At 68.1% G+C, this 57,671-nt stretch carries 41 protein-coding genes and 3 pseudogenes (2 of these 44 cut by a window edge); 20 read left to right on the top strand and 24 right to left on the bottom strand.

Annotated features, from left to right (window positions below; genetic code table 11):
* The 3 genes from AB0H82_RS10645 to AB0H82_RS10635 form a co-directional block, all read left to right on the top strand.
* On the top strand, window positions 1-282 hold the 3' portion of the coding sequence (locus AB0H82_RS10645; RefSeq protein ID WP_362990971.1) for a TadE/TadG family type IV pilus assembly protein. Its footprint begins 225 nt before the window's first position; only the last 282 of its 507 coding nucleotides appear in the window; the start codon falls outside the window, past its left edge; its stop codon occupies window positions 280-282.
* Window positions 283-368: 86 nt separating this feature from the next.
* Window positions 369-758 (top strand): hypothetical protein, encoded by a 390-nt coding sequence (locus tag AB0H82_RS10640; RefSeq protein WP_362990969.1) that lies wholly within the window; start codon window positions 369-371, stop codon window positions 756-758.
* 1 nt (window position 759) lies between these two features.
* The gene (locus AB0H82_RS10635; protein WP_362990967.1) at window positions 760-4,188 is read left to right on the top strand and encodes a hypothetical protein; all 3,429 of its coding nucleotides are present in this window, start codon (window positions 760-762) and stop codon (window positions 4,186-4,188) included.
* A 78-nt stretch (window positions 4,189-4,266) separates the two neighbouring features.
* Here the strand turns inward: AB0H82_RS10635 and AB0H82_RS10630 are convergent, their stop codons facing one another.
* The 4 genes from AB0H82_RS10630 to AB0H82_RS10615 form a co-directional block, all read right to left on the bottom strand.
* Window positions 4,267-4,830, bottom strand: coding sequence for a hypothetical protein (locus tag AB0H82_RS10630; protein WP_362990965.1), 564 nt, complete (start codon window positions 4,828-4,830; stop codon window positions 4,267-4,269).
* A complete protein-coding gene (locus AB0H82_RS10625) occupies window positions 4,830-6,998 on the bottom strand; it encodes a DnaB-like helicase C-terminal domain-containing protein (RefSeq protein ID WP_362990963.1) in 2,169 nt (722 codons plus the stop codon). The genes AB0H82_RS10630 and AB0H82_RS10625 overlap by 1 nt, the downstream gene beginning before the upstream one ends.
* Window positions 6,999-7,030: 32 nt before the next feature.
* Window positions 7,031-7,801: a hypothetical protein gene (locus AB0H82_RS10620; protein ID WP_362990961.1), complete on the bottom strand. Its 771-nt coding sequence runs from the start codon at window positions 7,799-7,801 to the stop codon at window positions 7,031-7,033.
* A 933-nt stretch (window positions 7,802-8,734) separates the two neighbouring features.
* A complete protein-coding gene (locus AB0H82_RS10615) occupies window positions 8,735-9,016 on the bottom strand; it encodes an ANTAR domain-containing protein (protein WP_362990959.1) in 282 nt (93 codons plus the stop codon).
* A 68-nt stretch (window positions 9,017-9,084) separates the two neighbouring features.
* On the opposite strand from AB0H82_RS10615, the pseudogene AB0H82_RS10610 reads away from it, so the two are divergent.
* Window positions 9,085-9,217 (top strand): annotated as a pseudogene (locus tag AB0H82_RS10610) (GNAT family N-acetyltransferase); the annotation flags it as partial.
* Window positions 9,218-9,575: 358 nt separating this feature from the next.
* Here AB0H82_RS10610 and AB0H82_RS10605 read toward each other — a convergent pair.
* From AB0H82_RS10605 to AB0H82_RS10590, 4 genes are all read right to left on the bottom strand, one after another.
* Window positions 9,576-10,343 (bottom strand): hypothetical protein, encoded by a 768-nt coding sequence (locus tag AB0H82_RS10605; protein ID WP_362990957.1) that lies wholly within the window; start codon window positions 10,341-10,343, stop codon window positions 9,576-9,578.
* A complete protein-coding gene (locus AB0H82_RS10600; RefSeq protein WP_362990955.1) occupies window positions 10,327-12,627 on the bottom strand; it encodes a hypothetical protein in 2,301 nt (766 codons plus the stop codon). Before AB0H82_RS10600 ends, AB0H82_RS10605 begins: the two co-directional genes overlap by 17 nt.
* Window positions 12,628-12,678: 51 nt before the next feature.
* Window positions 12,679-13,212, bottom strand: coding sequence for a hypothetical protein (locus AB0H82_RS10595; RefSeq protein ID WP_362990953.1), 534 nt, complete (start codon window positions 13,210-13,212; stop codon window positions 12,679-12,681).
* Window positions 13,213-13,399: 187 nt separating this feature from the next.
* Window positions 13,400-13,588 carry a hypothetical protein gene (locus tag AB0H82_RS10590; protein ID WP_362990951.1) on the bottom strand — a complete coding sequence of 63 codons (189 nt, stop codon included), beginning with the start codon at window positions 13,586-13,588 and terminating at the stop codon, window positions 13,400-13,402.
* 726 nt (window positions 13,589-14,314) lie between these two features.
* On the opposite strand from AB0H82_RS10590, the gene AB0H82_RS10585 reads away from it, so the two are divergent.
* Complete coding sequence (locus AB0H82_RS10585) at window positions 14,315-16,126, top strand: hypothetical protein (protein ID WP_362990949.1); 1,812 nt, start codon at window positions 14,315-14,317, stop codon at window positions 16,124-16,126.
* A 182-nt stretch (window positions 16,127-16,308) separates the two neighbouring features.
* Here the strand turns inward: AB0H82_RS10585 and AB0H82_RS10580 are convergent, their stop codons facing one another.
* Window positions 16,309-18,084, bottom strand: a complete 1,776-nt coding sequence (locus AB0H82_RS10580) for an ATP-dependent helicase (RefSeq protein ID WP_362990948.1) — start codon at window positions 18,082-18,084, stop codon at window positions 16,309-16,311.
* Window positions 18,081-20,030 (bottom strand): AAA family ATPase, encoded by a 1,950-nt coding sequence (locus AB0H82_RS10575; RefSeq protein WP_362990946.1) that lies wholly within the window; start codon window positions 20,028-20,030, stop codon window positions 18,081-18,083. Before AB0H82_RS10575 ends, AB0H82_RS10580 begins: the two co-directional genes overlap by 4 nt.
* A 413-nt stretch (window positions 20,031-20,443) precedes the next feature.
* Between AB0H82_RS10575 and AB0H82_RS10570 the strand changes: the two genes are divergently transcribed.
* The 4 genes and pseudogenes from AB0H82_RS10570 to AB0H82_RS10555 form a co-directional block, all read left to right on the top strand.
* Window positions 20,444-20,983 carry a hypothetical protein gene (locus tag AB0H82_RS10570; RefSeq protein ID WP_362990944.1) on the top strand — a complete coding sequence of 180 codons (540 nt, stop codon included), beginning with the start codon at window positions 20,444-20,446 and terminating at the stop codon, window positions 20,981-20,983.
* Between the two features lie 161 nt (window positions 20,984-21,144).
* Window positions 21,145-21,660 (top strand): hypothetical protein, encoded by a 516-nt coding sequence (locus AB0H82_RS10565; RefSeq protein WP_362990942.1) that lies wholly within the window; start codon window positions 21,145-21,147, stop codon window positions 21,658-21,660.
* Between the two features lie 297 nt (window positions 21,661-21,957).
* Window positions 21,958-22,809 (top strand): IS5 family transposase, encoded by an 852-nt coding sequence (locus AB0H82_RS10560; protein ID WP_362990940.1) that lies wholly within the window; start codon window positions 21,958-21,960, stop codon window positions 22,807-22,809.
* Between the two features lie 132 nt (window positions 22,810-22,941).
* A pseudogene (locus AB0H82_RS10555) lies at window positions 22,942-23,111 on the top strand (repressor LexA); the annotation flags it as partial.
* Between the two features lie 22 nt (window positions 23,112-23,133).
* Here the strand turns inward: AB0H82_RS10555 and AB0H82_RS10550 are convergent.
* The 6 genes from AB0H82_RS10550 to AB0H82_RS10525 form a co-directional block, all read right to left on the bottom strand.
* Window positions 23,134-23,442 (bottom strand): hypothetical protein, encoded by a 309-nt coding sequence (locus AB0H82_RS10550; protein WP_362991167.1) that lies wholly within the window; start codon window positions 23,440-23,442, stop codon window positions 23,134-23,136.
* A 31-nt stretch (window positions 23,443-23,473) separates the two neighbouring features.
* Complete coding sequence (locus tag AB0H82_RS10545) at window positions 23,474-30,034, bottom strand: RHS repeat-associated core domain-containing protein (RefSeq protein WP_362990938.1); 6,561 nt, start codon at window positions 30,032-30,034, stop codon at window positions 23,474-23,476.
* A gap of 108 nt (window positions 30,035-30,142) precedes the next feature.
* Entirely contained in the window at window positions 30,143-33,883 is a 3,741-nt protein-coding gene (locus AB0H82_RS10540; RefSeq protein WP_362990936.1) for a LamG-like jellyroll fold domain-containing protein, read from the bottom strand.
* Window positions 33,884-34,394: 511 nt separating this feature from the next.
* Complete coding sequence (locus AB0H82_RS10535) at window positions 34,395-34,772, bottom strand: hypothetical protein (RefSeq protein WP_362991150.1); 378 nt, start codon at window positions 34,770-34,772, stop codon at window positions 34,395-34,397.
* Between the two features lie 129 nt (window positions 34,773-34,901).
* Window positions 34,902-35,718, bottom strand: a protein-coding gene (locus tag AB0H82_RS10530; RefSeq protein ID WP_362991148.1) for an IS5 family transposase whose coding sequence is annotated in 2 segments (ribosomal slippage) — window positions 34,902-35,387 and window positions 35,389-35,718 — 816 coding nt in all. Because the reading frame shifts where the segments join, the coding sequence is not laid out codon by codon here.
* Window positions 35,719-36,082: 364 nt separating this feature from the next.
* Window positions 36,083-36,676 (bottom strand): 3'-5' exonuclease, encoded by a 594-nt coding sequence (locus AB0H82_RS10525; RefSeq protein WP_362990934.1) that lies wholly within the window; start codon window positions 36,674-36,676, stop codon window positions 36,083-36,085.
* A 309-nt stretch (window positions 36,677-36,985) separates the two neighbouring features.
* Between AB0H82_RS10525 and AB0H82_RS10520 the strand changes: the two genes are divergently transcribed.
* From AB0H82_RS10520 to AB0H82_RS10510, 3 genes are all read left to right on the top strand, one after another.
* Entirely contained in the window at window positions 36,986-37,639 is a 654-nt protein-coding gene (locus tag AB0H82_RS10520) for a phytanoyl-CoA dioxygenase family protein (RefSeq protein WP_362991146.1), read from the top strand.
* Window positions 37,640-37,696: 57 nt separating this feature from the next.
* Window positions 37,697-39,025: an MFS transporter gene (locus AB0H82_RS10515; RefSeq protein ID WP_362990932.1), complete on the top strand. Its 1,329-nt coding sequence runs from the start codon at window positions 37,697-37,699 to the stop codon at window positions 39,023-39,025.
* 525 nt (window positions 39,026-39,550) lie between these two features.
* Window positions 39,551-39,997, top strand: coding sequence for a helix-turn-helix domain-containing protein (locus AB0H82_RS10510; RefSeq protein ID WP_362990930.1), 447 nt, complete (start codon window positions 39,551-39,553; stop codon window positions 39,995-39,997).
* On the opposite strand, the gene AB0H82_RS10505 is transcribed toward AB0H82_RS10510, so the two are convergent.
* Complete coding sequence (locus tag AB0H82_RS10505) at window positions 39,940-40,881, bottom strand: NAD-dependent epimerase/dehydratase family protein (protein ID WP_362990928.1); 942 nt, start codon at window positions 40,879-40,881, stop codon at window positions 39,940-39,942. The genes AB0H82_RS10510 and AB0H82_RS10505 overlap by 58 nt on opposite strands.
* 395 nt (window positions 40,882-41,276) lie before the next feature.
* On the opposite strand from AB0H82_RS10505, the gene AB0H82_RS10500 reads away from it, so the two are divergent.
* The 5 genes and pseudogenes from AB0H82_RS10500 to AB0H82_RS10480 all read left to right on the top strand — a co-directional run bounded on the left by AB0H82_RS10500 (window position 41,277) and on the right by AB0H82_RS10480 (window position 46,262).
* Window positions 41,277-41,852, top strand: coding sequence for a TetR/AcrR family transcriptional regulator (locus tag AB0H82_RS10500; RefSeq protein ID WP_362990926.1), 576 nt, complete (start codon window positions 41,277-41,279; stop codon window positions 41,850-41,852).
* Between the two features lie 106 nt (window positions 41,853-41,958).
* Window positions 41,959-42,891, top strand: coding sequence for an acetoacetate decarboxylase family protein (locus AB0H82_RS10495; protein ID WP_362990924.1), 933 nt, complete (start codon window positions 41,959-41,961; stop codon window positions 42,889-42,891).
* Window positions 42,892-42,898: 7 nt separating this feature from the next.
* A pseudogene (locus AB0H82_RS10490) lies at window positions 42,899-44,478 on the top strand (succinic semialdehyde dehydrogenase).
* A gap of 69 nt (window positions 44,479-44,547) precedes the next feature.
* Window positions 44,548-45,258: a type 1 glutamine amidotransferase domain-containing protein gene (locus AB0H82_RS10485; RefSeq protein ID WP_362990922.1), complete on the top strand. Its 711-nt coding sequence runs from the start codon at window positions 44,548-44,550 to the stop codon at window positions 45,256-45,258.
* Window positions 45,259-45,881: 623 nt separating this feature from the next.
* Entirely contained in the window at window positions 45,882-46,262 is a 381-nt protein-coding gene (locus AB0H82_RS10480; RefSeq protein ID WP_362990920.1) for a hypothetical protein, read from the top strand.
* Between the two features lie 599 nt (window positions 46,263-46,861).
* Here the strand turns inward: AB0H82_RS10480 and AB0H82_RS10475 are convergent.
* The 5 genes from AB0H82_RS10475 to AB0H82_RS10455 all read right to left on the bottom strand — a co-directional run bounded on the left by AB0H82_RS10475 (window position 46,862) and on the right by AB0H82_RS10455 (window position 52,512).
* A complete protein-coding gene (locus AB0H82_RS10475) occupies window positions 46,862-47,359 on the bottom strand; it encodes a peptidylprolyl isomerase (RefSeq protein ID WP_362990918.1) in 498 nt (165 codons plus the stop codon).
* A 119-nt stretch (window positions 47,360-47,478) separates the two neighbouring features.
* Window positions 47,479-48,414, bottom strand: a complete 936-nt coding sequence (locus AB0H82_RS10470; protein WP_362990916.1) for a hypothetical protein — start codon at window positions 48,412-48,414, stop codon at window positions 47,479-47,481.
* 380 nt (window positions 48,415-48,794) lie between these two features.
* Window positions 48,795-48,920, bottom strand: a complete 126-nt coding sequence (locus AB0H82_RS10465; RefSeq protein WP_362990914.1) for a hypothetical protein — start codon at window positions 48,918-48,920, stop codon at window positions 48,795-48,797.
* Window positions 48,921-49,435: 515 nt separating this feature from the next.
* A complete protein-coding gene (locus tag AB0H82_RS10460; RefSeq protein WP_362990912.1) occupies window positions 49,436-51,835 on the bottom strand; it encodes an FtsX-like permease family protein in 2,400 nt (799 codons plus the stop codon).
* The gene (locus tag AB0H82_RS10455; protein WP_362990910.1) at window positions 51,832-52,512 is read right to left on the bottom strand and encodes an ABC transporter ATP-binding protein; all 681 of its coding nucleotides are present in this window, start codon (window positions 52,510-52,512) and stop codon (window positions 51,832-51,834) included. The genes AB0H82_RS10460 and AB0H82_RS10455 overlap by 4 nt, the downstream gene beginning before the upstream one ends.
* A gap of 493 nt (window positions 52,513-53,005) precedes the next feature.
* Between AB0H82_RS10455 and AB0H82_RS10450 the strand changes: the two genes are divergently transcribed.
* A complete protein-coding gene (locus tag AB0H82_RS10450) occupies window positions 53,006-54,067 on the top strand; it encodes a DUF6461 domain-containing protein (RefSeq protein ID WP_362990908.1) in 1,062 nt (353 codons plus the stop codon).
* A gap of 103 nt (window positions 54,068-54,170) precedes the next feature.
* Here the strand turns inward: AB0H82_RS10450 and AB0H82_RS10445 are convergent, their stop codons facing one another.
* Entirely contained in the window at window positions 54,171-54,665 is a 495-nt protein-coding gene (locus tag AB0H82_RS10445; RefSeq protein ID WP_362990906.1) for a hypothetical protein, read from the bottom strand.
* Window positions 54,666-54,968: 303 nt separating this feature from the next.
* Window positions 54,969-55,769: a hypothetical protein gene (locus AB0H82_RS10440; RefSeq protein ID WP_362990904.1), complete on the bottom strand. Its 801-nt coding sequence runs from the start codon at window positions 55,767-55,769 to the stop codon at window positions 54,969-54,971.
* 973 nt (window positions 55,770-56,742) lie between these two features.
* Here AB0H82_RS10440 and AB0H82_RS10435 point away from each other — a divergent pair.
* On the top strand, window positions 56,743-57,018 hold the full coding sequence (locus AB0H82_RS10435; RefSeq protein ID WP_362990902.1) for a hypothetical protein: 276 nt from the start codon (window positions 56,743-56,745) through the stop codon (window positions 57,016-57,018).
* A gap of 600 nt (window positions 57,019-57,618) precedes the next feature.
* A protein-coding gene (locus AB0H82_RS10430; protein WP_362990900.1) for a tetratricopeptide repeat protein crosses the window boundary here: on the top strand, window positions 57,619-57,671 show its beginning. Its footprint extends 2,227 nt past the window's final position; only the first 53 of its 2,280 coding nucleotides appear in the window; the start codon lies at window positions 57,619-57,621; its stop codon lies beyond the right edge, outside the window.

Genomic DNA, 57,671 nt, shown 5'->3' with positions numbered 1-57,671 from the left:
TCCGCCGACCCCGGTACCGCCCAGGCGCGCGCCCGGCAGGCGGCGCTGCGCTCTCTCAGCCAGGCGCAGCGCACCTGTGCGAGCGCGGACATCCAGGTTGACACCAGCCGATTCCCCTCTGCGCCCGGCCAGGCTGGCACCGTCACGGTGACCGTGCACTGCACGATCCCGCTGGCGCAGTTGGCCGTGCCGGGGCTCCCGGGCTCCAAAACGCTGCGGGCGACCCGGCACAGCGCCGTGGACCGGTATGTGGCCCGCGCCGGTGAGGAGCACAGCCGATGACGGTTCCCCGCCTACCCGGCCGACAGCACGCAGGCCCTCGTCGTGTCCTGCGGGCGCGGGCGCTGCGGGGCGGTGACCGCGGCTCGGTGCAGCTTTACTTCATCGGCTTCGCGCTCGTCATCATCGCTCTGCTCGCGCTGCTGGTTGACGGCGGACGCCTGCTGATGGCCGATGCCGATGCTGACGACATTGCTGCCGAAGCCGCGCGCGCGGCGGGCCAGGAGATCAACGGTCCGGACGCCATCACCGGCAAGGGCACCCGCGCCGACCCGGCCCAGGCCGTTGCCACAGCGCAAGACTTCCTGGCGGATGCGGGCGTGCACGGCACGGTCACCGTCGCCGCGGACGGGCAGAGCCTCACCATCACCGTTCACGACACCTACCACACGCTGCTGCTCGGTGGTTTCGGCCCCACCCGCATGCAGGTCACCGCGCGGGCCGACGTCACGCTCGAACGCACCGACCCGGGAGCCTGAGATGCCTCACCCCTTCCTCGGCCGCCGGGCCCTGCGCGTGCTGCGGGCCGCGGGCCGCCTGACCGTCCTGGCCCTGCTGCTGGCCGGTGTGCCCTGGGTGCTCGCCCGGGCCGGCACCCTTCCGGCCGGGGTGCCCAGCGCAGCGGACATCAGCAACGCGCTGCTGTCGCCGGACGACGGGCAGGTGCTGTTCACGGTGATGACCGTGCTGGCGTGGGCGCTGTGGCTGTGGTTCGCCCTGGGCGTGCTGGCCGAGCTCCCTTATCTTTTGCTGCGCCGCCGCCCAGCACATGGTCGGCAGCGTGCGCTGGGGGCGCCGCAGCGGCTGGCCGGTTTCCTCCTGGGCGGTCTGCTGGTGTTGCCGGCCGGCACCGCGATGGCCGCTCCGGCACCTGCGCTCGCCGCTACCGCGCCGGTCCAGCCCACCCCTGAAGGCGCTGGTGGCGAGGAGGCCGCCAAGGACAGAGTTCCTGCCGCGGCCGCTGCCCGGCAGGCACCCCGGCCCGCGCCCGCGGGGCCGGTGCATGTGGTGGGGGAAACCGGCGAGACCGTGTGGGACCTGGCCGTGGACTACCTCGGATCCGGCGCCCGTTCCAGCGAGATCCGGACCCTCAATGCGCATCTGCCCAAGAGCGCGCTGCTGCCTGCCGGACTCCACGTACAGCTCCCGCCCGACGCCCGCATCCCCTCCCCTGCCCCCTCACCGGTGCCTGAACACCCCTCGGCGCCGGCAGGCCCCAGCCCGCGGATGCAACTCGCGGCCGCCGACGAGCAAATGGCAATGGCCGAGGAGCAACAGGGCAAGCGGACCCACACCGTTAAGGTCGGCGAGTCGCTGTCGGGCATTGCCCAGGAGGAGTTGGGCGATGCCGCGCAGTGGCCGAAGCTGTTCGAGGCCAGCAAGGGACAAGATCAGCCGGGCACTACACCGCCGGTGAGCAATCCCGACCTGATCTACCCCGGCCAACTGATCACCGTGCCCACCTCCCCGCCAGGCGCATCAGGCGACAAGCGTGAGCGGCCCGGCTCGCACGATGACGGTTCTGCCGGGGAAAAGGACAACTCCGGCAATGGAGAGGATGCCGGGGCCGGGTCGCCTGATCCCCGGCAGCCGTCGGCGACACCCCAGCAGCCCGGCCGTGAGCAACCGGGACCCACCCCCTCCCGTGAGCCGCTGCCTGCGGCCAAACCTGCCCCGGACGCCGATGCCTCCTGGACAGCGGGGGCGTTCAGCCTCCGTACTGCGGGCGTGCTGGTCTCCCTGGCCGCCGCGGTGACCTTGGCCCTGGCCCTGCGCCGTATCCTGCAGCGCCGCCGCGCCCGGCCGGGCGAGCTCATCGCCATGCCACAGGAAACCTCCACGACCGAGGCGCAACTGGCCCAGGCCGCCGAGCCTGCAGGCCTCCTCCGCCTCGACCTGGCGCTGCGCACGCTCGCCCACCACAGCACTCAGCAGGGGCACTCGCCTCCGGCACTGCGCGGCGCCCGGATCACCGACAGCGGCGTGCACGTCCTGCCCGAGGACCTGCAGGCCGCCCCGCTCGCGCCCTTCACGGCCGACCGGGGCGGCTGGTGGAAGTGTGAGAACACCGCCGAACTCCTCGACCAGGACGAAGCCGCACGCGTGCCGTCCCCCTACCCGGGGCTGGTCACCATCGGCGCCGACGAGGACGGCCATCTGGTGCTGCTCGATCTCTGTCGCACCGGCGTGCTGCTGCTGGACGGTGACCTTGAACGCCGCACGGAGGTCCTCACCTCCCTGGCTCTGGAACTTGGCATGAGCCCGTGGGCGAGCGACGTGGAAATCGTCGTCGTCGGGTTCGGCAAGGGGTTGAACCACCTGCTGCCCACGGGCCGCATCGCGCACATCGACCAGCCTGATCAGGCGGCACGGGACTTCGCCGAACGTCTCCTCGAAGCCCACCAGGAACCCGCCGCATCCCGCACCCCCTACCTGATCCTGTGCGCGGTCGACCTCGGGGCGGACAGTGCCTGGCAGGTCGCTGAGACCTTCCACAAAGCGGGCGACACCATGAAGGTCGCGCTGATCGCCCCCGCCGGACAAGCCCATCTGCTCTTCGAGGACAGCGAGCTCCTGGACGCGGCCCGCACTCAGCCGCAGACACTCGACAGCCTCGGCCTCGACGTCACACTGCAGCGCCTGGAGCACGACGCACTCCAAGAGGTCACCGACGCCCTGACCGTGTCCGGACAGGAACCACGCCCGGCCGACGGGCCTTGGCAGCACGTGCCGTCCGAGACACAGACCGCACACGCGGCACGCACCGCGGCCGCCGGACCTTCCGCCCGCACCAACCCACCCCGCACACCGTCCACCAACTCCCCCAGCTCTGCTGCCGACGCCCCGATCACTGGCACCCGCCGCACTGCGGCGGACAGCGGCGGGCTCGGCATCTACCCAGCGCTCCTGGCCGCCTCCGCCTCCCCCAGCGCCGTACCCGACATGGTCTCTGTGGTGAGCAGGAATCCCGACGAGCCCGATGCACCGCTGGCCCCTGCGACCGAGGACCTCGACACCCCGCTGCCATCCGCAGCTGCGGACAACGAACCGCAGGCACCAGCCACCGAGCGACCGCTCCCGAGGACCGTCCCTGCCACCAGCAGCGCACCCCCCGCGCCAGCCGCCGACAGCGGCCCCTCCCCCGACAGCCCGACAGGCAGTGCTCCTCCCGGCGTGCCGTTCATCCAAGTGATGGGGCCGGTCGCCATCGCGGGCGTGGCCGCCTCCCGCCACGGCAACCGCGAAGCACAACTGGCTGCCCTGCTCCACCTGCGTCCCGGCCGCAGCGCTGACACCTTGTGCGCGGAAATGGACCCGGCCCACCCCTGGGCCCCCGAGACCCTCAACTCCCGCCTTGGTGGGCTGCGCCGCAGTCTAGGCAAGGACGAGGAGGGGCTCTGGTACGTGCCGCGGCGCTCTGTGAAGACGGACCCGTTCGAGATCTCCCCGAAGATCTGCTGTGACTGGCACGTCTTCCTGCGCACCGTCGAGGCTGCTCTGCCCCACGGGCCCGCCGGGCTCCCCCACCTCGAACAGGCCCTGAGCCAGGTGCGCGGGAAACCCTTTGGCGCGCATCCGCTGCCCTGGAGCGAGCCCCTGCAACAGGAAATCATCATGCGCATCGTCAGCACGGCACACACCGTGGCCACCCTGCGTCTGGAATCCGGGCCACACCACGACCTGACCCTGGCCCGCCGCGCCGTCGCCACCGGGCTGGAAGTCGATGACACCTGCGAACTGCTCTACCGAGACTGGTTCCAGATCGAAACCGCTGCCGGAAATCGGAGCGGTCTGATCGCGGCGACCTCCAGGCTCGACCAGGTCAACCGTTCCCTGGGCCTGAGCGCCGAACTCGATACCGAGATTCTGATGCGCCAACTTCTCGACCAGACTGGCGACCAGATGTGATGCACACACCACCACCGCGCGGGCTGCCGATTGGGGCTCGAGCAGACCTCAGTCCAACCGACCTGTTCGTGCTGGCGGTCAGGTGATCACGTACGCGCTGCCGGGGAAGTCCCAGCCGTCGGTGCCTTCGCCAATATCATCACAGATGACGAAGTCGATGAAGTCATCCTGGAAAGCATCGTCGTCGAGACCACCCTCGCGCCACAGCGACTCAATGGATGCCCAGTGTCCGTTGCGGCCGTCGATGCGCAGGGGCGCGGTGCCCCTCGCGCCGCGGTCGCGTTCGTCGTCGCCGGTTTTGACGACGCCGCGGATCTCGAACTGGTGGTCCTTGAAGGCCCGCGGGATGGGGTTAGCCGCGATGGTCGCGGCCGCTTCGTAGGCCTGGTGAATGATCTCGCGGTAGCTGCGACGCACGGGGTACTCGTCGTCCGCCAGCCACTTCAACAGGGTCTGCTGGGTGACGCCGAGGCCGGCTCGCGAGAGTTCGGTGTAGCCGCGGTGGGTTTCGGTGAGGTGGACGAGTTGCGCGTGCCAGCCCTTGGCCCGGTAGGACTTCAGCCGTCCCCTGGACTGGACGTTGTAGGCGGCCAGCAGGTTGTTAAGAGCGGCCCCCAGGGTGCCGCCTTGGCCCTGGGGCATCAGGTGTCACTCCCCTGCTCGTTTTTGACCTTGACCTCGCCGAAGCCGGTTCCCACCTTGTACTTGCTGGGCGCGGTGCCGTCGGGGGTCCAGAAGACGGCCTCGTCGACGTTGCGCAGGGCGATCAGCGTGTGGTTGTCCTTGACGGCGCCCCAGGCTGTGATCCAGTGGCGTACGGAGGCCTCGGCGACCACGCTCATGCGCCAGTCCGGGCGCCAGAAGGGCGAGTTGACGCGTTCCCCCTTGGGCCAGAGCAGACGCAGGGCGATGGAGAGGCGTCGCTTGTACTCGGTGTAGGGCTGGCCGGTCGTGATCAGCTCGGCGCGGGCGGTCCTGGCTGCCTGGTAGAAGGGCTTGAGGAGGGAGTTGTTCGCGCGTCCGGTCCAGGAGTCGTGGATGTGCAGCTGCCCGTCGAGGTGGCCCTGTCGGATCAGTTTTTCCAGAATCTCCATGTGGGGTGTGGTGACCCAGATCCGGCCCTGGTCGTCGGCGCGGTCGGCGAGGCGCCCCAGGGGGTGCGGCATGTGAGGGTGTTTCCAGGCCGGTACGTCGATCTGGAAGACACCCGCCTGGTCCTTGTCGCGGTGGTCCAGGGGGCCGGTGTGCAGGAGCTTGTTCGGTGCCAGGGTGACGGCCGAGCAGGCGGAGGGGTAGGAGCCGTTGCGGTCGATCGTGCACAGTTGCCCGGGGCCGAACTGGTCGGGCGGCACGACGAGCTGGTGGCGTTTGCCGCCGCGGGTGCGCACGCTGTCCACATCCGGGTGCACCCAGCGGGGTTCGCCGTCCATGACTTCGTTGAACAGGGTCCAGGGTGGCTGTTCTCGCTCGTCTTTGCGGATCACCTGGATCGGGTGCATCTTCGACCTCCCGATGGCCTCCTTGAGGAGGCGCAGGGCGGGGAAGGGTGCGTCGTCACCTTCGTCGTCCTCGTCACCGGGCTGTAGCTCCTGCCCCGGCTGTTCGGGCTGCGGGGGCACCTGGTCGGCTTGAGGGTTGACGTCGGTGTGCTGGGTGGGCGGAGGGGTGTGTGCTGCGGGTTCGGGGCTGGGCGGGCAGGGCTGCTGTTGGGTCTGGTCGTGTTGCAGGGCGGTGGTGAAGTCGTCCAGTGCGGTGCGCAGGCGGTCGGCTGCGGGGTGGTCGGGAAGGTGCAGTTGTGCATCGTGGGCCAGAGCTGCGGTGTAGGTGCGGCGTTCGGGCAGGGTGTCGATGTGCTGGTTGAGAACGCTGTCGCGGTGGTCGGACAGGATCTGGACGGTGCGGGGGTCCAGGCCTTTGAGAGCTCCGGAGGTGAAGGGCAGGGCGGCGTCGACCAGTTCACGCTCCGCTGCGGCTAGCCGGTACGCGGCGTCGTCCTCCGACGGGGCAGGGGTGGGATGGGGTGGTGCGTCGGTGAAGCGTGCGCGGCTCAGGTCGGGGCGCAGCGTCAGGGTGGTCCGCCCCAGGTCGCGTTCGGTGACGGTGACAGTGGCGGTGTCCGCGCCGGGAGCGAGGGACAAGGTGAGGGTCACGTCGGCGTCCAGGCTGCGCACCGCGTCGGCGTCATCGGTGTTGAGGACTGCCAGGACCGGTACCGACTGCTGGCGGGCCAGGTGCATCAGGGTACGGACCGCGGCAGGCACCCGGGAGCCGGACAGCGGCAGATGGGGGTCAGCGGCATGGTGCAGGCGGTCCACGACGACCAGGGCCAGGTCGTCGGCGTAGGGGGCGGACTCGGCGATCGCCTCGGCGGTCAGGCCTGCACCGTCATCGACGAGGAGCGGGGCCTGGGTCAGGTGTGCACCGGCCTGCTCGGCGGCAGCTCGCTCGGGTGCGGTGAGCGTGCCCGCGCGCAGCTTGCGGTGCTCCGTCCCGGACTCGGCTGCGATGATCCACCGGGTCACGTCGGCCGCGGTCAGGCCCGCGGCCGCATACAGGACGCCGCGCCCGTCGCTGAGTGCGGTGTGGCGCGCGGCGGCGAGGGCCAGCAGGCTGCCACCCGTCCCAGGTGCGGCCGCCACGAGGGTCAGCCGGCCGGGCTGCAGGCCGCCGGTGGCCGCGTCCAATTCCGCGAGGCCGAAGGTGCAACCCAGTGTGGTGGGGGCAAGGATGTCGCCGACTTGGTCCTTGAGGGATACCAGCTTGCGTGCGGGTCCGGCCGCCGGTGCCGAGGGCTTGTCGCTGTCCACCATGTCCTTCTTCGGGGTGTGGTTGTCGGGACGGTTCAGGCCGGGCGGCCGAAGAGCTGGTGCGCAAGGTCGAGGCGCTGGCCCCGGTCAGCGGCGGCGGCGCGGGCTGCCTGGTCGAGGGCGGAGACAGTGGCCAGTTCGGCCTGGGCTGCGGCACGAAGGGCACTGGGCTTGGCGTGCAGACCGGCGGCACCAGGGATATTCGGTGCCAGGTGCTGCAGGAGCTGTTCAACGCCGGCGCTGCCGGATTCGGCACGGGTCCCGGAGGGTTCTGCGGCGGCGCAGAGGCGGATCGTCAGGGTGAGGAAGTCGGTCCGGGCGGAGGTGTCTGCGACGATGCGCTGCTGCAGAGGCCAGGTGCTGAGCGTCAGCAGGGCCCTAGCCGGCGTGAGCCGGTCGGCGGTCAGCGCCGGGCAAATGTAAGTGCGGGCGGTCCGGGTAGCCGTATAGCTGGCTTCCTCATCCCTGCGCAGGCTGGTCAGCCGCCGGGCGGGCAAGTCACTGCCGTAGAAGGCTTGATGGACGGTCCGGATCATCTTTGGTGCGGCCGGGACGCCGATCAGGGTCAGGGCGTCGAGGACCTGCTCGCGCAGTGGCCGCAAGCCCCTTCGACGACTGGTGGACGACTGGCCGCTCATAGTCCCCCGACTGTCAGGAACGACCAGCGCATCCCATGCGGACTGCGTGGCATGCAGATCGGCCCGCAGGGATTCAACCCGCTGGCGATCGCCGTCAGTCCGTGCCATGCGCATCGCACGGCGCAGGCGCGCCATCTCCCTTTCAAGGGCCTCCAGAGCGTCTTCCACTCCGCCACCCTACCTGATATTCCCTAACTTTTCCTGTGTTTTCTTTACTTTGACCTGGTCGTATGACACCCACGTCGGCCAGGGTGGAACCTCCCGCCACTCGCCGACTCGCGATGCTGCGACACCCAGGCCAGCTCCGCAGGTACTCCAGGGCACGACACGGGCTGGCGCTGCACCTCATGTGGAACGCCAGCGCGGAAAACCCCTTCTCCATCGACTCCCCTGCCGTGGATCGCAGTTGACGTGCACAACGCTTGCCGTGCCGCATTACGACTATTTGGAGTGCCCCCTCGACGACGGATCCCGCGCCCGGTTAGAGATGGCCGCTGCGGGGGCGCTTCAGCCGCTACGCCCAGCGATCCGGATGCCGATTTACCGAACGACATCTCCGGCTTGGCCCCCAGTGGAGCAGGGTTTGGGCGTGGACTCGCGCCACCGACGCGTTGCGTACTGTGCTTAGCCCCTACCGCAGGCACATGATGCCGTTCAGGGCCTCCCCGACCCGCCCGACAAGGTTTCGGCCGACTTCGGCTACAGGTCGGACAAGAGCTGAGGCTCGGCATTGTCAATACCAACGCGCAGGCGAGCATGGCGGTCTTGGCCACTTGACGGCTGGCCCCACGGACCGAGACATGACCTGGTTCCAGGCAGCCGACGACAATAGTGACATTGATGCCTATGGAGCGCTCGTGCGGGTATTGATCGCGGACTGCAGGAACAAGTGTCTATCTCCCGGTCACGTAGTTCTGACCTGTGTGCTCTCGGTCACCGAGATACGTCAGGCCTCGTCTCGGCGACGGTTGGCGCGGCGCCTCGTGATGTGCTCGGGCTGCACTCTGCGCCGGCACCCGCCCGGCCCTCACCCTGGAGTTGAGGTTGAGGAGCACTTCGATGTGCCCATGCGCCACCGCACGGGTGCAGCAGCCAGTTGGTTCAGCTGTGCTCGGGCCGAGCAAGGCTCGCGAGGTCGGCAGATCCCTGGATGATCGCCGAGGCAACGTCGGCCAGCGGCTCTCGCTGGGAGCGGGCATGACGGCGCATCAGAGCGAGGGCCTCATTGATGTCTACATCAAGGCGGTTGGCCAGGACGGCCTTGGCGTGTTCGATGGGAATCCGGCTGTGGAGAGCTACTGCGAGCCGGTCTGATACGGACAGGGCGGTCATCGGTTCACTGCGCAGACCGGCCAGCGCGATGTCGAATCTAATGCCGAGCACCCTCGGCCGGTGGCAATTTGGTCCGGGCAAGTGCTCCCCAGCGTCGAGTACGTCAGAGATCATGCACTATGCGCCCGGATGACTGGCATCTCACCGAAGACGTCGACGACTTCCTCGCCCAATCTGAAGGTTTCCTGCGCTCCCGCACCGCCCTGCCCTGCCCTGCACACCATGCCCCTGACGGTGACGGAGGAGCTGCGAACGAACAAGGCGGCTGAGGACGGCGCAGGCCAGTGCATGAGCAGTGCGGGTCATGCGACCTGCCTACCGGGCGGACAGGTCCAGCTCACCACGAACGGTCAACGTTTCACTTGTGTACGGGAATTGGTCGTACTGGAGAAGCGACACGGCGCTGAGCCCGCGCCACGGTGACCGTTGAGCGAACTCCAGTACTGGCTCCGTCAGCACCCCGCCCCCCGCCCCCTGACAGGCAAACCGTTCGGGCGCGTCCTTCACGAACCAGGGCCGCTCTGAGCCAACATGCCGGAGCCGACCAAGGCCGACCAACAACGTCTCAAGCCTGACTGGCCGTCCATGCGCCACTCAAAAGTGCGGTCGCTCAGTCCCCCGGACGGCCTTGAGATTCTGACGCTGCAGGCGTCCGGGGCTGCGGTGTCTGCGCCGTGGCACGCAGCTGCTGGGCGCGGTCGGTGTGGCCGTACCGGTCGAGGATGTGAGCCAGGCTGATGATGAGGTGCTGGCGGGATTCGTCGGGCAGGGTGTGGACGAATTCCTGGAGGATGCGCGCCACTTGGACCCAGGTGGTGTGCGGGGCGTAGGAGGCTGCGGCGTTGATGAGGTGTTCGACGCGCTGCACGCTCTGTTCGTCGACGGTCTCCGGGTGGTCGAGGAACCAGTAGGCGAATGCCAGGGAGGGGTCGGTGAGCAGTGCGTCGCGGAGATCTTTGGCGCGTTGGAGACGGTGGTGGTCTTGGCGGGCGTGGTGTTCGGTCTGGTGCTGGTCGCGCAGGAGGGAATCGGCGCGGTCGGCCTGCTGGGGGTCGGCGGTCAGCCGGATATGGGCCCACAGCAGGCGGACGGGGGTGTGCGGTACGTCCATGGGCCGGCCGAGCTGGCGGTTGGCGCGTGCTTCGGCGAGGGCGGCCTGGCTGAGCTGGACGGTGCCGACTGCCTCCTGCGCCAGGGTCAGGGCGTATTCGACCGCGGCAGCCTGGGGGTTGTGGTGCGGGCGGGCGACAGGCTGCTGCCAGGCGCCGGTGAGGTGGGCCTCGAAGTGGTAGCCGGGGAGCTCGCTGTCCAGGGTGCAGCACAGCTCCAGGCTTCCGCGGCGTTGGCGCCGCCACCACCCGCTAATCCTGTGCCGCATGGCCCTCCGGCGCCGGGGCTGCCGGGTCGGCTTGGCGCAGTGCCAGGAGCAACTGGTCGCGCAGCTTTTCCGGGTCGGAGGAGGGGTGTTGGGGCTGGACGGGTGCCCAGGCGAAGAGGAGGTGGCTGAGGGCGAGGTAGCGGTCGGCGGCGTAGACGGTGTCGGTCTGCGGCTGGTAGACGGCGTGCTGGAGCGTGGTCAGGACGAGGTCCTGCACGCCGGGTAGGGCGAGGGCGGCGTCCATCCAGCTGGTCAGGGCCTGCTGCAGGAGCGGGCGGGGCAGTGAGCGGCTGTCCTGCAACAGGCCGCGCCATCGGGCGGTCTGCCAGGTGGCCTGGGCGTTGTCCTGGTGCGCGGTGGCCAGCAGCACGGGAGCGCCGTCCTTGCTGGTGCGCGCGGCGAGGTGGAGGAAGGCGTGGTGGGCGGCGTTGCGGCGGCCTGGGTCCTGGTTGCCGGACCAGCCGGCGAGCTGGTCCTGGATGTCCTGGCGCTTTTGGGGCTGGTCCCACAGGACGGTAAGCGCGTGTCCGACGGCGCCGGTGACGTCCTTGCTGTCGGTGTGGGCGGCGAGTTCGGTCAGCCGCAGCAGCATCATGGTGGGATAGACGTCGGCCAGGCGCTCGCAGGCCCGGGCCAGTGCCGTCTTGAGCCGGGGCGGTGTCTCCTGGTCGCTGGTGCGGGCCCATTCGAGGTAGACATCGCGGACACGTCGGCCGGCTTCGGTGTCCAGTGCGGCCACGGTGAGCAGGTCGCGGGCTTGCTCGGGCAGGGACTGGGACCACTGGCCGGCGATTTGGCGCAGCAGGTTCGTGGCGCGTTTGCCGCGCTTGGCGCGCATGTATTTCAGGGCCCAGCCGGTGACGCGGTCGGCCAGCTGGTGTGCCACGTCCTCGGGCAGGTTCTTGTTGCCGGTCTGGTCGGCGGTCCATCGGGTGAAGTCCTGGACGAGGTGGGGGCGGTCGGCCCAGAAGTAGTCGACGACGGCCTCGGCGTAGCCGGTCCGCAGGAAGCAGACGGTGTCTTCGTCGCTCACGTCGGCGTCGATGGCGTCGGTCAGGGCTATGACGCCCAGGCCCTGCTGCCCGCGTGGGGGCTTGGGTTTTTCTCCCAGGGCTTTGGCCAGGCTCTGGGCGGCGTCGTACACGGTCTCCACGGGGGCGCCGTCCAGGACCGCGGCGGCCAGCAGGTAGTTGCGGTGGGCACTGTCCTGCTGTTTGGTGTGCCAGTCGAGCAGTTGGGTGCGCCAGTCTTCCGCGGCCTGGACCACCTCGTCGACCAGGTCGTCGAGGAAGCACTCGCCTAACGGGTCGCGGTGTTCGGCCTCGCGGATGGCGCGGGCCCACGCGGCTATCTCGGCGGGGAGCCGTCCCGCGATGCCTTCAGTGATCTCGGACCTTGCGAGCCAGCGGTCTGCCTTGACGGGCGGTGCCACGTTCTCCAGGTGGGCGCGCAACACGCCGTTCGGGTCCGGGAGGGACAGCGGGTGGGCCAGGACGTCGGTACCTCTGCTGACGTTGCGCCAGGTGTGGGTGGCAGTCAGGACGGTCAGGTAGGAGCCGGCCTTCTGCAGGTGAGGGGCGTCTTCCAGCAGAGCGGGGCCCACGCCGGAGGGCAGCCGGTCTCCCTCGTCGCGCAGATCGAGGATCCAGCCGGTCCTCTCGCCCTCCAGCCCTTCGGCGCTGAAGGACTCCCCGGGTTCGCGCCGCACTTGGCGGATGTTGTCGCCCACCATGTGGTGCAGGGCGGCCAGAGCGGCGGTGTAGCGGCCGACACTCTCCGGGGCGTGCAGTACAAGAACGTGGCTGAGGGTGAGGCTGGTGCGCAGGGCCTGCTGTTCGTCGTCGGGCCGGGTGAAGGTGGCGAGCTGCTGGGCGATCCAGTCCGGGGGCAGTAGATCGCCGCGCAGCCGGTTGATCGCCTGGACGATCTGCAGGCCGATGTTCTGGCCGTCGTTGCGGTCCAAGTGCTGTTCGATGGTGAGGCCGGGCATGGTGTGGTCATCGTTGCGCTCGAGGTGCTGCTGCTCGACAGCACGACGGCTGGTGTGGTCTGCGCCGTCTTCCTGGTCCGTGCTGCGGCCCGGCTGGTCCGTGCTGCGGTCCGGGGTTGTCTGCGGGTCGGCGGGGCTGCCGTCCGGGGGCGGCGGCGGAGGGGCTGCCGGACGGCCGAGGAAGGCGGCCGGGGCGGCTCCGGTGGCTCCAATGGGCGGTGGGGCCGGTGCGGGGGTGTCGCTGCGGTACTCGGCGGGGTGGCCGGATGACGGGGCTGCGTTCTCGGTGGACATGCCTGAACCTCCCGGACTGTGGTGGGAACGAGGTGCCGGGGCAGGGGACAGTCAGACCGGCGGCAGACCGCCGATCCTGCGGGCCCGCATGCCGATGTTGGTGCTGCCGCGTTCCACCGTGTGGGTCTTCTGCTCCACGGAGGCGTTGCCTTCGATCTCGTCGGCGTCCATGCCGATCTGCTCGCCCTGCACGCGCTCGGTGTCCTGGCGCACGAACGGACCTGATGCCGGGCGTTGTTCGCCCGCGAAGGTCAGGCGCTGGCTGTAGATGTCCTCCAGCAGGCTGCGCGCCCTCCCGAGGGTGCGCAGCAGTGCGTCGTCGGTGGCCGCGACGGGGGCGTCGCCGCGGTAGTACACGTTGAGTCCGTCTCGCAGGGACGCCAGGTCGCGCTCGTGCTGGGCGAGCCGGGCGGCATCGGCCTGCAGGGGCAGTGCGAGCGTGCCGGTCAGTTCGGCGGGAACCGCTGGGTCCGGCTCGGGCGCGCCGCCGCGGTCCAGCAGTTGCTCCAGACGCTGGTAGAGAAAGGCCAGCGTGGGTGTCAGGCCGGCGCCGATCACGGCAGACAGCGAGGCAAAATCCGGCACAGCAGCTCCCCCGTATGCAGACAGAATTCGACAGGATCTCAGCGTTTTCGAAAGATTCTCGCCGCGCCCCCCTGAGTCCTCTACGCATTCTGTGGATCTGACTCAAAAACGCGCCTCATTCGCTGCCGCGCCCTGCGCCAGTATTTCCGTGCACGGCGCCCGGCCGCGTCGGCCGGGCGCCGTGCTGTCACGTCTCACGCTCGTCCGGGGCCCGGTGCCCGTAGCGCTGGTAGGGCAGCTCGTCCGGGCAGCTGACCAGGCGTGCGCGACGCCAAGCGGCATCGAAGTCCAGGCGTCCTTTACTGGCGGCCACCAGCTTACGGGCGCGCCAGCTGGTGGCCGGGGACAACAGCCAACGCGTCAAGGAAAGTCGCATTCACTCATCTTCGCGACGGCTTCCCCACACGAAGTCAGATTTCTTCTTTCAGCCGGAGAACGACCTCCAGGAAAGGAGATTACAAGCCAGCGCCGAAGTTACCATAGAGACAGACGGTGTTGCAGTTACAGAATTGACTTCCGATATCTCCTGGTTCTCTTGTTCTCCTTTGTGGCACAGGAACACATAGACCTCTGGCGCAATACCCGCCTGTGTTCGGGCTCCACGGCATCTGTGACCAGGCGACAGAGCTCATGCCGTGATCGTCTCAGGCAGAGCCCCTTCCTTGCCGAGTAGTGATCGATCCGCGCGGAGCGCAGGCAGCGGGCGGTGAGCGGGGGCAATCGGACGCGGGTGACGCGGGGGCGGGTTGCAGATCCGGTGGCCGGAGCCGGCGCGGCCGGGGGCTTCTGTGCGGCGACTTGGTGCAGCAGCCGCTGCCGGTCTTCCTTGATCTGGTACTCGTATTCATCGCGGTCCCAGGGGCTCAGCGGTGTCAGCATCCGCGAGGGTGAGGGGCTCGGCGGAGTACTGCGCAGGCGCGCGGGGATGCCTACTGCGACGGCCGCTTCCGCCAGACCGCGTTCAGGGCGGCCGGTCGCACCGAAGAGCGCATGGTGTTCAGAGTGCGCTCGTGCTCGTCACCTCGCCCCCGGCACGTCGTTGAACAGGCCCAACGTGCCGAGCAACTCGCAAAGGGGCCGTCCGGTGGGGCCATTGGTCAGCGTGAGCAAGCTTCGATTCCTGTGCGCGGACGGGGCGTGGCGCGAGCGCAGCATGGCTGCGTCGGCGTGGGCGGTGACCGGTCCGGTGGGCAGCGGTACCTCCACTGCGCTGGAGGCCTTGTTTTATGTGGTGGGGCTGGACAAGGGCGATGTGGCGGTGATGCCGCCGGTCAAGGCCCTCAAGGAGCTGGAGGCGCGGTGCACGATCGGCGGCGTGCCCTGGAGCATCTCGCGCACCACGGCGGGCAACACTGTCGTCTTCCGGGAAACAGGCGGCACGTCGCGGCGCGTCGAAGCGTTTTCCGCCACCGGCAGATCCGGCAAGCGCACCGCCGGCGACTTCCTGCTGGAGCTGCTGGGCATCGCCGATGCCCGCCGCGGCACGGCCCGTCTGGGTCTTCCGCAGCTCGCCCGCGCGATGTACCTGCAGGAGGCCACCATCGCCACCCACTACCTGGGGGGTCTGGGCGCCGAGGAGCGCAAACTGCTGTTCGACGTGCTGCTCGGGCTGCGTGATCGGGAGTTGCAGCGGCTGGAGGACGAGCACACCGCCGCGGAGAGCGCCTACAGCAAAACGTCCAGGCTGCTGAGCCAGCTCCTCAAGCAGCGCAAGGAGCGAGATCTGGACGAGCCTGAGGTCATCATCGCCGAGCAGGAGCGTAAGCAGGCTCAGCTGAAAGAGGCCCGTGGCCGTCTGGAGGCCCAGAAGAAGAAGCTGAGCGACATCGCGGCGCAGCGCGGCCGGCTTGACCTTGCTCTGCAGCAGGCCCGCCAGGCCGAGAAGGCGGCGCGCGCAGCGTGTGACCTGGCGAGCAGAGAGGTCACAGCGACGGAGGCCGATCTTGCCGATGCCAGGGGGTACTTGCGCGGCCTCAAGCGGCGCTCGACCCAGCGTGACAGCTGCAGCGAGTGCCGCAAGCCCCTGCCGGAGCGCCCCGAGGGACACTGCCGCCAGTGCGCGCAGCCTGGCGAGGGACGGACCGGCCCGGCGGTGGAAGAGCTCGCCGAGGCTGCCGCGCGCATCGAGGCAGCCACTTTGGCGGCCAAGCTGCGCAGGGGGCAGCAGGCCGAAGCGGCCCTCCTGGCCCGGCAGGCCACGGACGCCACGCAGGAAGCCGAGAGGGCGCGCGACCGGCACGATCGCGATGTCTGGCAGCCGCAGCACCAATGCGTCCTGGAGGCTGAGACGCTCGTCGGCGGGCTGGACGGGGAACTCGTCCAGCTGAAATGGCGGCTCAAAGAGGTCGAGAACATTTTCGACCTCACCGCCGAGAAGGAGACGCTGGGCAAGCAGCGCGCCCAGGCCCGGGAGACGCTCACTGCGGCCCAGCACGAACGCGAAACCCGCCGCAAGGAACGCATCCAGCTGTGGTCACAGCACTTCCTGGCCCGCGTACAGACCGTCCTGCCCGGCGTGGAGCGAGCCCGTATCGACCCCGACGCCTACACCACGGTGATCGGGCACACCGTCTTCGAGGACTCCAGCGTGGCCGGCGGCGAACGCATCCTGCGCAACATCTGCGCGCTGCTGGCTCTCCGGGACGTCGCCCGCGAGGTGCCGTCCGCCCCGATTCCGTCGCTGCTCGTAGTCGACTTCCCCGTCTACGGGAGCGACACCAACGAAACCGACCGGCATACCGGCACCCGTCTCCTGGAGCAGCTGGTCGGTGCGGCCCGCGACGGACGCGGCCAGGTCCTCCTCGCCGCGCGGGCCCTGCCCGCATCCACGCACGACAGGGTTCGGCGCCTCGCCCTGTCCCCCACACACCACTTTTTCGAGCACGCCCCCCGCAGCAGCGACCAGGACGGATAGGGGGCAGGCCACGCAGGCGGGCCACGGGGGCCGCGAGGAGGCAGCGTGACGCCGACGGACGTCGGCACCATCGCCCGCGTGTGCAGGTTCCGGCGGTGACCGCCTGCGCTTCGACGTCGACAGCGAGTCGACACGCGTGTCGCTCTGCGCTTGGCGGAATGGGCGGGACAGGGCAATCAGGGCTACGGCCTGGCGTAAGGGACACCGTTTTTGTCGAGCACGGCTTCGATGCGGCCGATGTGCCGTTTGTGGATGGCGCAGATCAACAGCTGCTGTGCTCGGGACCCTGCGACGTAGAGGACGCGTCGGGCCTCGGTGTTGTAGTCGCCTTCCCAGTCGTCGACAACGTTCCGCTCCGTGGCGGTGTCGGTGCGCAGCCGTTCGGGGACGACCAGTACCACTCCTGGGTACTGGCGGCCCTTGACGCCATGCACGGTGGAGAAGCGCATGAGGGGTTCGGCGCCGGTGGAGGCGATGCTGGTCCACGTTGCGTCATTCGGAGCTCTGAAGAGTCCGCCCAGCTCTGAGGTGTTGGGAGGGCGGGTGTCGCCCCAGTCTGCGTCTCGCAGGTAGGTACGGACGTCCGCTGCGAAGGTGTTCCTGGTTGTGTCTGCCGCGTCGAGGCGCAGTGCCATGCGCACGGCGAAGGCCTCGAGCCAGCGCGGTTCGACGCCTGCCAGTTCGCATTGGGCGTCGAAGCCTTCGCGTCCCGTTTTCGTCCCCTGGTCGGCGGTGAGGGCGTCGAGCACCGTGCGCTGCACCTGGTCGATGGCCTTACGGCGGGTCCGGGGGTCCGTCGTTCGTGATCTGAGGATCTGGCCTGCCGCTGCGATGCGTGCCACCCGGTTGGGTGTGTTGTTGTCGATGCCGGGCACTCCGGCGGCTTTCATGCCGTGGGTCTCGGCGTGTGACAGCAGGATGAGGTCATCGGCGGTGAGTTTGTTGCGCTCGGCGATGCTGAGGGCGGTGGGCACGATTTCGCCATGCGCCTTGTATTCGACCAGGTGCACGGGGGTGGGGTTCCAGGAGTTTTCGCCGCAGGCGAGCTCGGTGAGTTGTCCGGACCGCAGCGAGGTGTTGAACGCGCAAATGGCAGGTGTGCTGCGCCAGTTGTCCCTGAGCTGGATGGGATCGCCGGGAAGGCTTTCGGCGAAGGCCCGCACGCCCTCGGGGGTGGCGCTGCGAAACTCGTAGATCGACTGGTCCGTGTCTCCGACCATGACGATGCGGATGCCCTGCTGCCGCAGGAACGCGAGGATACGCAGTTCCTCGCGTCCGCAGTCCTGGGCTTCATCGACGATCACCTCGGCGAAGCGGGAGCGCAGCAGCGGGGCGAGGATCTGCTGCTTGTCAGCTTCCTGCAGCCAGTACTCAGCCAGGCAGCGGGCAGCCACGCAGCTGACGGTGCCGGCGTTGACGAGGCGGCCGAAGATGTGGGAGGCATAGGCCTCCGCTGCATGTTTTCTTGCAAGGAGCTCTGCGCGGACCGTGGGGCTGCCGAAGTCGCGCGGGATGCGGCTTTCTATCAGGTGGGCGCGGCCGTCCGGGTCGAAGTCGAACCAGTCGAGGTGCAGGTTCTTGGCTCGGCCGATCTGGCTGAGGCGGAAGCTCGCACTGGGTATGTCGCGCCAGCGTTGCACGTAGTTGGGTCTCTTCCCGAACGCCTTGGCGTACAGGGGGGTGGCGATGAAGCGGTGGATGAAGGCGTCGAAGGTTCCGACGAAGTGGGGTGCTTCGAGGGCTTGTGTGCGCTGCCCGCATCGTTGGCGGACTTCTTCTACCGCCGCGTTCGTGAAGGACAGCAGCGCGATGCCTCGGCGGTCTTCCTCGGCCGTTCGTTTGAGGAATCGGGCGACCATCGCGCGGGTTTTGCCGGCGCCTGGGCAGGCCACCGCGAACAGGCTTTCCTCGGCATCGACCAGCGCCTGCTGGTCGATGGTCAGGGGCAGTTCGCTCACTGTGCGCCGCCCTGCTGATCGGCCAGGACGCCGTGCACGGCGTCGGTGAGGTACTGGGGTGCCTCGAAGGCTGCCCCGTCCTGGATGGCCAGGGCGACGTCGTGGGCGAACTCGCCCTTGCTGATGAACTTGGCGTGCTTGCAGAGCTTTTGGTAGAAGCCGAAGGCTCGGCCCTTGGGGTGGGTGAGTATGTCGCCCCAGTGCTGTTGCGATTTCGGGTGCTGTTTGAGGTAGGCGGCCCGGAGGGTCGGTTCGTTGGCCATCGGAGTGAGGAGGTCGGCCTCAAGGGTGTGGGGTGCCTCCGCGACGATGAGGTGGCCGGTCGCGCCGATGGCGGCAGCATGCTCCTCCAGGAGCTCCTTGCGGTTGCTGACCTTGGTGCGGTTGCCGATCTGGTCTTCGCCGCCGTCGTCCGTCGTGGCTTCGAGTTCTTCGGCCGGGGGCGTCTGGCCCGGCTGGCCGTCCTCGCTCTTTTTCTTGGGGAGTTCGGGGTCGGGGTCCCGGTCTGTGATGACTGTCAGCCGGTCCAGCAGCCGGCAGCCGTTGACTTCTGAGAGCAGCAGGGTGATGTAGGGGGCGAAGTCGACGCTGCCGACGTTGATGATGGTGGCGCCGTGGAAGTCCCGGCGCTGCTTGGCCTGGTCGTCGCCGTTGAACAGGCAGTGCCGGGCGATGACCGGCAGCAGGACGGCTTCCGCGATGCCTTCGACCAGGACGACACGGCGGGCGAAGAGCAGGCTGGCGCGGGTGGCATCCAGGTACTGGTTGATCTTCCGTCGCTCGTTGTCGGTCAGACCCAGTTTGGCCAGAGGAAGTGAGTGGGTCTTACGGCGCAAAACCTCGATGTCACGCCCCTTGTCGTCCTGGGCGGTCTCCTGTTCGGCGAGGGTGCGCAGGGCGACGACGTTCTCGATGCCGACGCTGCTGGCGAGGTTCGGTGAGTGCGTGCTGGCGATGACCTGGATCCGCCCGGCCGGCCCCTGCAGGTCGTCGCGGGGTGAGGCCTCGGCCTGTTCGCGCAGGTAGTCCAGGAGCACGGCCTGCAGTTGCGGGTGGAGGTGGGCTTCGGGCTCTTCGACGAGGAACAGCGTCAGCTCTGCCGACTGGGCCTTGCGCAGTTCGAGGATGACGGTCGCGATGAACAGGAGGTTGGCGTAGCCCAGGCCCGATTCGGCGAGGTCGGCGGGTTCGATCCCGGACTCGGCCATCTTCACGCGCAGGCTGCGGGCCAAGCGGTGCAGTTGGTACTCGGCGAACGTGACCTGGACGCTCTGCCCCCGAACCGAGTCGGTCAGCTTGCCCAGATGGGTTTGGATCGCGCCGGTCGTGGAGGTGAGGACGTCGTGATTGGTGAGTTCCTTGAGGGAGTCGTTGGCAGTCGTGCGGAACTTCTCCTGGTCGTCCTCCGTCGTGAGGTACTTGATGATGCGCAGCAGTCGGCTGCCGTCGGAGGAGTCGAGCTCCCTTTGCGCATCGCGCAGCGGGGCCAGGTAGACGTGCGTGATCTGCTCCCGCTTGGCCGGCTCGGCATCGGGGCCGCCCACGGGTCCTGCGGTCACGCTGGCCCGCATCTGCTGGCGGACGGGGTCCTTTCGGTAGGTGGTGGTGTAGCTGGCCTGATGGGTATCGACATCAAGGGCGGTGATGTAGTGCGCCCGCTGGGTGTCGGTCAGTCCGTCGTAGGTAGCCGTGAATTCGGCCTCGGCCCCCTCCCGGCCGCGGGACAGGTCGGTGTCTTCGAACCAGCGGGTGCCACGACGGTTCAGGGGCGTGGTGGCCAGCCGCAGCGATTCGATGACGTTGGACTTGCCGGAGTTGTTCTCGCCGACAAGCAATGTGATGCCCGGCTGGAAGTCGACCTTCAGGTCGTAGCAGGACCGGAAGTTCTTGATGCCCAGCCGGCTCAGGTACATCCCGTCCGGCGTTTGGTCATGCCTCTGGTGCACTGGCGCACTCCCCCGTTGCTCGGTGCCTTCTCCCCCACATGAGTGGCGTAGGCCCCACGGGCCCCGTCCGCCACCTCACACGAACCTTTACACAATCTCCACGCGATGGGTGAGTGAACGCGCAAACAGCGGGATATGCCACGCCTGACGCCCGGGAGTCCCCTCCGCGCACACCCTGCAGGGTCAGCCACTCTCCTTCTGCGGTGAGGTAGTTGAGCCCACGGCCGGGGCGGCAGACACCACCACGATCGCGTATTGAAGCAACACACAGCGCGTTGCTTCAATACACTTGCTGGCGCCCCACGCACAGGGGTGTCCCGTCTCCCGAAAGGCCTTCCATTCTGCCCGCGATCACGCTATCCGCCCCGGCTCCCGTCGCGGCCGACACCCTTACCCGGCCACAGGCCGCGAGCGTGCTCGGCATCTCCCCCAACACCGTTGGCAAGCTTCTCAACAGCCAGTTCCTGCCCGACCTTCTGTCGACTCACGTCATAGCGCTGGCGAATGCGCCCCAGGTTGGGGTAGTCGAAGGCCTTCTGCCGGTGCTGCGCACGGCGGCGGTCGCCCGCCCCGAACGCGCGGGCGACACGCGGGACTTCATCGGAGATTCTCCGACTCTCTCGGACCCCCAGTTCCTCGAAGCGTCCCGGCAGTGGTGGCGCTGCGACGCCGGCGCGATCGTGAACGCCGGGATCCTTCCGGTCGCCGTGGCCGGCTGGGTAACCGGTGTGCTGGACATCCAGGGAGTGGAGACGACCGAACGGTTCGGTCCGACCGAAGTACGGCACGCCCTCACCGCACAGGTCGCCGGCCGCGTCGGGGTGCTGCACGACCGTTCCACGTACCGAGTACTCACGAAGGATGCGACCCTCGCCGTGCTGACGGAGCAACTCCTGGGAGCACGCGTGCAAGCCGCAGTGTCGGGCGGCCCTATCGCCTACCTGTCCGCCTGACTTGGCGCGAGGGCCCCGGAACCTCATACGCCGGGGCCTTCGCCGCACGCGGCAGCCAAACGGGTGTTGACGGCGGCCGAGCGGCGCGCCCCGGTCGGCCGAGCTCCACCTCTCGGAACCGTGGCCCGTGGCTGTCAGTCCTGTCCGGCACACTGCCCCGCATGCTGAATCGAGAAGAAGCCGCTACCGCACGGCAGCGAGTGATGCAGGCGTACGCACAACTGCCGCACGCGGTACCGGACGTAACTGCCGCCGACTTACGACGGGCTAACCAACTGGCCTGGGCGGAACTGGAGACGGCAGGCGCGCCCCTGGATGCGCCCGGCGAGCGGATCTACGCTCTCGGTTTCGTAGGACCTGGGCCAGATCTGAAGGTCGGGCTCACCAGCTCACGAGCGGGGCAGACCGGTAGATCTGGCAGAACTGCCATTGCGCGCATCAAGTCCCTGGAGCGGGTCAGCATGGCTCACTACACGGTCATGGCGCGGGCCTGGATATCGAGGCCCGTAGCCAACGCCCGCAACTGGGAAGCCAAATCCCTCAACGCGCTGGAGCAGCTTGAGGGATCCACGGCGATAGGCGAGTACTTCCGCGGCGTCGACTTCGATGTGGCCCTGGAGATCATCGAAAGCGTCCGCAAGGACTCCATGACCTCAGTCCGGCGAGGAGGTAGGTGAATGCTGGCACCTACCGACAGGACTACAGCCCCAGCCGCACAGGAGACCGAGCAGGCCAGAAGCCACATGCTGACGCCCCCGAGAGGCCGCACGCGGGGCTCTCCTGCGCTTCTGCAGCCTCCCACTCCTCTGCCCGCTTCTTGACCTGCGGGTCATCGGCCACCTTTCGGGAAGTTGCGTGTCCTCGGTGAGTGCGCCTCGACGAGCTGCCGGGCAGTAAGAGGGCAACTGATCTGTTTTGAGGGCGGTTTGAGGTGTTCTCTGTGACTGCGGTGGCGGTGGGTCGTTGCTGGTCTCGTGAGTCCTCGACGGCCGTACCGCAGTGATGTCTCCGATGCGCGCTGGGCATTGATCGAGCCGGTATTCGTAGCCTGGCGGGCTGCCCGAACTGGACCGGGTACCGCGGCGCGAGTCCATGATTTGCGGGACATCGTGAATGCCATCCTCTACGTCAATCGCCCAGGGATTCCGTGGGAGTACCTGCCACACGACTTCCCTCCGTACAAGACCGTCTACGACTACTACGCAAAGTGGGAAGTGGATGGCACTGCCGAGCGGGTTCACGATCTCCTGCGCGACAAGTCGCGCTGCGCACATGGCCGGTCCGGCGCCCCGTCGGCTGCGGTGATCGATGCGCAGAGCGTGAAGACCTCCGCGAACGTGGCGGAGACGAGTCAGGGCATCGACGCCGGCAAGAAGATCAAAGGACGTAAGCGACACGTGGCCACCGACACGCTCGGCCTGGTCCTGGCCGTCATCGTCACGGCCGCCTCGGTCCACGATTCCACCGGCGGAAAACGGTTGATCGACGAGCTCGCCGACTCACATCCGAGTGTGACCAAGGTGTGGGCCGACGGCGGATACCAGACCAGCGTCTTCCAGCACGGGGCCGCGAGAGGAATCGACGTCGAGGTCGTCAAACGGCCCACCACGGAAGGCTTTCAGCCCCAGCCGAAACGCTGGGTGATTGAAAGGACTTTCGGCTGGCTGATGCAGCACCGGCGCCTCGTCCGGGACTACGAAGCCCTGCCCCAGCGATCCCGCACAATGATCCACTGGGCCATAGCTAACAAAACCAGCCGCGAACTCACCGGAGAATCCACACCAACCTGGCGAACCGAAACGGACAACCCGCGCACAACATCCTGAACGTTGATCAGATGCCCTCTAACACCGATTGGCGCCGTTTCGGACCGTTGCCTCCCGTCACGGCTACTTGGTCGACAGAGTAGGCCAAGCATGCCCAGGAGTACTCGCGGCGGCCAGGCCAACGCCGCCCGGCTGCGTCGCGACCCCCACCGCCCCCGCGCGTACGAGGTGAGGGGTTCGGACCAGCTCGGACCAGCCCAGTTACACCGCCAGCAAGCCCCCCGTCGTACGTCCCGCTCGTCGGCTGTACCGCGCCCAGTAGGTCTATCCTCGCCGAGGGGTCGGTGGAGGGTATCTTTCCCTCCCGACGACTCGTGGGAGACCCTAATTTCTCCTCACTCTTGACGAAACCCAGATGGTCACATCTGCTGCGACACGGGAAGGCTCCCCTTCCTGAACCACGCGATGTTCCCTCCCTCCCGGGTGCCGGTACTCCACCTCCAACCCCCCTTCTTCCATGAGGGCAATCACCACATACCAATCGTTATCCGGATCACGGGACTGGACAGTAATGAATGAGTCGTTCGGGAAATGCAGATCGGAAATCATGTCAAACAGTAGATCCTCGGACATTCCGTCGAAAGTGACTCCACCCTCCGACTCGACGAAATAAGAAGCCTCACGTGCCGACATCGTTACTCCAGATAGGCGTCATGACCGAATCTTACCCGCCGTCACGATCTGCGAAAAATCTACCGCCGGTCACATACTGCAAGTCCTTATGCCATGACTGCTCCGGCTTGACCGATCCCCGATGGGGTTCAAGGTTCAGTGGACCAGGGTGTCGGGAAGTCATATACCACTCAGCATCATACGCATCCCTCCAGGAATCGTAATTTTTGACGATTTGCATTCGGGTCCCATTCTCATACTCGCCACTTTTATATCTGCCGACAGGATCCTTCGATATGCCCCATTTAAGTAGCTTGCCCGTGCGAGGTTGAACAAGAGCGTAAAGCGAGGTTTGCCCCGCGTCAGGGAAACGTCCCGAAATAGGCTTGCCAGTCTTAGGGAACCCACGAAAGCGAGTCGGCTTTGACGTGCCCGCACCACCAGCTCTGGCTCCAAACATGGCGGCCAGCGCACTAGGTACTAGATACGTGTCGCTTTCAGTATCGTACCCTTTACCTGCGACCCATTTATCATAGTCTTCGCCGTACGTGCAATTATCCACATCACGGCAGTCGCGGTCCACGAGTGCGCCAAAATATTCGGCCGTGTGAACGAAGGGACTAAGGAGTCCCAGGATGAATGTGTCTCCTGCTTTGGAATCCGCAGGCCCAGGACGGGCCGACTGCGCCGGCACGCAGTTACGTCCGGTCCAGTCGCAGGAGTACCTCGGGCTGCCGCCTCCTCCGCCGGTGTGTCCGGAGGAGCTGGTGGGAGCGGTACCCCCACCACGGCCCCCGCCTCCACCACCGCCCTTACCGTAACCAGAGCCCATACTGCCCCCGTTGGGGTTTCCCTTGTGATAGTTCCCGTCCCTGTCGACCCGGCCGGAACCAGCTCGGCAGTGGTCGTCGCCACAGAAGTCCAGCCCTGTGGGATCACTGAAGGTGGCCGGACTGTTGTTCGCGTAGGCGTAGCCATTGAGGCTTTGGTGCTTATCGGTGGCGAGGATCGGGTCAACGCTGATGAACTGCCCGGTGCTTGGATCGAATTCTCGGGCGCCGATGTGGGTCAGACCAGTTGCCGCGTCCGCCGGTTTGCCCAGGAAGGCTTTGTCATCGGGCCAGTTGGTGCTCTTCTCTCCGCGAGGGGATCCGAAGAGCGTGGTGTAGCGCTTGGTGGTCGCGTACGTGGTGGCGTCCAGGGCGAGGCTGGCAGTGCCGTGGTGGTCTGCGGCCAGGAAGTTGAGCTTTGTTCCTGAGGCTCCGGACGTGGCCGTGCGGACGGCGATGGTCTGGCCGTTGGCCGTGTAGTAGCGGGTGCCGGAGAGGGCTTTGGCCGTGCCCTTTGCCGTGAGACGGACTTCGGTGGCGCCGAGGTAGAGGACGGTGTCCCCGTCGCCCTTGGCGCGGCGGATGAGGAGTTCGCCGCCGGCGTCGTACAGGTAGTCCGTCTGGGCCGGGCCCTCGATCGTGCGGGCGAGTTTTCCTTCCGTGTTCCAGGTGAGGGTCTGCTGTACCGTGCCACCGGGTCGAGAGGTGGTGTTGCCCGTCTTGTCGTAGGCGTAGGTCTGGGTCTTGCCGTTCGTCTTGGTCTCGACGAGGGGGTGGGGCTGGTTCAGGGGCGTGCGGTAGGTGTAGTCGGTTGTCTTGTCGCCCCCGTCGGCGTGTTGAGTTTCAGATTTGCGCTGGCCTGCCTGGTTGTAGGCGTAGCTGGTCCAGTACGGGGCCGCGCCATCGATGTTGCTGGTTGAGCGACCCGTGGCCGCGCAGTCGGCAGTCTTAGGGGTCCAGGCCTCGGTCAGGCGGCGGTGGCCGTCATAGGTGAAGCACTGGTAGTCGGGCTTGGTGGTGCCGCCTTGGGTGGTGCCGTCAAAGATGGAGGTGACGTTCCCGGCGTCGTCCTGGGTGAACTTCAGCTCCTGCGGCATATAGCCGTGGACGTCGTCAGTGACGTAGGAACGGGTCAGGCGGCGGGTGCCGGGCTCGTAGTCGTAGTTGAGGTAGGCCTTCTTGTCGGAGCTGGCGCCGCTCATGCCCAGAGTCTGCTGACGCAGGTCGGCCTGCGGGGAGAATGCGGCGTTCAGCAGATAACCGTTGGTGCCGACCGACTTGGTCTGCTGGCCGGTGGCGTTGTAGGTGTAGCCGACCGTTTCCGAGGCCAGGCCCGCCACTGCGGGCTGTGAGGCCTGGCTGACCGTGCCGTCCAGGCGGTAGCCGGTGGTGAAGGAGAAGGTCTTGGGTACGCCCGCCTTCACCAGCGGGTCGTCGTCGGGCAGTGTCAGCTTGTTACCCATGACCTGGTAGAGGCTGTCGTACTTGGTGACCTCTTGCGTGTAGGCCTTGCCGGTGGTGCCGCCCTCGTAGCGCACAGCCGTGTCCTGCTGGCCCTTGGCGAGGGAGTCGAAGGTCCAGGCGGCGAGCTTGTTGGCATCGGTCTTGTCGGTCTGCCACAGGCCGGTCTGACGGTTCAGGTCGTCATAGCCGCTGAGGAGCTTTCTGTTCTCCTCGTCGGTGGTGGTGGCCGGCCGGTCGAGAGTGTCGTAGGTGGTGCTGGTCGTGCCCTTGTCCGGGTCGTCGGCGGCGACTTGGCGGCCGAAGAGGTCATAGGTGTAGGACCACTTCGCCTCGTCGGGACCCGTGATGGTCTTCTGCTGTCCGGCCGGGGTGTAGGTGTAGTCGGTGGTGGTGAAGTCGGTGCCGGTCGGCTGAGGGCTGCCGTACTCGCGGCGCTGCGTCACCTGGCCGAGGGCGTTGGTGACCTCCGCGGTGGCCTGGCCTCCGGTGGGGGCGCTGGTCGCGACCGTGTCACCGGTGTAGGTGGTGTTGGTGGTCCAGCGGGTGACGCCGTAGTTCTTGGTCACCGCCTTGGTGGCGCGGCCCGCACCGTCGTAGGTGGTGTCGGTCTGGACGGGAGCCTGGCTGCCCTCCGTCCCTACCACGTCGGTGGAGGGGTCCGACCCCTCGTCCCAGATGTCTCCCTGGGTGCTGACGGCCAAGCCACGGTCGTCGTAGAGGGTCAGCGAGACCAGACGGCCGCCGATCGGGGTCGGGGTTTGGATCTGGCGGGGGCGCAGCTGGGAGTCGTAGAACTCGTAAGTTGTGTTGTAGCCAGAGCCGTCGCCTTTGAGGGTGCCGGTGGACACCCAGGAGAGGTCCTTGCTGGTGACCTTGTAGTCGTAGACGTAGTTGGGCGTCTTCTCCAGGGCCCGGGACCGGTTGGGCAGCCAGACCTTGGTGACGCGGCCGAGGCTGTCGTACTCGGTTTCGGTGATCTTGTCGTTGGGGTCGGTGACCTTCACCGGTGCCCCGGTGGCGAAGTCGACCTCCGTGGTGGTTTTGTGCTCTTTGGTGTTGGTGACGCTGCTGGAGGTGAGCGGGCCCGCGGCAGTCGGTGTGTAGGTGGTGGTCGAGACGGTGAGGTCGTTGGTGTCCTTCACCATCAGGGGCCGGCCCAGGCCGTCGTAGGTGGTGGTGACCGTCTTCTGCCAGATGGGGTTGTAGCTGGCCGTGTAGCCCTTGGCCCGGCCGGTCCAGGTGGCCTCCCCCCTGGTCGGAGCCTGGGAAGGGGACCAGGTGGTGGCCTGCGGGTTGTCGTACACCGTGGCCGTGTCGGCGATCACATCGCCGGGCTTGTCGGAGTTGGCCGGCAGGTCCATGTTCGCGCCGGTGACGTCGCACGTCTTGGCGACCGTACGGGTGCGGGAGACCAGGGAGTTGATCAGCACCTTCGGGTCGTCGTTGCGGGCGTACCACGTGCGGGTGCAGGTCTCATCGCCCGTGCGGGCCGCGTCGCCGCTGTCCTCGACGGTTTCGGCCATGCCGTAGTCGTCGTAGGTGGTTTTGGTGGTGCGGATGCGGTCGCGCGGTGTCGCCGTCGTGGTGATGCTGGTGCGGGCGTGGCTGGCGGCGGTGCGGACGAAGTAGGCCTCGGTGTCGGCGTACGACTTGTGCTGGGTGGCCGTCCTCTTGGACCAGGGGTCGCTGATGGTGCCGGAGACCTCGGCGTCGCCGTTGTAGGTGACGCTCTCGCGGGTGAAACCCGCGTACTGATCGGAGTCGGTGATCTCGGCGGCCTTGATGCCGCTCACCTTGACGCTCTTGCGCTTGTCCGGGTCGAGGGTCTTGTCGTCCGGGCCGAGGACACGGTCGCCGTGCATGCCGCGCAGGTAGACGTTGGTCTCCTTGAGCTGCTTGCTGTCCTTGTCGCCGGTGAGGTGGGTGACCTTGCCGAAGCCGCGCCAGATGGACCAGGTGCGTTCGTTGTCCGGCGTCATGGGGTCGTCGTTGTAGTGCCAGGCGCCGCCGCCGGAGTACTGGTAGCTGTGCTGGACGGCTTCCGAGCCTCCACGCGGATCCGTGGTGGAGACGGCGGTGACCGGGTACTTCTGGAACCAGTCCAGGGTCGGGGTCTGCTCACCGTTGGGCGACCAGTACACCGGGTAGCACCGCCTGGTATTGGTGTCTGGTTTGGGCATGGTCTGCCCGTAGACGCAGTCGGCTGCGGCGTAGGAGATGAGTGTCTGTGCGCCGGCCTCGGAGGTGATGGAGCTCAGACGGGGCTTGTCGAGCGAGATGATGTCGTCGGTCGGCCCGTCGACCCGGTTGGGCATGGAGACATGGCCGAACTGCACCGGATCGAGTGAGAGATCGGTGCCGTGCTTGCCGGTGTGCTTGATCTCCTCCAGCCACAGGGCCTCGTCGTGGGAGTCACCGGTGTCCCCTCCCGGGTCCAGGTATCGCTGTGTGAGGGACCAGGCGTCCACATACTGATAGGCCGGGGTTGCGGCGGCGGCATTGTAGGCATAGGTGGTGATGCCGGTCATGCGCTTGCGGGAGAAGAAGGCCGGGCCGGTGTTGCCCGTGCACTTGCCGCCGTCCTTGCAAACGGCGTCGAAAGGCACGTCGGGCCAGTTGTTCTGGGTGTCCTCGGTCAGGGAGTCGCAGCCGGTGCCCGCGGCATCGCAGCGCTCGGCGTAGGTGAAGCTGACCTTGTTGGAGTAGGCGGGCTTGGCCGAGAACAGGGAACCGGCGCGCTGGCCGTAGCGGATCTGCTTGAGGTAGCCGCCGCGGGTGTAGTCAGTGCCAGTGGTGTCGTCGCCGAGCTTGTCGTAGTTGTTGTGCTCGGCCTCGTACCAGTAGGTCATGGCATTGGCATGGGTGTCCTCGACCAGGTCGAGGTTCCAGCGCCATGCCTGCTTCCTGTCTCGGCCCGAGAAGGAAGTACCGTCCTTGTAGCCGGGCTCGCCATCGTCGTCGCCGAAGACCGGAACGGTCCACACCGACTCGGTACGCTCGTCGGCGCCCGCGCCCTCCAGCTTGTTCAGGCCGAAGGTGTAGGTGGTGCCCTCGCCGGTGGTGACGGTCCAGTACTCGCCTTCGTCGGCGCCGTTGTCGGCGCCCTCGTGACGGATGACGGTGGAGGCATCGTCGTTCTTCAGGCGCCACTTGCCGCGGGTGTCGTCCTTGACCAGCTCGGTGGCCTTACCGTTGAGGACGAGGGAGGCGTTGTCGTACTTCCAGCACAGGTCGTACTTCTTTTCGTGGCCGTCGTCGTCGCAGGAGCCGTACTTGCGCTCGATGTAGGACGACGTGATGTCGAAGCCTTCACCGATCACGGTGCCCTGGTTGTTGGTGTTGGCGGTGCGGCCGTCCACGCTGCCCGAGTCGTAGGAGATCGCCAGATCAGGGCTCGGCCCCGCGGCGGCTGGGGGCGTACGCAAAGGGTAGGACCAGGTGAAGGAGCCCGAGGATCCGCCCGCCTCCCACGTGGAGGACGCTGCCAGCGGGGTGGCCTTGTAGTCGCCGGAGCCGGACTTCGTACCGGCGGCCAGGGCGAGCGCCATCGTGCTGCCCTTGGCCGCCGCGTTCTTGCCCGGAGCAGGGAAGGCGAGCTCTGCGGTGAGCTGCTGGTCTTCGCGATGGTTGGTGGAGGGCAGCACCGTGCGGGTGCGGCAGTCGGCCTTGGTCGGCGCCTCGAGGGCGCAGGCGGGCAACCGCTGCAGTTGCAGGCGGCCTGCCCAGTCACCGCCGTAGGCGGTGGCAAAGGCCTTGTAGCTCAGCCCGAGCTGAGCCGTCCCCCCGCCTTCGGGTCCGGTGACGGTGAGTGCGACGCCCTTGACGCCGAGCCTCTTGGTTTCCCGCTGGTTCAAAACCTTGACCCGGAACGTGCTCGCAGCAGCCGGCGCCTTCTTGTCCTTGGCCTTTCGCGGGGCCGCGAGGGTGAGGGGCAGCGACCCGGGATGGGCGTGCTTTCGGCCGCTTTTCGGCTGAGTCAGCGTTGCGGAGCCGCTGGTGGGCCAAGTGACGGTGCGGCGTTGGTTGGTGCGGGCGCGTCGGGCCGCGGCCTGGTCCGCTTCGGCGCTCTTCGCCACGGCCGCCGCGGTTCTCTTGTTCACCTTGGCCGTGAACGGGGTGACCTTGGACGCGCGCGGGGGGTCCAGTTTCGGCCTGCCCAGCGGGTCGGTGTCCGCAGCGAACGCGATCGGAGTGAGCAGACCCGGCAGCAGGGCAAATCCGGTCAACGCGGCGATCTGCCGTCTTCGGGCGCGTGCCCGGCTTGGCGAGGGTCTCTTCGTACGACCCGTCCGAAGCAGGCCGAAGGCAGGCAGGTTCATCACACGTCTCCTTGCGTGCGGTCACCTACTCGGAAGCAGGTGACCGCACGACGTCACAGGAAGGTCAGCTGGGGAAGAAGGAAAAGGCCCGGTCGGCGTCGGCGGGTGTTACGGCGAGAGTTCCGCGATCTGGCTGCCCACCTGGTCCTGGGTCATCGCCCCGGTCCACACGCGCAGTTGGGCCAGGTCGCCTGGCAGGTAGTGCCCGGTAGTAGCCTTCGCCGAGCCGCGTCCTGCAGCGAGGGCGCCGTTGCCCTGCTGCGGTGTTTTGAGGCCGGGGTTGTCATCGCCCTGCTGGACGAACGGGCCCACGTACAGCTGGGCGACGCCGAACTGCTGCTCGCCCTCGCCGTCGGTGAAATCGAGGCCTGCGTCGAAGACGCCAGTCACGTCCACCCAGGTGTCCCATTCCCTGGCGCCGATCGCCTCCTCAGCGGGGGCGAGGGCGGTATCGGTCACCTTGCCACTGGCGTCCACCGTGGTCCGGCCGAACCTCCATTGGTAGGCGTCGGCGGACATCTTCTCCACCCACAGGGCCCAGGACGACTCCTTGCCCACGGGGGTGGACTGTCCTGCGACCAGGCCGCGGTAACCGACCGGCTTGGCGGTCAGCAGGTCCTTGCTCAGCCGCACCCGCGCGGAGACCGTGAAGGAGCCGGTCTCATCGACCACGGGGCCCTCGGTAGATGCGTAGCCGGACGTTCCGTTCAGCACGAGAGCCGTCGCGTCCTCACCCGTCAGCGCGGACCCGGAACTCGAGAGGGCAAGCGTTCCACGACGGTAGGGGAAGGAGGTGCTGTTCGGATCGTCGGGATCCTCGGGGCTTTCGGTGACCTCCTTGCCGGAGGAAATGGTGGCGTCCCAGTGGGCGACCAGTTCATTGGTCGGCACTTCACCCTTTTCCACTCGGTCTTCCTTGCGGATCTCCTCCGGTGTCAGGGGACGCTGCCAGGTGGCGATCTCGTCCAGCCGGCCCAGGAAGTACTCGCCGTAGCTTCCGCCGACCTTGGAGCGGCCGATCATCATATTTCGGTCCGCCGTCCAGGGTGTGTAGGCGGGCGCGGCGTCAGCCAGCACCACCGGAGCGCCCTGGGCGCGCCCGTTGATGAAGAGCTGAATGGTGTCGTTGCTCTTGTCGGTGTCATCCTGCGTGTCGAAGACACCGGTCAGATGTGTCCACACCTTCAGCGGCGGATCGGCAGTCTTGGACATGGAGCGGATGTAGGTGGGACCGTCCTTGTCCTGGTCAGTGCGGTTGAACACCCACTTCTTGTGTGTCGCGGAGTAGTAGAGCGTGAAGGCGGAGGCATGTTCGCCCGGTCCTGACAGCACCACGCGGTTCTCGGAGGCGTCGGTGAGGTAGGCCCATGCGGAGATGGTGAAGGAATCCTGGGAGTTGACCGACACCCCGTCGGTAGAGGCGTATCCCACCTGCTGCGCGGGGGTGCTGAGGTTGTCGTTCAGCCGCAGTGCGTAGTCGCGGGCCCCGCGTCGGCCCATGGTCGACCAGCCGGTGCCGGCCTCGTCCCGCAGCACGGCGTCGTGGCGGGAGCCGACCTGCCCGGTGTCCTTAGCCGTCATCTCCCCCGAGCCCGGGGCGGCGTCATCGAAGCGCCACCGTCCGCTCGCCCCCGCAGCAGTGCTGGTCTTGAAGACGAACTCGGCCGGCGGGCCCCACCGTTTGCGGCCGTCCTTGTCGAGTTTGAGGTCGCTGGCCTCCACCGCGAGAGTCTGGGTGCCCGGCAGGCCGGGTTTGACATCCTTGACGGTCACCGAAGCGTTGGTCGAGGCGGCGTTCACCGTTTTCGTGTCCTCGGCGTCCGAAGTCAGCAGCCGCCATCGGTAGGCCTTGACGTCCTTGTCGTCCACATGGGGCTTGAAGGTGAAACTGCCCTTGGTTCCCGGCCCACCGTGGCCAGCGCAGTCATCGGCCGTGCATTCGGTGTAAGGGGAGCCGGGGACGATCGTCGGCGCCTTGGGGGCGGTGGAGTCGATGCGCAGGTAGCACCAGGACGTGTACGGCGAGAACAGATCTGCATCTCTGCCGTTGTACTTCCAGTGCGACTGTGTACGGGCCCGGAAACGATACAGGCCGCCGTCTGCTCGCTTGTCCGTATGTGTTGTCTCCAAGGTGCCGTCCGGGTGCCAGCCGGAGTCCGGTTCGTAATCGGTCCACACCTGCGACCAACTGCCCGAGGCAGTGTCGGTGCTGGAGCGCTGCATGACGAACTCTGCCTGCAGGTAACCCTCCTCCTCCCCTTCGTGCGGCTCGACCTTGGTCTGCACCCGTGCCTGCACGGTCGGTTCGGACGTAGTGACGGTCAGCGGCTTCGACGAGGTGCCGCAGTACGCCTTGGTGCCAGTGCCAGGGATGGCACCGACAGAGGTGGGCACGCCCGGCTTGTGGACGTACCAGACCTTCAGCTCGGCATTGTTGTCAAAGCGCTTCCACGCCCGCGGCTCGCCTTCGTCCTTGGCCCGCAGCATCAGCGTCAGCTTCTTGAACTTGCCGGCCGCGAGCGCACGCACCGAAGAGGTGAGATTTTCATCCTTCTCGGCGGGGTTGTCGTTGAACTCCACCCAGGAATTGGGCTGCTCCGGGCTGCACAGGTCACCACGGCCTGCGGAGACGTAGCGGTCCCCCATCTGGTCCAGCTGCTTGGGGCCCGGCCAGCGGGTCCCCTCCTTGATGTTGTCGGTGCGTTCCAGGTCCACCCAGTGAGGGGTGCAGTTGAACGACCAGGTCTCATAGGCGCGGAAGGTCGCATCCAGCACGTGCTTGCCTGCCAGCTTGGAGGGACCGAACTGGAAGTACATGCGGTCTGTATAGCCACTGGTGCTGCAGTAGTAGCCGTCGGCGATGCCGCATCGACCAACACCCTTGGGTTCGCTGAACTTCCAGAACCTGTCGCCGTCGGAGGAGAGTTTCGTCCACTCGGTCTTGCCCAACCCCACTGCCGGGTCAATGAACACCGGGTAGACCGTGTCCTTGCCGCGCAGCAGGTCCAGGTCCGGCGAGACCGAGACAGCACCGTCACCGACCGCGACCGGGAGCTCGGCACTGTTATCGCCCTCGCCGGGCTGGGTCTCGCTCTCCGGCGCCGTCTGCGCGGGTTCCATCTGGGCCTTCATGGCCGTCCGGGACCGTGCCTGCAACTGCTGGGCGGTAGCGCCGGCGGAATCCCACATCTGACCGGCCGGGCCCCGGAAGACTGCGTTGCCATCGGCATCGACCGCCCGCAGTCCCCCGCCCTCACCCGGGGTCAGGCTGAGCCCGTCGCCGGTGGCGGTGAGCTTGATCTTCTCCAGTTCGGGGCTGGCTGCCGCCTCGGCATTCTTGACAGCCAGGATCTCGTGGTAGCCCTCGGCCGTCGCCGTCAGCTGCAGGTCCACACCCTTGATCGGAACATCCGCGTACGTGGCCGTTGCGCCGTCGAGCGAGGGGGCGGGCAATGCAGTGGGCCAGCCCAACCGCAGCCCCTGTCCCTCGTGGCCCAGCCGGAGCATGTGTGTACCGTTGCCGCCGCCGGAGAAGGACAGGTCCACCACGGCCGACTTCGGCCCGACCGTGCCGTCGGAGCGTTTCTCCAGCGTGACGTCGATGCTCCGCCAGTCCCCGCCTGGGGTCCGGGCGCGCTGGGGCTCGGTTGCCTGAGTGATGACGAACGTGCCGTCCGGGTTCGCCATCGTGGTGGTGTACTCGGTGCGTTCCGCGGTCACCTCGACCGGCTCTCCTGAGGCAGCCGCCCGCTCAGAGGCGGTCTGCTCGCTCACCTCTGTCGTCGTCGACTTGGCTGGAGCCGCCTCAGTGGCCGCATGCACCACTGAAGGAAGCAACGACAGAAGCATTGCAGTCGCAGCCGTCCCCCCGATCACACGACGCTTTCTCGTACTTCGGCTACCGGCATAGCGGTGCCCCTGGCCCAACCCCACAGTCCCCACCCCAGAGTCACAAGTTCTTCACAGGCTGGGCGAGTTAACGCTTTATCAGTTCCCTAAGTCAAGGTGAATTGGATCACAAATTCAGATTCCGGATCTGCCGCCAGCAGGGCAAATGGCAGCGTGTGACCGACTTGTTCCGCAGCGGGAAGACCCGCTGACCGCGACAACGCGTGATCAAATCGGCATCCCCCAGAGCAGCAATTAGCCAATTTCCTTGCCTGTCAGGGGAGTCGGACGCACCTGCTTGCCACATGCAGAATGCCCAGTGCGGATAGCAGTTTGCTCTCATGCCATGGGAAACAGCACCACCCAGAACCAGCCACCCTTCACGAACCGGCGACCGGACCGATCACGCAACGTACGCTCCACCAACACCACAACCGATCACCCCCAGTCCAGCTCCTCGGCCAGGCCAAATTCAGATCGCCGATACGGCCCAAACAGCGCAGCACAAGCCTCTGGCGCCCAAGCCACGGGACACCCTCAGAGTCGCCCCACGTACCCGGCAGTGCCGTGGCGTTCCGTCCCTCCGGTTGCCCTGCCAAGGCAAAGCAGCGGGCAGTTGCGCCAGAGGCGGTCTTGACGATGAGAACTTGGATGAGGCCAGGCCGGGTACTGCATCCTCTTCAGCCATGTGTGTGCACCAACGCGGTGAGCTGATCGAGCAGTGCTTGGCGGGGTTGGCCAGCGATCTCTTCAGGTGCGGCCACACGCCCTCGACGGGGTCGAGATCGGGAGCGTGCGGTGGCAATTGATAGGCGGTCAGCGATGATCGGGCGTCGATCAGCTCGCGCATCGTGTGGCGGACGTGCGTATTCCAGTTGTCCCAGTTCAGCACGACGGGCCGCCGAGCTGCTGGTGTGCGGGATCCAGCAGGCGGGCATAGTCGGTCTCGGTGAAGTCCTTCCGCCGGCCCTTAGTGCTCTTAACAAAGGCGTTGGGCGTGGCAGTGGGTGATCAGGCAGACAGCGAGGCCGAGGAATGCTTCGTGGATGTCGTCGCGTCGCTCCCAGCGGATGCGCAGGCGACGGAAGCCGTGGAGCCAGGCGATCGTGCGCTCGACGACGTAGCGGAAGATGCCCAGGCCAGTGCCGTGTGGCTCGCCCCGTTTCGCGACCATGGGGCGGATCCCTCGCCGCCAGAGCAAGCGGCGGTACTTGTCATGGTTGTAGCCGCGGTCGGCCAGAAGCGCGTCAGGTCGTCGGCGCGGTCTGCCAACCCGGCCCGCCGCCGCCGGAATCCTGTCGAGCAGCGGCTCGAGTTGGGTGACGTCGTTGCGATTTCCGCCGGTCAGCGGCACCGCGAGCGGAATGTCCTGTCCGTCGGTGATGAGGTGGTGCTTGCTGCCCGGCCGTGCGCGGTCGACCGGGCTGGGCCCGTTTTTGGGCCCTTGCGTGCGGCCCGCACGTGGGAGAGCCAATCACCGCCCGTTCCCAGTCCAGCCGGTTCTTCGACCGCAGCTCGTTCAGCAGCAGCTGGTGGAGCCGTTCCCAGACGCCGGCCTCGTTCCAGGCCGGCAGGCGCCGCCAGCAGGTCATGCCCGAACCGAAGCCGAGTTCCTGGGGCAGGTACTCCCACTGGATGCCGGTGTGCAGGACGAAGAGGATCCCGCACAGCGCCTGGCGGTCCGGCACCCGCGGTCTGCCCTCGACCTTCTTCGGATCCGGCTTCGGCAGCAACGGCTTGACCAGCGACCACAGTTCATCCGACACGATCCACGGTCGCGACTGACGGTTTCCCATACCCAGACATACGAGCAGGGAGGCCGACAGCCTCATGATCAGCAGCTTTTGTTAGAGCTAGTAAGCGGCCCGTCGACGTCGAGGAACAGCAGCGGAAGCCGCACAGAGCCAGTCACAGCAGCACAAGATAGCGAGGCGCCCACCGCAGGTCGCTCAACAAGAGGGCTGCCCAGCACAGCCCGCTGCCGCTCCGGGCCCCGGACGCCAGCGACGAGGAGTAGCAGCCGAGCCGGGGCCATGCGCTCCCCCGCGGGGCTGGGGCCGGTCTTGCTGACCGGCCCCAGTCCTCGTTCGGTTCCTGTCAATCGCCCGGCGCAGGTCGGGCCCGGTTCCGGGTCCGGGCGGAAACGAATGAGAGGGCGGGCTAACAGCACCCCTCGGGCAAGGGGGAGCCGATGGCGCGCAGATGGCCGAGTGCGGCGGCGAAGGAGTAGCAGTCGAACAGCGCCGAGTGTTCCTGCCCGGAGGCAGGCTTGGGCAGGCCCAACACGCTCCACAAGCGTCCGACGTTTGCCTGCTCCGTGGCCGGTGCCACGGTGTTCAGCCAGGGGCGGATGTTGACGAAGGCTGCGTTGAGGAAGCTGTGCTTGAGCTGTTCGCCGCGGGCGCGCGCCCAGCCGACGTTCTCGCCGAGGACCACCATGTCGTTGCCGTAGGACAAGACGGTCTGGTCCCGGCAGAACCCCAGGAAGTCCCCCAGGGCCTGCGCGGCCGGGAGCCCGTCGTGGTCGACGGCCTGCTGGCTGATGCCGGTGAGCTCGGTGAAGTACGACGAGAGCCTGGTGTTGACCGTGGGCCGCACGAGAGCCTCGTACTTCTCGATGACGGTGCAGTCCTCACGCAGGCGCAACGCTCCGATCTGCACGATCTCGCGCAGTTGGCCGGGTGCTGACCAGTCCTGTTCCAGCGCGCGGGGCCACGAGGTGAATTCAAGGTCGAATACAACGAAGGTAGACACCCTGACACCCTGCCCGTCGCGACCCCGGACAGGACGCCGCAGCACCGGATGTCCGGCAGCTGTTAACGGTACGTGCATACGGCATTGAGATGTACGGAGAAGGATACCCGGACCGCTTCGGATGGAGCGGACCTATCGAATCCTTCGTATGTACAGGAGTTGTCGGTGACTACAACCCTTGATTCACCTGCGGAGTTAACGGATCGCATCGCCAGTGACGGCTGGGCCGTCGCCCGGCATCAGCTCGAACCGCACGAGATCCTCAGTGCCCGGACGCTGATCGCCGCGCACTTCCAGGCCGGTCATGGGGTGCAGCTGGAGGGGGCACGCGTGCAGCCGGCCGCCGCTCACTTCGTTCCGGGGCTCGCTTGGCTCTACGCTCACCCCCGCGTGATCGAGCTTGCCCGGACCGCGCTCGGCACCCACGACGTGATTTTCACCGGGCACAGCGACGCCCACCACGGCTTCACCCAGGGCTGGCACAAAGACAGCGGCAGCACGGCTCTGGGCGACCCGCTGGCCGGCTACTTCGGTGAACCGTCCACATCGCTCTTCCGCGGGCAGCCCGAGGTCGTGAAGGTCGGCATCTATCTCCAGGAGTCGACGGACCTCAACTGCCTGCGCGTGGACCCGGGATCGCACCTGCGCCCCGGTCTTCAGCCGCTGCGGCCCACCCGGGTCCTGATGGACGCGGGCGACCTGGTGGTGTTCGACGTACGCCTCACCCATGCCGGAGCCGTGGTCCCCGATCCGGACTCCACGGACCTGGACGCCCTGCGCGAGCGCATGTCCGCCTTCGTCACCTTCGGCCTCGACACGCCGCGCACCAGGGCCTTCGCCCGCGCGAACATGGAGCGTCAGAAGGGGCAGGTCGGACTCGGCCAGGACTCTACGGTGGCCGCCGATCACGGTCATGAGGCCCTCCTGGCCTCCCAAGGAGTGGGCACGTGGGAGGACAGCTGATCCCGCCACGGCTGATGTACGCGGCAACTCGTGGCACCAACGGCCCTCGGTGACACAGTGACCGCTCCCCAGAAGCCCAAGGCGCGCAGCGAGAAGGAAGCGGGCGCGGGCATCCCGGTCCAGGCATGGCTGTCGTGGGGTGCCGCGTCTCTCACCTACGTCATGGCCATCTTCAACCGGGGCAGCCTCGGCGTGGCCGGCCCGACAACGGCCGAGCGCCTCGGCGTCGACGCCACCGCGCTCTCTTCCTTCGCCGCGGTCCAACTCGGCGTATTCGCCGCCACCCAGGTACCGGTCGGCCTCCTGGTCGACCGATACGGGCCCCGCGCGATACTCACCGTGAGCCTGGCCGTCATGGCCGCCGGGCAGACCATGGTGGCGGGCAGCCACAGCTTCGCCCTGGTCCTCACGGGCCGTGCACTGCTGGGCTGTGGCGACGCCATGGTCATGATCAGCGTGCTACGCCTGGTCGCCTCGTGGTTCCCTCCCGCCCGTGCTCCGGTGCTCGCCCAGGTGACCGTCGTGGTCGGTACCGCGGGCGGCCTGGCCGCTGCCCCGCCGCTGTCCGCCGCACTGCGGGCCTTCGGCTGGGAGCCGGTGTTCTTCTCCGTCGCGCTGGTCACCGCGTGCATGACCGTCGGCGTGTGGCTGACCGTCCGGAACACCCCCGACGCTCACGCTCCGTCCGCGATGCGCGGCCCGTCGACGGGATCTTTGCGCTCGGCCCTGGGCGAGGCGTGGCGGCAGCCCGCCACAGCGGTGGGGTTGTGGCTGATGTTCACCGTCCACTTTCCCGTGCAGGTGTTCGTACTGCTGTGGGGCTATCCGTTCCTGACGCAGGGGCAGGGGGTGTCCGCGGTGACCGCGAGTTACCTGGTCGCGGTACCGCTCGTCGTCACCATGGTCCTGGGCCCGGTGTTCGGCATCGTCTCCGGCCGCCGCCCCCACTGGCGCCTTCCCATGGTCCTCGCGGTCACGGGCGCGACCACCGTCACGTGGGCGGTGGTGCTGCTGTGGCCGGGCGCGCACGCTCCTCTGGCCCTGCTGTTCCTGCTCACCGTGGTGCTCGGCCTGGGCAATCCGGCCGCGGTCTTCGGCCTGGACATCGCCCGCTCCGGCAGTCCGCCACACCGTGTGGGTGTGGCTTCGGGCATCGCCAACATCGGCGGTTACACGGCCGCCCTGCTCGCCATGGTGCTGATCGGCACTGCACTCGACCATGGGCAAGGTGCGGCCGCCGCCCCGGACCTCGCAGACTTCCGTGTCGCCATGGCCACGCAGCTTCTCCTCCAAGTGCTCGGGGTGAGCCTGCTCTGGCGCAGCACGAAGTCCCGACGAAATGATTTTCGAGGTGGTTCGACCGCACCAGGACCGCACCAGGACTGATGATCTGGCGTGGAACGCCTCCGGGTTCGTCGTGCTGTCGTGCGGGCCCGGCGCCCGAAGCGGCCCCGCCGGCACCGAGCGCGCAGGCTCACGCCCCGCCGGAGGGCGCGCGCCGTGTGTGCCAGGCCCGTTTGCGGCAGGTGGGAGAGCAGTAGACCGCGGAGACCGGATGGTCGACCCCGGCCGTCCATACCGCCCCGCACTGCGGACACGTGGCCGTCACGCCGGCCTTCACCGCCTCGGTCCGAACTCTCGTCCCGCCGCATCCGCCGCCAGTGCTGCGAACGGCAAGCGTCCTCGCAGAACACCGCCGTCGCCTTCGCCGACGGCATCAGCGGACCACCGCACCCTCGGCACAACCGTGGCCCTGCATCGCTCTCCTCGGCCACGACCAGCCGTAGCCGAGGCGGCCCGTCCCTGCCCATACGGCCACCGTGCGCTCGGCATTGGCTTTCGCGGGTGTGGCCTCGTCCAGCGGGGGCCGGGCGGGCTCGAAGTGGAAGCGGCGGGAGCTCCAGTCCGGGGATGAAGGGCGCTGTGGTCATGGTCCGGAGCCTGCTGTGCCGGTATGAGGTTGGTCGAAGGCTTTTTCTGGGGCCTCGCAGCCCTGATGGGCGTAATGCCAGAGCCGAAAGCCACCTGGCGAGACAGGACACTCATCGTGAGCTTCCGCACGGGCTCAGCCACGTCATCATCCCGCCGAGCCTCGTCGTACCCGAGCTGATGACGTTCCAGGCGGCGCGCATCGCGAAGCCACGCGCGTTGCTTGAGCTGACCAGCGAGCCGGTCGCCCAGATCTCCCGCAGCGTCGGCTACCTGGACGTGTCCAACTGCCGTCGGCTCTGCCGGCGCGCCACGGGCGTCACGCCGTCGGAGTACCGGAGCCGGTTCGGCATCGCGGCACGAGTCAGCCATCAGGAGGGCCTGTCGACGGGTTGGCCGGCGAGGATCCGCTCCACTCCCTCCCGATAGCTCGTGACCTGGAATTCGGGAAAGCGGGCCGCGAACTTCGAGCTGTCGAAGATGTTGTCGTCCTGGTAGCGGACGAGTAGCTCGTACATCTCGTCGAGCGGCTTGACGAAGCGGCGCCCGAGGCGGAAGGCGAGCATCGGCAGCACCGTGTAGCCGGTCTTGCGGTTGGTGACCTCGTCGGCGATCTTGATGAGCTGGGCGTAGGACTGCCGGTCCGGGTCGACCGGCAGGTGCCACGTCTGGCCGTAGGCATCCGGCGTGTTGCCGAGCAGGGCGAGAGCGCGGCTCGCGTCGGGGGTCCAGATCAGGGAACGCCTGGCATGGGCGTCGACCGGGACGAACGGCCGCTTGTCCGCCTTGATCCGGTCGAACACCAACGAGTTCGTGTAGCTCTTCGTCCGGCCGGGGCCGTAGAACTCGGGTGCGCGGCCGATCAGGGCTTCGACCCGTCCGGCCTGCATGGCATCGAGCAGCATGGTGGCGATCTGTGCGCGGACCCGTCCTTTGCGTCCGCCCGGTGCGAAGGCCGTCGACTCGGTCTGGGGCGTTGGTGTTCCGGGATACATGTAGGTGTTGTCGAAGAAGACGAGCTTCGTGCCGTGTTCAGCGCAGGCGTCGATGACGTTGCGCATCATGACGGGGAACTGGCGCTCCCACAGTTCCGAGTCCAGGGGCAGGCCGACAGTGAGGTAGGTGATGTCGCTGCCCGCGACGGCTCGGCTGGTGGCGTCGGCGTCGGTGAGGTCTGCGGCCATGAGCTCGTCGGTGTCGTTCACCCTCGACGGCTTACGGCTGACGAGGCGGATGTCCTTGGTGTGGTTGCGGTGGAGCTCGTTCACGAGCTCGTCGGCGATCGGTCCGCCGGCGCCGAGAACGGTCTGCATGGGGTCTCCTTGAGGTGGATGGTGCGGGTGCCGACGACAGCTCAGCTGCGAGCGGCGTCTTGCCACCACGGATCCGGTCGACCACCGCGGCCGGGGTGCGGACCCAGCCGATGTGGCCGCTGGCCGAGCCTTCGGGCACCTGGTCGCTGGTGTGGTGCCAGCGTGTCACCGAGGTGGACGAGAAGGGGCGATGAGCGAGGTCGTCGAACGGCCCCGACCGGCGACAACGTGTCTCGCCGAGGCTGATGACGGCGGCCGGTGCGGCGATCGGCCGGTCGACCGCGTACGGCGGTCGGCCGGTGAGCACCATGAGGGCCCATTTCCGCGGGTCTCGGTTCCTCCGGACATGCACTATGTTTACAGTGCTAACAAAGCATAGGAGGGCGAAGTAAGCAATGTCAACATCAGAGAAGAGCGGCTACCACCACGGCGACCTGCGGGCGGCGCTGCTGTCGACCGCGATGGAGATGCTGGAGGGCGGTGAACCCTTCTCGCTGCGCGCCGTCGCGCGCCGGGCCGGCGTGTCGCCGACCGCGCCGTATCGCCACTTCAAGGACCGCGACGCCCTGGAGTCCGCGCTGGCCGTCGAGGGTTTCCGGGACCTGCTGGCGGACCTGGGCGACGGGCGCGACCTGCCCGCCTCGCTCCCGGACCTGGCCGAGTTCGCTGTCACCTACGTCGCCTTCGCCCTGCGGCGCCCGGCCCTGTTCCGCGTGATGTTCGGCAAGCCGTGCGACGACGCCGACGACGAGCGGGTCAAGGCCGCCGACGCCCTGCACGAACTGCTGGCCGACGCGCTCGATCGCGTCTTCCCCGACGCGGCCGCCTCGGCCCTGGCCACGGCCGGCTGGGGGCTCGCCCACGGGCTGGCCTGCCTGTACCTCGACGGCAAGCTGCAGGCCGCGTCGGGCGAGGAGGTCGCCGAACGGGTGCGCAGCGCCTTCCTCGCCATCACGTCGGCCGGCTCCTGACGCGCGCCGCCCGCCCTTCGCGCGCCTCACAGCATCCATTGTTGACGGTGCTCACATCCCGTGCGACCCTCGGTGTTAACGCTGCTTACATCGGAGGAGAGAGTCCATGGCATCGACCACCAAGCCGACCGGCCGCGACCGGACCGTAGAGGTCGAGCTCGGAGGGCGCCTCGTCACCGTCCCTGAAGGCGGCCTCTACGACCGGTTCCGCATGGACACCGATCTCGACGAGGTCGAGCGGGACCCGCGGGTCAGCAGCGTCGACTTCTTCCGCCGGATGCCGAAAAGCCGCGTGGACTCCCGCATCGGGCCCACGCTGACGCCGAACTTCTACTACCGCATCTCCACGACCCGGCTCACGATGCTCGCGCCGACGAAGGCGATCCGGGCCCGCCTGCCCCGGGAGCTGGACCCGCTCGAGATCGCCCCGGGGCTGGGGATCGTCTCCGTGATGGCCTTCCGGTACGACGTGTGCGACATCGACTTCTATACCGAGGCCGCGGTCGGCATCGCCGTGAAGCCGGCCCGGCACGGCGGGCTGGGCCTGCTCGACCTGGTCACCGGGCTCAAGAACGACTCCCTGCACTCCTACGTACTCTCCCTCCCGGTCAACACCGAGATCGCGCAGGTGCGCGGCCACGACGGCTACGGGTTCCCCAAGTGGGTCACCGAGCTCGACGTCGACATCGACACCGAGCGCACCTCCACCAGGGTCGCCAACGACCAGGGCGGCGTTGACCTCGCCCTGTCGGCGCCCACCCCGAAGCAGACCACCCGGCCTACCGGCGCACACGTCTCGACCCTGACCTCGTACACCACGATCGACGGTGCCTGGCACTCCACGACCAGCCAGATCAACATGCTCTCCTCGGGAACCACGCGGCTCCCTCGCGGCCTGAACCTGCAGCTCGGCGAGGGCCGGATGAGCGACGACCTGCGCTCACTGAAGCCGGTCCGCACGATCCGGCTCGACGTCACCACCGAGGGCCAGCTGGCGCTGCACATGCCCGTGCCCACCTCCATCCAGGACCGGAGCTGAGACCGCGATGACCACCACGGACACCGCCCCCGCCGCGGTCGCCCTCCCGGCATGGCTGACACCGGCCCGTCTCGCCCGCCTGGCCACCCTGGTGGCCGCCGGTGCCCGCGCCCAGCGGGTGACCACGACCTCGCCGTACACCGGTGCACCGCTCGCAGACCTGCCGGTCTCCACCCCCGACGACGTCGAGGACGCCTTCACCCGGGCACGCGCTGCCCAGGCCGGCTGGGCGGCCACCCCGGTGGCCGCCCGCAAGCGCATCATGCTGCGCTTCCACGACCTCGTCCTCCAGCGACAGGAAGAAGCCCTCGACCTGATGCAGGCCGAGAGCGGCAAGACCCGCCGCGACGCGTTCCTCGAGGTCAGCGACATCGCCATCACCGCCCGCTACTACGCGCACAGCGGCTGCTCTCACCCAAGCGCCGCAAGGGCGCGATCCCAGTGCTGACCCACACCACCGAGCTGCACCACCCCAAGGGCGTCGTCACCGTCATCTCGCCCTGGAACTACCCGCTCAGCATGGCCGCCGGCGACGCCATCCCGGCCCTGATGGCCGGCAACGCCGTCGTACAGAAGCCCGACACCCAGACCGCCCTGACCGCGCTGTGGGCGCTGGCCCTGATGCGCGAGGCCGGCCTGCCGACCGACGTCTGGCAGATGATGGTCGGCCGTGGCAGCTCCATCGGAGACGCGCTCATGGCCGGCGGGGACTACATGATGTTCACCGGCTCCACCGCCAGCGGGCGCCAGATAGCGCGCAACGCGGGTGAGCGGCTCATCGGCGCGTCCCTGGAGCTCGGCGGCAAGAACGCCCTGCTCGTCCTCGCCGACGCCGACATCGAGAAGGCCGCCGTCGGCGCGGTCGCCGCCTGCTTCCCCTCGGCCGGCCAGCTGTGCGTGTCCATCGAACGGCTCTACGTCGCCGATGAGATCCACGACGCGTTCGTCACCGCCTTCGTCGAACGCACCCGGGCCATGCGCCTGGGTGCGGCCTACGACTTCTCGGTGGACATGGGCTCGCTGACCACCCCCTCGCAGCTCGAAACCGTCAGCTCGCACATCGACGACGCGGTGTCCAAAGGCGCGACCGTACTGGCCGGAGGCAAGCCCCGGCCCGACCTCGGACCACTGTTCTACGAGCCGACGATCCTGGCCGATGTGACCCCTGAGATGACGCTGTTCGACCACGAGACGTTCGGCCCAGTGGTGTCGATCTACCGCTACCGGTCGGTCGACGAGGCGGTGGCGATGGCCAACGCCACGCCGTACGGCCTCAACGCGAGCGTCTGGGGCCGCAACAGCGCCGAGGCCCGCAAGGTCGCGGGACGGCTGCGCGCCGGCACCGTCAACGTCAACGAGGCGTTCGCCGCCGCCTGGGGCAGCATCGACGCCCCCATGGGCGGCATGGGCGACTCGGGCCTCGGCCGCCGTCACGGCGCCGACGGGCTGCTCAAGTACACCGAAGCCCAGACCGTCGCCCACCAGCGCCTCCAGGGCTTCACCCCGCCCCGCGGGGTCGAGCACGAGCAGTGGGCACGGATCCTGCCCCGGGCATTCAAGACGCTGCGTGCCCTGGGCATCCGCTGACCGACCACTGGCTCCGGCTACGACGGCCCGCCACCTCGCCATCCCGGTCCGCATGAAGGAAGATCAGCCATGACCAAGCGCGTCCTCAACGTCGTCACGAACGTCGGCCACTACGACGACCCGTCCCACACCACTGGCCTGTGGCTCTCCGAGCTCACGCACGCCTGGCACGTCTTCGAGGAACACGGCTACGCGCAGACGCTCGTCAGCCCGGCCGGCGGCGCGGTGCCGCTCGAGCCGCGTGCGCTGAAGTTCCCGATCTACGACAAGACCGCCAAGGCTTGGCGCGCCGACCCCGGGAAGATGGCGATGCTCGAGAACACGGCGAGCCCGGACCAGATCGACCCATCCGAGTACGACGCGATCTACTTCACCGGCGGTCACGCGGTGATGTACGACTTCCCCGACAGCAAGGGCCTCCAGCACATCACCCGCGAGATCTACGAGCGCGGCGGCATCGTCTCCTCGGTCTGCCACGGCTACTGCGGCCTGCTCAACACCCGGCTCTCCGACGACTCCTACCTCATCGCCGGCCGCAGGATGACGGGATTCGCCTGGACCGAGGAGGTCCTCGCCCGCGTCGACAAGCTGGTCCCCTACAACGCCGAGGAGAAGGCCAAGCAGCGCGGCGCGCTCTACGAGAAGGCGACACTGCCGTTCGTCTCCTACGTCGTCACCGACGGCAACCTCGTCACCGGCCAGAACCCGGGCTCGGCCAAGGCCACAGCGAAGAAGGCCGTCGAAGCCATCGAGGGCAACACATCGAGGCAGCGAGGCTGAGTCGAGACGCAGTCCTTCCGTGACGAAAGGTCCGGGGGGTGGATGTCGCCGGAGGCCGCGCTCCGCGTCAGCGACGGGACAGTGGACGTCGGCAAGGCTGAACGAGCACGCGACCTCGGGGCCCGAGTCGTGCACCCCGACGACTTCCGCATTCTCCGCGACCACCTCCCCAGTGCGGCCCCGCGGGGCAAAGCCCGCCTAAGCGCTCGGCCCGCAGAGATCAGTCGTTGCTGCTGGCCTCGGCGGGTCGGACGCGTCCGAGGTCTCGTCCGCGCATGCGGAAGCTGTCACCGCGGAGGCTGATGACATCCGCGTGGTGGACCAGACAAATCCTCCAAAGACCTACCGGAGGGGAAGCGGGCCGCGCGGATGCCGCCGTCGGCGCCGTGGGCATCACTGGCGCTGCGCACCGCGGGTGCTCCGTCTGCGCGGCTCACTCCAGCACGCCGAGTCGGGCCGACAGTGCGTGCACGCCCGGATGCCCCGCGCCAGCTACCAACTCGCCGCAGTACGCACGAGTTTGATGGTGCCCAGGATCTGGCTTGATCTTGTCTCGACCCCGGTGAAAGAGTGTTCCCGTATCTCTTGCACCCCGCATGTTTTCGCAGACAGGGACATTTGTCATGAGCACTCTCGGTATCGCCGGAAAGTCATCCGTCGCCGTGGCACTGGCCTGCGCAGCCACACTGTTGATGCCGGCCACTCCGGCCGCCGCCTCGGACTGGGACCGGAACTGCTACAGCATCTCGGCCCCCTACAAGGGCATCAGCGAGATCATCGGCAAGGCCGGCAAGACCCGCAGCGGCTGCACGAATGCCACCATCTCCCTGCAGCGTCACCGCTGGTACGGCTGGGAGGAAATGGACTGGACCGCGCTTAAGAGCGGCACCCAGATGGCGTGGTGGACCTGCACGGGTTCCGGCACCTACACCTACAAGACCGTCGTGAGCGTCGACTACAACCTCGCCACCTACGAAAGCGCCGAACGTCGGCTGACCTGCTAAGACGCCATTCCATTTGGCCATTCGGCGGTGGCCTACAAGGGTTGCTGCGATGGCGGTGAGTGTGCCTGGTTCACCCTCCGCCCCGCCAGCCCCCACACCCCAGATCATTCAGCCTTCTCTGCCCTACGGCCAGAGTTCAAAGACACCTGCTGAGTGCACCGGGAACCGCCCTCGAACCGGAGTTGGGACGGCGTGACGAACAGGACCCCGGGGCGTAGGGCGGCCCGGGGTCCTTCGCCGTCCAGAGCAGCGGCACCGCTCCAGGCCCTACACCCACTTGAGTGCGGTACACAGAGCCCGGCCGAGCGTGGTGCGGAGGCCTGAACGGCGGGCTCGGGCTCACTTCCTGTGGAGCCGGTCGACGTCGTGGTCGTCAGGCCGCAGCGGACCTCATGCGGTGCAGGTCAGGGACCTCCGCCTGGGCCGAACGGAGGCGCTCCTGCCTCGCACCACAGGAAGTGGGCCAGAGTCTGAGTTCGGGAGTCACTCGCGACCTGTCGAATAACTGGCTGCTCTGCAGCGAAAGAGCGCAGCTGTCCACGCTGCAGCTCTTCCTCCGCGGTGGGCTCGGCGAGTACGGCCTCGGCGGGGCGGAGGTGTTATCCGCCCACGACGCCCGAGGCGGCGATCACGATCTTCGCTCGGGTGGCACCGGAGTGCGAGCCCAGGGACTCGATCTTCGTCACCAGTTCCTGACCCTCGACGACCTCGCCGAAGACGACGTGCTTGCCGTCCAGCCACGGTGTCAGCACCGTGGTGATGAAGAACTGCGAGCCGTTGGTGTTCTTGCCGGAGTTCGCCATCGACAGCAGGAACGGCTTGTCGTGCTTGAGCTTGAAGTTCTCGTCGGCGAACTTCTCGCCGTAGATGCTCTTGCCGCCCGTGCCATCGCCACGGGTGAAGTCGCCGCCCTGGAGCATGAAGTCCGGGATGACGCGGTGGAAGCCCGAGCCCTCGTATCCGAAGCCGTGCTGGCCGGTGGCCAGCTCACGGAAGTTCTGCGCCGTCTTGGGGACGACGTCGTCATACAGCTTGAAGACGATCCGGCCCGCGGCGTCGCCGTCGATGGTGATGTCGAAGAAAACGTTGGTAGACATGAGGTGATCCTGTCACAGCCCTGGCGTATTGCCCTGGTTCCGCTTTCTCCGGAGGCCTCTGCCGATGGGGCGCTCCATGACGGTGGCCACCCTTGCTGCGCGGGAGCACTGGCGGACGGTTATCCCTGTACGGGGTCTCGCGGCCCGGCCGCCGGATCCGTTGTGTCCCGTGTCAGGGCGGCCAGCGGGATGGCTGCGATGTCCTCGGCCGGCCGGGACAGGTGGAGTGCGGTGTGGAAGTATCCGTCGGTCTCCTTGCCTTCGGGGTCCTCGTGGGCTGCTGTCACCGCGTCGATGGCGGATTGCTGTTCTTGGGGGCTGGTGAACCGGCGCTGCGGGTAGGTCCGTGCGACGTCTTCTTCGGTGACCAGGCCGAAGAACTCCAGGTCATGGGAGATGGTCTGGTAGGAGCCGGTACGCAGCACAAAGGCGGCCACCCACGGCGGTTTACCGACATCGGCCAGAAAGGGCCGGAAGCTGCGGGGCGAGAGGAAGCTGACCCCGCCGGTGACGGTGATCAGGCGGGTGGCGCTGGTGGCGCTCAGCAGGGCTGCGGAGGGCGGTGCGGTCTCCAGGTTCTCGCAGAAACCCGCGTCCAGGAGTCCGACTGCGCAGGCGTAATCGACGGCGTGGTGGGCCACGTCGAGCCCGATCACGCGGGCCGCTCCGGGGCGGCGGCGGGCCGCGTAGTAGGCACGGTCGCGTGTCATCAGTTCGGCGGTAGTCAGCCGGGCCACCGCCGGATCCGTGTAGTGCGCGTACAGATCCTGCAGGGTGAGGTCGTGGTTGAGGAGGGCTGCGTTGATTCCGTACGAGCAGCAAATGTCGAGCACGGTGACGGCTCGGTCGCCACGTGCCCCGTCCGCGGCGAGGACGTCCACCAGACGCCGGAAGAACGGCTGGGCGTGATGAGGGGTCTGGTACTGCCACGCGCCCAGCGCGCGGAAGAAGGCCCGGGGGTCGGGAAGGTCGTAGATGTCGTCGAACCGTGTCATGGGCGGGCGCGGGCCGCTCGCGGACGTCGTGGCCTCCGTGCCGCCAGGATGAGCGCTCATGCGTCGTCTCTCCTCTTCCTGTTCGCGTGCACCGGCCAGGCCTTGCGGATGTCTGGCGCGGGGTGATGTCGAAAGACCGGGGAGTGCAGTGGCTCCGTCACACGAGTTGAGCCAGGCGGTACGAAAGAGCCGCGCCCTGCATCTGACGGTTCGGGGACCGGTGCGAGCTGGAGCGGTGCCGTCGGCGTAGTTTCACACGACAAGGCGGCCGTCTTCCAGGAGCGGTCTCAGCGGCCGATTCGGAATCCCCACGTACGGCCCGTTGTGATGTCACTCCTGGTGACGGCCCGGGCTCGACGTCTGACCCGATCTGACCCGACCGGTCACCTGCGGATGAACGCGAGCGGTTGTCGGGCCACGTCAGTGCCCGGCACAGGCGATCAGCTGTCCGCGGAGTGGGCGTCGGCAAGGGCCTCGCCGAAGAGCCGTCCGGCGAGTTCCACGCAGCGCATCCCGGCAGGAGAGACGTCGTGAGGCATCTTGGTGATCGCTGCGGCGGTACTCATCTCTGTGCCCTCAGCGGCCTTCCGATGGCCCGCCACACCGGCCTCATCCCCGCCCCGCCGTGTCGTCGCCCGCGAGAAGGCGAACGTGACGGCGTTCTGGTTCGCCGGTTCGTCGACCGCGGCCTGCTGGCCGACCTGAGCGCGAACCCCGGCGGGGAGCTACACCATCCCGACCAGGTCGCGGAGGCCTGCGCGCGGGAGGGCCGGACCTGGTCGCCGCCGACACCCCGCTCGGTCCCGAGTAGGCCGCCGCCCGCCTTCGGGTCCGCCGCGCCGACTTCGACCACATGGTCCGGCTCGGCCGACCACAGCCGTGACTGCGGCCGCGACTGCGATTAGGGCCGGGACCGGGATCGCGGGCGCGACCAAGGCCGGAACGGGGGGCCACGGCCCGGCGCCGACGCGGATGAGCGGCAACCGGCCCGGCCGCCGGTCACGCGGTGCGGTCCCGTGGCGCGAGCGAGCGTTCGAGCGTCCGGTCATTCGTCTCACTCGTCGCATTCGTCTCACTCGTTTTATTCGTCGCGCAGGCCGTCGGGGCGCATCATGCGCCACATCGCCGGCAGGCTCAGCAGCGTGACCAGGAGGACGACTGCGCCACCGATCCCGGCCATCCCCGCGATGCCGCCCCAGGCCACCGCGAGCGGCAGGCCCGCCATCTTCAGCAGCATCGAGCCGAGACCCAGGCCGCCGACGACGGCCAGGGCCAGGCCGAGCAGTACCGGCAGCGCGGTCTGCCACAGCACCGACAGAGCGAGCGTCGAGCGCCGGGTGCCGAAGGCGACGAGCACCGCGAGCAGCTTCCTGCGCTCACGGAGCTGGTCCAGCATGGTCACGAGCATGCTCGCGCCGATCAGCAGCAGCGTGACGGTCGCACCGATGAACAGGCCGCGCTTGATGTTCGTGAACTCCGGTGCCTGTTCGCTCTCCACGTTCTCTTCGACCCGGAGCAGGGGGTCGATCCGCGCGGCGGTGTTGCGGACCCGCTCGGCCGCGTCGCGGTCGGAGGGGTCCAGCTTCACCAGCAGTTCCGTGCCGGCGTCCGCCAGGTCGTGGGTCCTGATCGCCTCGGGCGTGGCGAAGACGCCGGTCGTGAAGGACCCCGCCGGGTCCGGCACCACCTGTGTGGCACGGGCGGTGGCAGGGACGGTCCACAGCTGGGGCGCGGCCTTCGGGGAACCCTCCTCCGAGGCGGCCAGGTCGACCTGTTCGCCCGGGTCGGGGGTGTACACGCCGCCCTTCAGGGGGTCCTCGCCCGACTCGTCGGCGACGGTGTAGACACTGCCGGGCCGGCAGCCTTTGGCCTCGACGATCTGCCGCAGGCTCGCGCAGTCACCGACGATCACGAAGGCTCCGGGCGCGTCGCTGCCGGGCTCGGCGGCATGGCCGAGCGTGTAGGCCAGGGCGGATGTCACGCCGGGCGTGGCACGCAGGGCGGCCATGTCCTCGCGCTGCCGGTTCTCACCCTCGTACGCCCCGGTGATCCGCAGCTCGCCGCGGACCGGGCTGCGGCCGGTGTCGTGCGTGTACCGGCTCTCCAGGCCCGAGAACAGCATGTGCACGGCGATCGCCCCGGCCACCGCGAGGGTGATGCCGCTGACCATGCGCGCGGCCGTGCCGCTGTCCGACTGCAGGCGCCGGCCGGCGAGTTGCAGTGACAGCGGACCGCCCCGCAGCCGTCCGACGACGGCCTCCATTGCCGAGGGCAGCAGCGCCGTCACCCCCGCGAGGAGCAGGACCGCGCCCGCCGCGATCTTCGGTTCGTTGACCCGGGTCTGCGGATCAAGGCCGTCGATCATCGGGAAGAGCAGCGTCACCCCGGCGGCCGGCAGCAGCAGCCGCCACCACAGCCGCCGCTTGACCGTACCGGCGTGCCGTACGACGCCGAGCGGTTCGACGGCGACGGTGCGCAGCGCGAACAACGTGACGGCGACGGCGAGGACCGGCACGCCGGCCACGATCAGCGCGGCGAGCACCGGGTCGGGGGCCACGTCGGAGGCGAAGACGCTGATCCGCCACAGCTCGACCGTGCCGATGAGCCGCCGCCCGCTCACGAAGAGCCCGAGGCCCACGGCGAGTCCCGTCAGTGCGCCCACCAGGGCCTCACCGGCCGCGATGCGCCGGATGGTCGCGGTGTCCGAGCCGACGAGGCGCAGTGCGGCCAGCCGCCGGTCGCGGCGCTCGCCCCCGAAGCGGACGGCCCCGGCGATGAGCACCGCCACCGGCATCAGCAGCACCACGATGGCGATGACGACCAGCAGCATGAGGAACGAGTCGAGGCCTTCGGAGGGGCTCGGGCCGCCGAAGTGGTCGGTCCGCGTCGGGTTGTCGCCCCTCGGGGTCAGGTCGTCCGCCCCTGCGTAGTAGGCCAGTTCGCGTGGGCCGAGCAGTCCCGCCTCGCCGATGGTGCCGGTGACGCGATGGTCCAGACGCTTCTTGAGCAGGGCGCCCTCGGCGGAGTCGAGCAGTTTCTTCAGCTCCGGGGAGACGACCATCTCGCCAGGGGCGGGCAGTTCGTCCAGGCCCGGCGGAAGGGCCGGTCTGTCGCCGTCCGGCCGGACGAGCCGCCCGTAGATGTCCTGGCCCCGGTAGGTGGTGTTCGCCCCGCCGGTGACGACCGTCTCGTCGGTCGGTCGCATCGGCGCGCCGTACACGAAGTCGTCGCGCGCCGCGCCGCGGTCGTCCCGGGCGCTCAGCACGGCCGGAACGGCGGAGGCGAGGAGCAGCAGGGCCACGCCCAGGCCGACGCCGACGGCGGTCAGCAGCGTGCGGGTCCAGGCCGGGCGTCCGCCGCTCACCGCGAACCAGGCGCCGAACGCGAGGTCGCGCGCCCAGGCCGCCGGGCTGGTGCGGGCCTCGCCCCGGGCCGCGCGCCGGTGCTTCAGGCGGTCGCGGGTGCTGTGGGCGCCCCTCACGCGGTGCGCTCCATGTCCCGGGTCCTGCCGTCGCGTACGACGATTTCGCGGTCGGAGTGGGCGGCGACCCGTGCCTCGTGGGTGACCAGGACGACGGCCGCGCCCGTGTCGTGGGCGGCTTCGGTGAGCAGCCCGAGGACGAGTTCGCCGGTGAGGGAGTCCAGGGCGCCGGTCGGTTCGTCGGCGAACAGGACGCGGGGCTCCGCGACGAGGGCGCGGGCGAGGGCGACCCGCTGGCCCTGGCCGCCGGATATCTCTCCGGGACGCCTGCGGGAGAGGTGGTCGATCTCCAGGCGCTCCAGCCATGCGAGGGCTCGGCGCATGGCGTCCTTGCGGGGGGTGCCGTTCAGCCACAGTGGCAGCGCCACGTTCTGCAGACATGTCAGTTCGGGCACCAGCTGCCCGAATTGGAAGAGGAACCCGAACTCGCTCCGGCGCAGTCTGCTGCGTCCGGCGTCCGACAGTGTCGACATGGCCCGGCCCTTGTACCTGACCCGGCCGGCGTCGGGCAGGACGATGCCGGCGAGGCAGTGCAGGAGGGTCGACTTTCCGGAGCCCGACGGTCCCATGACGGCGACGATCTCGCCCGGCCGGATGCTGAAGTCGGCGCCGTCCAGGGCGTTGGTCGAGCCGTAGGCCTTGCGCAGGCGGGTGGCGGCCAGGATGGGGGCGCTCATGGACGGATCTCCGTGGCGAGCGGGCCGGAACGGGCGACGGTGAACTGTCCCACCCCCAGAAGTGCGGTGCGGGCGCGACTGCTTGACATGCGGCGCACTCTACATGGCATGTATACCCGGCATGTATAGCTGCCTGGGCTCTCCGCCGGGGGCCGGGGCCAGGAGGGGGAGCTTCGACCGTCTTGGGGGCGGGGCTTGGGACTTGAGGCCGGGACTTGGGACTTGGGACTTGAGGGCAGGGCTTGAGACTTGAGGGCAGGGCTTGAGGCGGAGATCCAGCCCTGGGCTGGGGGTCCGGCCCGAGCCGGGGGCTCCGCCCGCCGGGAGGTGACTGCGCCGGGCCTGACGGTCCGGCGTGGGGCCCCGGGGGCGTCGGAGTTCAGCCGGACAGGCCTCCGCTCGGCCTGCGGGCTCGGCCGGCTTGTCGAGGTCGCGACCGCACGCTCGACGGGACCGGGCCCCGCATGTCAGTGGCCCAGACGACAATCCCCGCATGACCTCACCCCAGCGCCTTCAGGGCCTCCTCGCCGATTTAGGACTTGAGCAGGCAGCTACGTTCACGGCCGTGCACGGCGGTGACGAGGACGCTGTCACCCGGCTCTTCGGCGGCAACCCCGAGCAGTGCCGCCCCCTGCCACTGGAGGAACTGCGCGAGCACTACGACAGGGACCTCATCCTGGTCTCCCGGTCAGGCCCTGCCGTCATCGTCGTGGAGAACAACAACTATCAAGGGTCTCGCGAGGAGGTACTGCGCCCGCTCTCCCGGCACGGCCGCACCGCCAGCGCCTACTGGAACGTCAACGCGGTCTCCCAACTGAGCCTGGCCGAGGGCGGGCTGATCTCCTGCGCCTTCGAAATGATCGCACCCGAGGACACCACATTCGGCGCGCGCCCCGACGCCTGGCAGCCTCTGCTGGAAGGCCTGAATCTGGACGACGGCCACCTGTGGGGCGTCGGCCTGGCGGCTGTCGAGCGCGCGACCGGCGCGCGATTCGACAACTCCTGGGTACGCGGCCCGCACCACGCTGTGGAGATCACACGGGTGCCGGAGCACCTGCTCGGGCAGGGACTCATCGACTCGCCCCTGCTCAAGCGGGAGCCCTTCATCAGCTATCTGGCCGACTTGGGACCCACACTGCTGCAACCGATGCGGCGCCACGCCCTGGACCTGGCCCTCGCCCATGCCGCCCTACGCGAACACCCCTTGGCCGTGGCAGCACTTACGGCCGCCACCCTCCCGGCTGGCACGAGAGTGCGGCTGTGCGAGGACCTCACTGCCGCACACGGCCAAGCGCACCCCATGGCTCGCGCACTGCTGATCGGTGAGCCGGAAGACTTCGAACCCGAGTGGGAACGCCCCTCCCACCTCATCTTCCGCCAGGCCATCGTCTTCGGTGTCCTCGCCCAGTGCGTCGCCGCCCATCTGCCCGCCCCAACGCACGGGCTCCCGGACATCCTCAGCTCCTTGAGCACAGCGATGACCGGGGACGGCGCACGCGCCGAGGAGTTCTGGATGGTCAAGCACCTGCACGACGCGGCACGAAGAGCAGCCTGACCCGCGCAGCCGGACACCTCACCGCCGGACGCCGGCGAACTCGCCGGGAAACCCGGCCCTCAATCACAGGAGAACCGCCATTCCGAGGTTGCAAGATGGACTGTCAGTGGATTGCCCATGCCTCGGAAGGGAGGAAGCTCACCGGCGCGGCCATGGCGTCTGTGGGGAGGAACACCGGTCGGGTGAGCAGACGGTCACCTGCTCGCTGGACGCCGAGCACCACGCCCAGGCTTCGTGATCCGGGTGCACCGAGGTCCGCATAGAACAGCTCCGAGAAGGGCTCGCGGATTCCGGCACGGTCGACGATCCACTGTTCGAGCTCCGAGGGCGTCCGGCCGACCAACGCGACGCCGTCCGCGTAGACCTGAGGGCCCTTCAGAGCGTCGACCGATATTCCCCGCAGCCGCTCCTCCAGGCCGTAGAAGAACGTCAGCCCCAGCTCCCAGCACTCCCCCTGGACCGTGCCGTACCGATCCAGTGACAGTGCCGCACGCGTGTGACGCTGAGGGTTGCGCACGATGCCGCCCAGCGCTGTGGTGACCGCCTCGGGCCGCATCCCGAAACGCAGCGGCCCCACACTCTCGAACGGTTCCAGCAACCAACTCCTCCGCCCGCTGTCCGGAAGCACATCCCACACACCCCACCGGTCGAACATTCACTCCATCCTTCATTCAAGATTCCCGCCCCACGGGCCGGCCTTCCGCAACCCGCCCCGCGGCAGGGCGAGCCGGGCACCGGGCTGGAAGTCACTCTGCACAGCAGGGACATCACGCAGCCCTCCTCACCCTGTCCCGTGACACGAGAACCCCAGGCGTCCCGGGCCCGGGGACAAGGCCCTGGGCTGCCGGGAGGGGGAACGCCTGGCGCCCGGCCCCTCCCGGTCGTCTACATCGGTCGCCGGTCAGGAGGTGTGACGGTGACGCCTGCGGGCTGCGGCGGCCAGCGCTGTGCCCAGGGCGATCGAGGCACCGCCGGCCCCGAGCATCCAGCCGGAGGCGGCATCGCTGCCGGTCTCGGCCAAGGTGGCACCCGAGCCGGCCCGGTCAGCGGCATCATCGGCTGCGCCGGGCCACCCGGCGACCGGCCCGACCTCGCCACCCCCGGCCCCGGTCGCGGCGGACTTGCCGATGTCGATGCCGGTGCTGGTGCTGGTGCTGGTGCTGGTGGGCTTACCGGTGGTCGGAAGCTCCTTCAAGTCGTCGTGCGGAGCAGGCCTGTTGCCGCCTGCCGACTTGCCCTTGACTGGCGGCACCCTGCCCGGCTCACTGTCCGCAGCCACGATTTCGAACCAGTACCCCGACAGCACCCCGGAGTGCACGACGCCGTCCTCGTCGTAGAACCCTCCGACCGTAGTGGCCCCGCCGAAGCTGTCCGGCACGCTGGCGTCGACCTTCAGACGCAACTTTGTGTCGACGTATTCACCGGGCGCCAAGTCAGTGAAGCGAGCCTCGTACTGGTAGGACTTATCGTCGATCATTTCCTTCCAGACGCCGGCATCCTCGTCGTACCACCGCACCGTCAACAGGCGCCTGGTGTCATCGCCGTTGCTCCAGGCATTGAGGCTCAGGTCGAAGCGGACCCAGACCGACGTGATCGCCTTGCCGGAGGTGTTGGCGACGCGGACGGTGAAGTTGTGCCAGCCGGAGCCGGACGCGACCTTGCCGGGCAGACCGAGCACGGTGACGCTCAGCGCCTCACCCAACGTGACATTGGCGACCGGCTTGTCGCGGCTGATGGCCTGCGAAGTGGAGGTCGGATTTTCGGCACCGCGCGGGACGGCGGCAGGGGACGCCGGCCCGGTCCCGCCACCGGGCGTGGTGTCGCCGCCCGGAGCGGTTTCGCCACCGGCGGCCGAGGTCCCGGGCGGAGTGGCGGGGGCGCCGGTCTGCTCCGGTGCGGGGGCGCCCGGCGTCGGCTCAGTGGGACCACTTGCGAAGGGTGCCGCCGGGCTCGTTCCTGCCTCGGGTTCCACAGGGGCCTGGGGTGATTCCGCAACACCGGGGCTGGCCGGATCGCCGGCCGACGGTCCCCTTTCCTCTGTCGGAGGCTCCGGGTCCGCGGGCTCCGGAGCAGGCTCCGGCATGGAGAGCGCCGGCGGGCTGGCCTCTACCGCCGCCGCGGGTGCAGCAGTCAACAGCGTCGGGGTGGCCACCGAAACAGCGGCCAGAACCGCCATACGTATGCACTTCAAGAGAACAACCAAATCTGTCGCTATGAGATGTAGTCACCCATCCTTCACAGTTGCCCAACTTGCCACTACCTTGCATCAGTTTATGGACTCATAAGCTGCGTTTGGGACCTTCGAGGTAGAACACTCCCCAGCCATCCCGCGCTCCTGGACGCGGGCGGGATCTTCACCGAGCTGTACAAACTCTCGCGGGACCGGTGAGAGGTCGGGTCGCCCGGGGGGGAATCTCGCCCCCCCGGACTCCCGCAGAACCGTGCGCAACAACCGCTCGTTACACGGCTCTTGCCATCCTGATCACCAGAACATTGGCGTCAGCGGTCAGCGCCCGCTGGGCGAAGAACCTCGACGAGCGCTGGCGGACGATCCGTTGCCAGCACGCGTGGGCCTTCCTCTGGTCCACTTGGCGTGGAGAGCTCACGGGTGGTGATGTCAGTGGTCTGTGATGAGATGCCCGCGCGCTGTCAGTTGCTGTGGAGGAGGCCGTTCTATGTCCGGGTATCCGTCGCTGACACGCGCTCTGGCAGAGGCGCTGGTCGACGTCCTCTGGTTCGTGGAAGGGTGCGAGGACGAGCAGATGGACCCGGATGACGCGGTGAAGGTCCTGGAAGGCGTCGCCGCTCTAGTTTCTCACCTGTCGGATGATCAGCGAAGCGAGTTCATGGACTTGCTCGGTTCGATGGCTGCGGAGGAGACCCACCCCTCGCGTCGCGAGTTCTTGGGAGGCTTCCCAGAGGGGTTCGGCCTGATCGAGGAAGACTCCTGAGCTGCCCCCTATGCGTAGAGCAGGACTCCCTTGCGGAGGAGTTCGAATCCCGTGCGCCCCAACATCTCGTGGCCGCGGTCGGCGAACCGTGGCAGCACTACGACCTGGGACACGGCTTCTGCACCTGCTCGTTCTTTGAGCAGTGCCCACACCGCATGGCCTGCGCGCGCTGCAACTTCTGCACACCGGAGGACTCCAGCAAAGGCCAACTCCTGGAAGCGAAGGGCAGTCTCCAACGCATGCTCGCCACGATCCCTCTCCCAGACGAAGAGCAGGCAGCGGACGGCGACGGCCAGGCCACGCTGGGCCGCCCGTTGGAGCGTCTGGCGAATGCCCCCACTCCGTCCGGCGCGACCCCACGTCACCTCCTACCGATCATCGAGGTCCGACGGGTCACCTAAGACAATCAGTGACACGACCACACATCTGCTGGTTGCCCGGCGTCCTCGACACTGGGCCGTTTGAGCCGTGTCCGATGCCTCGTGGGGGGCCTGGCCGCCAGGCCCGTCATTACGGGATTGACCTCATCGAATCCATGCACAACACGTATTCAAGTCGCTACGTTATGTGTTCAACGATAGGCAGACTGGCGAGGTGCCGGTGGCTGAACAGAAGGCTGCAGAGGCGGCGACTTACAACGAAGTCAGTGGCAG

This window comes from Streptomyces sp. NPDC050732 (assembly GCF_040654255.1).
GTDB lineage: Bacteria > Actinomycetota > Actinomycetes > Streptomycetales > Streptomycetaceae > Streptomyces.
Note: the sequence above shows the minus strand (reverse complement) of the source record. Positions and strands in the feature narration are given on the sequence as shown.

What these genes read in the sequence shown, in the direction of transcription:
- AB0H82_RS10635 (WP_362990967.1), top strand. Translation starts at nt 760, where the DNA reads ATGCCTCACCCCTTCCTCGGCCGCCGGGCCCTGCGCGTGCTGCGGGCC.
- AB0H82_RS10630 (WP_362990965.1), bottom strand. Translation starts at nt 4,830, where the DNA reads ATGCCCCAGGGCCAAGGCGGCACCCTGGGGGCCGCTCTTAACAACCTG.
- AB0H82_RS10625 (WP_362990963.1), bottom strand. Translation starts at nt 6,998, where the DNA reads ATGGTGGACAGCGACAAGCCCTCGGCACCGGCGGCCGGACCCGCACGC.
- AB0H82_RS10605 (WP_362990957.1), bottom strand. Translation starts at nt 10,343, where the DNA reads ATGCGGCACAGGATTAGCGGGTGGTGGCGGCGCCAACGCCGCGGAAGC.
- AB0H82_RS10600 (WP_362990955.1), bottom strand. Translation starts at nt 12,627, where the DNA reads ATGTCCACCGAGAACGCAGCCCCGTCATCCGGCCACCCCGCCGAGTAC.
- AB0H82_RS10590 (WP_362990951.1), bottom strand. Translation starts at nt 13,588, where the DNA reads ATGCGACTTTCCTTGACGCGTTGGCTGTTGTCCCCGGCCACCAGCTGG.
- AB0H82_RS10565 (WP_362990942.1), top strand. Translation starts at nt 21,145, where the DNA reads ATGCTGAATCGAGAAGAAGCCGCTACCGCACGGCAGCGAGTGATGCAG.
- AB0H82_RS10550 (WP_362991167.1), bottom strand. Translation starts at nt 23,442, where the DNA reads ATGTCGGCACGTGAGGCTTCTTATTTCGTCGAGTCGGAGGGTGGAGTC.
- AB0H82_RS10545 (WP_362990938.1), bottom strand. Translation starts at nt 30,034, where the DNA reads ATGAACCTGCCTGCCTTCGGCCTGCTTCGGACGGGTCGTACGAAGAGA.
- AB0H82_RS10540 (WP_362990936.1), bottom strand. Translation starts at nt 33,883, where the DNA reads ATGCTTCTGTCGTTGCTTCCTTCAGTGGTGCATGCGGCCACTGAGGCG.
- AB0H82_RS10535 (WP_362991150.1), bottom strand. Translation starts at nt 34,772, where the DNA reads ATGCGCGAGCTGATCGACGCCCGATCATCGCTGACCGCCTATCAATTG.
- AB0H82_RS10510 (WP_362990930.1), top strand. Translation starts at nt 39,551, where the DNA reads ATGAAGGGCGCTGTGGTCATGGTCCGGAGCCTGCTGTGCCGGTATGAG.
- AB0H82_RS10505 (WP_362990928.1), bottom strand. Translation starts at nt 40,881, where the DNA reads ATGCAGACCGTTCTCGGCGCCGGCGGACCGATCGCCGACGAGCTCGTG.
- AB0H82_RS10500 (WP_362990926.1), top strand. Translation starts at nt 41,277, where the DNA reads ATGTCAACATCAGAGAAGAGCGGCTACCACCACGGCGACCTGCGGGCG.
- AB0H82_RS10495 (WP_362990924.1), top strand. Translation starts at nt 41,959, where the DNA reads ATGGCATCGACCACCAAGCCGACCGGCCGCGACCGGACCGTAGAGGTC.
- AB0H82_RS10485 (WP_362990922.1), top strand. Translation starts at nt 44,548, where the DNA reads ATGACCAAGCGCGTCCTCAACGTCGTCACGAACGTCGGCCACTACGAC.
- AB0H82_RS10480 (WP_362990920.1), top strand. Translation starts at nt 45,882, where the DNA reads ATGAGCACTCTCGGTATCGCCGGAAAGTCATCCGTCGCCGTGGCACTG.
- AB0H82_RS10475 (WP_362990918.1), bottom strand. Translation starts at nt 47,359, where the DNA reads ATGTCTACCAACGTTTTCTTCGACATCACCATCGACGGCGACGCCGCG.
- AB0H82_RS10470 (WP_362990916.1), bottom strand. Translation starts at nt 48,414, where the DNA reads ATGAGCGCTCATCCTGGCGGCACGGAGGCCACGACGTCCGCGAGCGGC.
- AB0H82_RS10465 (WP_362990914.1), bottom strand. Translation starts at nt 48,920, where the DNA reads ATGAGTACCGCCGCAGCGATCACCAAGATGCCTCACGACGTCTCTCCT.
- AB0H82_RS10455 (WP_362990910.1), bottom strand. Translation starts at nt 52,512, where the DNA reads ATGAGCGCCCCCATCCTGGCCGCCACCCGCCTGCGCAAGGCCTACGGC.
- AB0H82_RS10450 (WP_362990908.1), top strand. Translation starts at nt 53,006, where the DNA reads ATGACCTCACCCCAGCGCCTTCAGGGCCTCCTCGCCGATTTAGGACTT.
- AB0H82_RS10435 (WP_362990902.1), top strand. Translation starts at nt 56,743, where the DNA reads ATGTCCGGGTATCCGTCGCTGACACGCGCTCTGGCAGAGGCGCTGGTC.